Genomic DNA, 56567 nt, shown 5'->3' on the forward strand with positions numbered 1-56567 from the left:
GAGCGGTAGTTCAGTTGGTTAGAATACCGGCCTGTCACGCCGGGGGTCGCGGGTTCGAGTCCCGTCCGCTCCGCCAAGAACAAGATACCCCGCAGCTATTATTAGCTGCGGGGTTTTTCTTTTTCCGGTCCGTATTAATTCAATTCCCTTCCTTTGAATATCCGCCTCCCTGTAATCAATATCCGCTTTAGAAACAAATATTTACCAGTGGTATCGTGCGCGAGTGCCTAGCTCATCAATAGTATGCTGCATCCTTGTAGTACTGAAACTATATTGATTTTGTTATTTGATGGACAATTTACCAAGGGGATACACTATGGCTTTTAAGAAATTGGTTATTGCCGCAGCATTGCTGTGCGCATCGGCGGCCCAGGCGGCGCCGGTTTTTGCCGATAATTTCAACACCGATACACTGGCGCTGAACGCCACCGTCTTCAATGGCGGCTGGGCTGTCGCCGGCGGCACCGTGGACGTCATCGGCGCGCCAGGCTTCTTCGATCTGGTGCCAGGCAACGGCCGTTATGTCGATCTGGACGGCTCGACCGGCCGCGCCGGCCTGCTGTTCAACTCGGTCGCACTGACGGCCGGCGTTACCTACAAGCTGTCGTTCGACCTGGCGGGTAACAACCGCGGCGCCGGCAACGACACCGTTGAAGTTGGCTTCGGTAGCGGCAGCCAGGTCTTCACCCGTTCGGCCGCCGACGGTTTCCAGACCTTCAGCCTGACCTACACCGCCAGCAGCAACGGCCTGGTGGGCTTCAGCTTCTCCGACCAGGGTCGCGACAACCAGGGCGCCTTGCTGGACAACGTGTCGATCACCGCCGTGCCTGAACCAGAAACCTACGGCATGCTGCTGGGTGGCCTGGCCCTGATGGGCGTGGTTGCGCGCCGTCGCCGCCAGGGCTGATTGCCGGCCTTGTAACACCAAGCCCGCCTCGGCGGGCTTTTTGTTGTCCGGTGTGGCGGCGTGACTGTTTTGCCAATGATTTACTCTTGCTATAGAGGGGGGCGCGCTGTAAAATCCGCCAACCGGAATTGGCGAACGCGAGTTCGCCTTTTTTGTATGTGCAAGTTCCACTCAATCCGAATTGGCAGACCATGTTTGAATTTATTCGTACCCATCAACGTTTGATGCAGATACTCCTGGCGATTATCATCGTCCCGTCGTTTGCATTCGTCGGCATCGGCAGTTACAAGAGCTTTGGCGACGACGTCAATACGATCGCCAAAATCGACGGCAAACCCCTGAGCCAGCAAGAGTTCGACAATGCCGTGCGCACCCAGCTGGACAGCTACCGCCAGCGTCTGGGCGCGCAGTTCGACCAGAAGATGTTCGACACCCCGGAATTCAAGCAAAACATCCTCGACCAGCTGATCGCCGAGCGCGCCGTGGCTGCCGAAGTGGTGCGTTCGCACCTGAGCGTCAGCGACGCCCAGCTGCAAAAAGTCATCAAGGAACAGTTCGGTGGCGAGGGCGCGTTCGACATGGAGCGCTACAAAACCATCCTGGCCGCGCAAGGCATGACGCCTACCATGTATGACCAGCGCATCCGTCACGACATGACCCTGCAACAACTGGGCAACGCCATCCAGGCCACCGGCTTCGCGCCGCGCGCCGTGGCCAAGACCTTGTCCGACATCGGCGCGCAGGAACGCGAAGTGCAGGAACTGCTGCTGCCGGTGGCCGACTTCGTGCCGCAAGTGAAGATCACCGACGACATGGTCAAGGCTTTCTACGACAAGAACGCCAAGTTCTTCGAAGTGCCCGAGCAGGCCAAGATCGAATACGTGGTCTTCAACAGCAGCGCCGTCATGAGCCAGATCGCCGTGACCGACGCCGAAGTGGCCGCGTATTACGCCGCCAACCAGGCCGGCTTCACGACCGCCGAAAGCCGCCGCGCCGCGCACATCCTGATCGCGCTGAAGAAGGGCGCCAACGCCGCTGAAACCGCCGCCGCCAAGGCCAAGGCCGACGCCATCGTGGCCGAGCTGCGCAAGACCCCGGGCGACTTCGCCAAGGTCGCCAAGGCCAAGTCGGAAGATCCGGCATCGGGCGAGCTGGGCGGCGATCTGGACATCGTCACCAAGGGTTCGCTGCCGGCGCCGGTCGAAGCCGCCGTGCTCAAGCTGAAGCAGGGCGAGATCAGCGATCCGGTGCAGTCGGAATTCGGTTTCCACGTGCTGACCGTGACCGCGCTGAAGCCAGCCGTGGTCAAGCCGCTGGACGAAGTGAAGAACGATGTCGCCGAAGCGCTGAAAAAGCAGAAGGCCTCGAAGAAGTATTCGGAAATGGCGGAAGCCTTCACCAATACCGTCTACGAGCAATCGGACAGCCTGAAGCCGGTCGCCGACAAGCTGGGCCTGAAGATCGAAACGGCTGTCAACGTCTCGCGTACGCCGTCGCCGATGGCCGGTACTGCGCCGTACAACAACGCCAAGTTCCTGGCCGCGCTGTTCTCCAACGAATCGATCAGCAGCAAGCGCAACACCGAAGCCGTCGAGACCGCGCCTAGCACCCTGGTGGCCGGCCGTATCGTCGAATTCAAGCCTGCCAGCAAGCGTCCGTTGGCCGAAGTCGACGCCGCCATCCGTCAGCGCGTGTCGATGGAAGAAGCCGCCAAGCTGGCCGCCAAGACCGGCGCCGAGAAACTGGCCGCCTTCAAGAAATCCGGCGACGCCACCGGCTTCGGTGCAGCCAAGCTGGTGTCCCGTTCCAAGCCGGAAGGCGTGAACGGCCTGGCGGTGCAGGAAGTGATGAAGGCCGATACCGCCAAGCTGCCAGCCTACGTCGGCGTGGATGTGCCTGGCATGGGCTACGGCATCTACCGCATCGGCAAGGTGCAGCAGCCTGCGGTGCAGGACGAAGAGCGTCGCAAGTCGGAAGCCGAGCAGATCAGCAACATCGTTGCCCAGCAAGAGATGCATGACTACATCGAACTGCTGAAGCAAAAGGCCAAGGTCAAGATCCTGAAGCCGATCGAAAAAACCACAGTAGCAGAAGTGAAGTAATGTAGTTCTCCGGGAAGCGCCATGCGCTTCCCGGCTCGGTAAAATCCTCTCCTCCATGGTGCGCCCGCACCGCAGCTGCCATTCTCCCCGCCGTCATTGAAAACTTGTCTTTTGCTAGTTAGTTGTTCTTTTTGAATAATTAATTGACATCTAAATTTGGCAGGTGTAACTTTGATCTGCACACCGAGCTCATCAGGTGTGCATGCGGTTTCCACTTTCTTTACCGGGGAAAAAATGAAACTAACATCACTCTTAGTCGGGGCTGCGCTGGCGGCCACCTCGATCACAAGCTATGCCGCCGGCGATAGTCAGGCCATCAATGTCCCGCTGAGCGGCAATCCAACGATAGGCTATAGCACCAACTTCGGCGCGACGCACTTGGTGGCGGGGACCTTTACCGATGTCTTTACGTTTAGCCCGTCGGTCGGCGCAAGCTTGGTCGATGTCTATATCCAGACCATGAATCTGTTCGGCACGCACGATATCGACTTCATCTCTGCCGACTTGAACGGTAATGTCTTGTCCTTCTCGCCTGTCGGCGCGAGCGAAAATGGCTGGCTCAACCCTTCCTTGGTCAGCGGGCCGCTGGTGCTGACGGTCTCCGGCATTTCGAAAAGCATCACCGCCAGCTACTCCGGAACGCTGAACGCCAACCCTGTGCCTGAACCGGAAACCTACATCATGATGTTGGGTGGCCTGGGCATCCTGTCTTACCTGGGACGCCGCCGTAGGAAAAGCTGAGGTAGTTTTACCGCGCGCTCAAAACGCGGTCTGAACGGAGCCCCGAATCGCATGGCGATCATCGGGGCTTTGTTGTTTCAGGAGCGTGCCGTGGCGATCAGGTCCAGCGCGGCCTTACGGAAGGCGGCGGCGTCGATATCTTCCAGTTCCAGCGGCAGCGCCTGAGCGAACTTGACGAAGTTGCGGTCGATCGAACGCAGGTAGGCCGGATCGTAGTGGTCGGCCAGCAGCTCTTCCACCAGCGCCGGCATGGCGCCGGCGACCGCCATGGCTTGCCAGCGCTTGATCGTCTCGCGGCCGTGCAGCGTCACCAGGTGTTCCAGCTGTTCGTTGAGCGAGGCCGGGCTGTCGGTGAAGTGCGCGTAGTCCTCCATCAGCAGGCGCACGCGATGCTCGCGCGACAACGTCAGCGCGATGCAATCCGAGGCGCGCATGGTGTCCATCAGCGCGGCCGGCACGCGCAGGTTGCCGACCTTCTTGCTTTCCGATTCGACGAACACCGGCAGCGCCGGATCGAAGCCGCGCAGCGCGTTCCAGATGGCGGTCTCGAAAGCCTTCTGGCTGGGTTGCGGCTGGCTGGGCAGGTTGCCCAGCACCGAGCCGCGATGCACGGCCAGCTGCTCCAGGTCCAGCACCTGTGCGCCGTTCGCATGCAGCACTTCCAGCAGGCGGCTCTTGCCGCTGCCGGTGGTGCCGCAGATGACCTTGAAATTCAACGCCGGCGCCTGTTCCAGCGCGGCGTTGACGTGGGCGCGGAAGGCCTTGTAGCCGCCGTCCAGCTGCGCCACCGGCCAGCCGATCTTGGCCAGGATGTGCGCCATCGAGCCGCTGCGGTTGCCGCCGCGCCAGCAGTAGATCAGCGGCCGCCATTCGCGCGGTTGGTCCAGCCACAGCGCCTCGATGTGGGCGGCGATATTCTTGGCCACCAGCGCGGCGCCGACCTTCTTGGCTTCAAACGAATTGACCTGCTTGTACATGGTGCCGACGCGGATGCGCTGCTCGTCGTCCAGCACCGGCGCGTTGATGGCGCCGGGCAGGTGGTCGAGCGCGAACTCGCCTGGGCTGCGGACGTCGATGATGGCGTCGAATTGGTCCAGTTGCTGGAGCGCTTCGTCGAAGCCGATAATTTCTGGATACTTCATTTGGCCTTGATGCTTTTCTGTAGGACCGGCCAGATATTGGCCAGGATGGTGGGGTGGGCCGTGGCCAATGGATGCAGGCGGTCCGGCTGGAACAGTTGCGGCTTGTCGGCGACCCCGTCCAGCATGAACGGCACCAACGGCGCCTTGATCTCCTTGCTCAGGGTGCCGTACATGGCGTAGAACTTGTCGGCGTAGTCGCGTCCATAATTGGGCGGCATGCGCATGCCGATCAACATGACCTTGGCGTCGGCCTTGGCGGCGGCATTGGCCATCACGCGCAGATTGGCTTCGGCGGCGGCCACCGGCAGGCCGCGCAAGCCGTCGTTGGCGCCCAGCTCGATCACCACCAGCGCCGGCTTGTACTTTTGCAGCAGCGCCGGCAGGCGCGAGCGGCCGCCGCTGGTGGTCTCGCCGCTGACGCTGGCATTGACCACGGTGGCCTGGATGTTCTGGTCCTTCAGTTTCTGTTCCGCCAGCGCGACCCAGCCGGCGCCGCGCGCCAGGCCGTATTCGGCCGATAAACTGTCGCCGAGCACCAGCACGGTTTTTGGTGCAGAATAGGCGCTCGCCGCCGCCGATGCCAGCAGCACGGCGGCTAAACCATTTTTTAAACCATTTAACACATTCAGCATGCCTGATTTCCCTAAAGCGTCTTCCAATTTCATGCCGGATGGACCGGGCTTGGCGGCCAGCGTCGCGGCCGCACCGGCGTCCGGCGCCGGGCCCGCCATCGCCGTCAGCGGCCTGGCCAAGCGAGTGGCCGACGCCAGCGGCGAACTGACGATCTTGCACGAGGTGGATTTTACCGTGCAAAAAGCCGAGACGCTCGCCATTGTAGGCGCTTCCGGCTCAGGCAAGTCGACTTTGCTCGGCCTGCTGGCTGGGTTGGACACGCCCAGCGCCGGCAAGGTGATGCTCGACGGCGTCGATATCTACGCGCTGGACGAGGATGGCCGCGCCGCGCTGCGCAAGGAAAAGCTGGGTTTCGTGTTCCAGTCCTTCCAGCTGCTGCCGCACCTGACGGCGCTGGAAAACGTCATGCTGCCGCTGGAACTGCGCGGCGCCAACCATGCGCGCGAGAGCGCGGAAATGATGCTGGAGCGGGTAGGGCTGTCCAGCCGCCTGAAGCACTATCCCAAGTATCTGTCCGGTGGCGAGCAGCAGCGGGTGGCATTGGCGCGCGCATTCGTGACCGAGCCGCCGCTGCTGTTCGCCGACGAGCCGACCGGCAGCCTGGATGCCGCCACCGGCGAAGCCGTCATCAAGCTGATGTTCGAATTGAATCGCCAGCACGGTTCGACGCTGGTGCTGGTCACGCACGACCAGGCGATGGCGGCGCGCTGCAGCCGCACCATCACCATCGCGGCGGGCCGCCTGGTCTGAACCGCTAGCCGATATGCCGCCAAGGCGTGTCGCGCTCAGCGGCCGTGGTGCTGGACCATGCGGTTCAGCGCCACGCGGATCGCCGGCACCAGTTCGCTGGCGGTCAGGCCGATCGGGCCGGCGCCTTCGGTGACCAGCACATCGGCCGCCATGCCGTGCAGCCAGACCCCGGCCAGCGCGGCTTCCCACAAAGGCCAGCCTTGCGCCAGCAGGCTGCCGCACAGGCCGGACAGCACGTCGCCGGTGCCGGCGCTGGCCAAGGCCGGATTGCCGGTGGTGTTGATGACGGCGTCGCCGTTCGGCGCCGCGATCACCGTGCCGGAACCCTTCAGCACCACATTGGCGTTCAGCTTGGCCGCGAGCTTGCGGGCCGCGCCCACGCGGTCGGCCTGCACCTCGGCGATGGTGGTGCCCAGCAGGCGCGCCGCCTCCAGCGGATGCGGGGTCAGCACGCAGCCGCCGGGCCGTTGCGCCAGCGCCGCTTGCAGCGCGGGTTCGGCGGCCAGCAGGTTGAGGGCGTCGGCATCGGCCAGCAGCGCGCTGTCGCTGGCGATGGCGCGCGCCAGCAGGGCGGAGGCCAGGCGCGAGGCGCCCAGTCCGGGGCCGATCACCAGCGTCGATGAGCGCATGTCGAAATCGTCGGCGAGCCGGCACATCAGTTCCGGCTGGCCGCTGTCGCAGGGTAGCGGATCTTCCACGAACAGCGCGTAGACGCGGCCGGTGCCGCTGTTCAACGCAGTGCGCGCCGCCAGCAGCGGGGCGCCGCTCATGCCGCGCGCGCCGCCGATCACCGCCACGCTGCCGTAGCTGCCCTTGTGCGAGTTGTGGACCCGCGTGCGCAAATGGCGCGAGAAGAATTTGACGTCGTTCAGGTGCAGCCGCGCCGGTGCGAAGTGGCCGATGTCGATGTCCAGCCGCGACACATCCACCAGGCCCGAGTAGTCGCGGCCGTCGCAGGTGTGCAGGCCCGGCTTGTTGCCGATGAAGGAGATGGTGTGGGTGGCGTGGATGGCCACGCCGTCCGGGCCGACGATGGCGCCGGTGTCGGCATTGAGGCCGCTGGGCAGGTCCAGCGCCAGCACCGAGCATTTGAGGCCGTTGACCGCTTCCGCCAGCTCGCGCAGTGCGCCGGCCAGCGGCCGCTGCAGGCCGAGGCCGAACAAGCCATCGACCACCAGTGTCCAGTCGGTGCCGGCCACCGCCGCCAGGTCAAGCTCGGCAAAGCGAGCGTCGCTGGTCTGGGCGCGCTGCAGTGCCACCGCGCGTTCGGTCGATGATCCCGATTGCGGCGGGAAGTGCAGGATGGTCACCTGCGCGCCGGCGTAGGCCAGGTGGGCCGCCGTCTCCAGCCCGTCGCCGCCGTTGTTGCCGGGGCCGGCCAGCACCAGCACCCTGGCCTTGGCGGTGGAGAACGGCAGCAGGTCCAGCGCGGCGTTGGCGCCGGCCTGGCCGGCCCGCTGCATCAGCACACCTTCCGGCAGGGCAGCGGCGGCTGCTTCTTCGATGGCGCGTATCTCCGCGCAGGAGTAGAGTGGGTTCATGGTGCAATTTTAGCATCTAATTTATGTTGTAAGGCCGCTGTCCCGCGCGCGGCCGAGCCACTACAATATACGCTTCAGTCATCGTAACGAGGCATGCATGGATTGGCAATTCTGGATAGACCGGGGTGGTACGTTTACCGACATCGTGGCGCGTCCGCCCGATGGCCGCTTACGTACGCTCAAGCTGCTGTCCGAGAATCCCGAGCAGTACCCCGATGCGGCCATCGCCGGCATCCGTCAACTGATGGGCGTGGCCAAGGGCAAGCCGATTCCGGTGGCGCAGATCGGCGCCGTCAAGATGGGCACCACGGTCGCCACCAACGCGCTGCTGGAACGCAAAGGCGAGCCGACCGCGCTGGCGATCACGCGCGGCTTCCGCGACGCGCTGCGCATCGCCTACCAGAACCGTCCGCGCCTGTTCGACCGCCACATCCTGCTGCCCGAACTGCTGTACAGCCATGTCATCGAAATCGATGAGCGCATGGGCGCGCATGGCGACAGCATTGTCGACCTCGACATGGAAACCGCGCGCGCCGGCCTGGCCTCCGCCTATGACATGGGCCTGCGCTCGCTGGCCATCGTCTTCATGCACGGCTACCGCTATCACGCGCACGAGGTCAAGGTGGCCGAGATGGCGCGCATGATGGGTTACACGCAGGTGTCGGTGTCGCACGAAGTCAGTCCGATGATGAAGCTGGTGGCGCGCGGCGACACCACCGTGGTCGATGCCTATCTGTCGCCCATCCTGCGCCGCTATGTCGACCAGGTGGCGAAAGAAATGCCGGGTGTGAACCTGCAGTTCATGCAGTCCAGCGGCGGCCTGACCGACGCGCGCGCCTTCCATGGCAAGGACAGCATCCTGAGCGGCCCGGCCGGCGGCATCGTCGGCATGGTCCGCGCCAGCAAACTGGCCGGCTTCGACAAGGTGATCGGCTTCGACATGGGCGGCACCTCGACCGACGTGTCGCATTTCTCCGGCGAGTTCGAACGCGTGTTCGAAACCCAGGTGGCTGGTGTGCGCATGCGCGCGCCGATGATGAGCATACACACGGTGGCGGCGGGCGGGGGCTCCATCCTGCACTTCGACGGCAGCCGCTATCGCGTCGGCCCGGACAGCGCCGGCGCCAATCCGGGACCGGCCAGCTACCGGCGCGGCGGCCCGTTGGCGGTCACCGACTGCAACGTCATGCTGGGCAAGATCCAGCCCAATCACTTCCCGCAGCTGTTCGGCGCGGAAGGCCGGCAGGCGCTCGACGCCCAGGCCGTGCGCGCGAAATTCACCGAACTGGCGACGCAGATCAAGGCCGCCACCGGCAAGGAGACCTCGCCCGAGCAAGTGGCCGAGGGTTACATCGAAATCGCCGTCGGCAATATGGCCAACGCGATCAAGCAGATCTCGGTGCAGCGCGGGCACGACGTCACCGAATACACGCTGACCAGCTTTGGCGGCGCCGGCGGGCAGCATGCCTGCCTGGTGGCCGATGCGCTGGGCATGACGACGGTGTTCGTGCATTCGCTGGCCGGCGTGATGTCGGCCTACGGCATGGGGCTGGCCGACCAGACCGCGATGCGCGAGGCCGCGGTGGAGAAGCGCCTGAACGTGGAGGGGCTGGAAGAACTCGAGGCGCGCCTGCACGCGCTGGGCCGCCAGGCGCGCGCCGACCTGCAGCACCAGGGCGTGGAGGATGAGCGCATCGTGCTGATACGCCGTGTGCACCTGCGCTACGAAGGCACAGATTCGGCGCTGATCGTGCTGTTCGATACCGCCGACAGCATGAAGGAGCAGTTCGAAGCGGCCTACCGCAAGCGCTATTCCTTCCTGATGCCGTCCAAGGCCCTGATCGTGGAGGCGGTGTCGGTGGAGGCGATCGGCAAGTCCGACGCGCCGTCCGAATCGGTGGAGCCGGCGCCGCGCCGTGTGTCCGGCCTGATGCCGCATGCTGTGGTGCCGATGTACGCCGCCGGCAAATGGCGCCAGACCAGCCTGTATCAGCGCGGCGCCACGCGTATCGGCGATATCGTCAAAGGTCCGGCCATCATCGCCGAGGCGAATGCCACCACCATCGTCGAACCGGGCTGGCAGGCGGAGGTGACGCTGCACGACCACCTGGTGCTCAGGCGCGTGGTGGCGCTGCCCGAGCGCCGCGCCATCGGCACCAACGCCGATCCGGTTATGCTGGAGATCTTCAACAACCTGTTCATGTCGATCGCCGAGCAAATGGGGCTGCGCCTGCAAAACACCGCCTACTCGGTCAACATCAAGGAACGGCTGGACTTCAGCTGCGCCATCTTTGACGCCGACGGCAACCTGATCGCCAACGCGCCGCACATGCCGGTCCACCTGGGCTCGATGGGCGAGAGCATCAAGACCGTGATGCGCGAGAACGCGGGCCAGATGCGCGCCGGCGACGTCTTCATGCTCAACGATCCGTATAACGGCGGCACCCATCTGCCGGATGTGACGGTGATCTCGCCGGTGTTCGACGAGGCGGGCGCGGACATCCTGTTCTACGTCGGCTCGCGCGGCCACCATGCGGACATCGGCGGCACCACGCCGGGCTCGATGCCGCCGGATTCGCGCGTGATCGAGGAAGAGGGCGTGTTGATCAATAACTTCAAGCTGGTCGATGGCGCCGCGACCGGCGCCGCCGGCGGCCAGCTGCGCGAGGCCGAGACGCGGGCCATGCTGGCCGGCGCGCGCTACCCGGCGCGCAATCCGGACCAGAACATGGCGGACCTGCGGGCGCAGGTGGCGGCCAACCAGAAGGGCGTGGACGAGCTGCGCAAGATGGTGGCGCACTTCGGCCTGGAGGTGGTGCAGGCCTACATGGGCCACGTGCAGGACAACGCCGAGGAAGCGGTGCGGCGCGTGATCAGCGCGCTGAAGGACGGCAGCTACACGCTGCAACTGGATAACGGCGCGCAGATACAGGTGGCGGTGCGGGTCGACCAGGCCGGCCGCAGCGCGGAGATCGACTTCACCGGCACCTCGCCGCAGCTGGAGAACAATTTCAATGCGCCGTCGGCGGTGTGCATGGCGGCGGTGCTGTATGTGTTCCGCACGCTGGTGGACGACGAGATTCCTCTGAACGCCGGCTGTCTGAAACCGCTGAAGGTGCTGATACCGCCTGGCTCCATGCTCAATCCGCACTATCCGGCATCGGTGGTGTCGGGCAACGTGGAGACCTCGACCTGCATCACCAACGCGCTGTACGGCGCGCTGGGCGTGATGGCGGCGGCGCAGGGCACGATGAACAACTTCACGTTCGGTAATGCGCAGTACCAGTACTACGAAACCATCAGCGGCGGCTCCGGCGCGGGGCCCGGCTTCGACGGCACCAGCGTCGTGCAGACCAATATGACCAACTCGCGCCTGACCGATCCGGAGATACTGGAGTTCCGCTTCCCGGTACGGCTGGAAAGCTACGCGATCCGCGAAGACAGCGGCGGGGCGGGGCAGTGGCATGGCGGGAACGGCGGCACGCGCAAGGTGCGCTTCCTCGAAGCGATGACGGCGGCCATCCTGTCCAACAACCGCATCCACGCGCCGTTCGGCATGGCCGGCGGCGCGCCGGGTGCACTTGGCCGCAATACCGTGGTGCGGGCGGACGGCAGCATTGAGGAGCTGCCGCACATCGGCAAGACCGACATGCAGCCTGGCGACCTGTTCGTCATCGAGACGCCGGGCGGCGGCGGCTATGGTCCGGTTGGCGGCGAGGGCGGCCGATGACGCCGCTGCCGGCTGGTAGCTTCCTGCTGCGCCCCTTCATCGCCGCCGACGCGCCGGGCTTCGCTGCGGGCGTGCGCGAGTCGATGGATAGCGTCGGCATGTGGATGTCCTGGGCGCACGCCGAGTACTCCGAGGAGCAAGCCTTGTCCTGGTTCGATTGGTGCGACGCCAGCCGCGCCGACGGCAGCGCGCACGAATTCGGCATCTTCCTGGCTGACGGCGTCACGCTGGTCGGCGGCGGCGGCCTGAACCAGCTGAACGCGGTGAACGGCTTCTGCAACCTGGGCTACTGGGTGCGCGCCTCGGCGCAAAGGCAGGGCGCGGCGGCGGCCGCGGTGGCGGCATTGTCGCGCTACGCCTTCGAGCAGCTGAATCAATCTCGGGTGGAAATCGTCATCGCGGCGGGCAATGAGCCCAGCGCCGCAGTGGCCCGCAAGGCCGGCGCCACGCACGAATGCCTGGCGCGCAACCGGCTCAAGCTGCGCGGCCTGTCCGTGGACGCCCACGTCTTTTCCATGATCCCAGCTTAGATCTGTCAATTTAAGTTGACAACCTCAAATGCGTCAATTAAAGTTGACGCATGACCGATCTCCATCACCTCAAGATACCCACCGAACCCGGCGACGCACTGGCGGCCGTGCTGGCGCTGCGCGAGCTGGCCGACAGGGTTGAGCAAAAAGCGGTGCGCAAGGCGCTGGAGGACGGCTGGACCTGGGCCCAGATCGCGGAGGCGCTGGGCGTCTCCAAACAAGCCGCCCACAAAAAGCACGCGGCGAATCTGGCGCGCGGCTGAAGACCCCGAGGAGGAAAGACGATGTTCACAAAGCTGAAACAGCGCTGGCAAGACATGCGCACCATAGCCGATCTGTCGAAGGACGCCGAGCGCCGCGCGTTGCAGGCGGGCCAGCAGCACCCAGGTGCTGAGCATTACGCACTGGCCGCGCTGGACCTGGTGGAAGGCTCCGCGCGGCGCGTGTTCCAGCGCGTCGGCGCCGATCCGGAGGCCTACCGCGCCGCGCTGGCGAACCGCCATGCCGAAGCGCTGTCGGCGCTGGGACTGCAGGCCGATGCAGGCTTGCCCGCGCCCGAAACCGTGGCTGCGGGGCGGCTGTTCGACGCCCAGCCTTCCGGCCAGTCATTGATGCAAACCCTGCCCGAGGTCCGGCGCCGGTTGCCGGCGCCACTGTGCGGCGCCCACATCCTGCTGGTGGTGGCTGGTATGCGCCACAGCGCCGCCGGGCGTGCGTTCGGCGCCATCAACGTCGAAGCGCAGGCGCTGAGCCGCGCCGCCGAGGATGAGCTGCGCGCGATGATGGCCTGACGACGCGGCAGCCGATACCGTCGGCATCGGCAAACGGTACCACCAATTCCCGGCTTGTCCGGCACAGGGAGGCGGCGTACAGTTTTGGTTCGATGAACAGATGGATGGGAGGACTCGGTGCGTATGCTACTCAAGCTCCTGCGCGGACGCAGCTCGGCGAACCGCGCGATCTGGTCGGCCTTCCTGCTGTGCGCCATGTATTTCGTGACGTGGTACCTGATCTCGCACCTGTCCAACTTCCCCGGCTCGCTGATTTTCTAGTTACGCCACCGTCGCGATACCGTACTTGCGCTGGGTGTGCGAATACTGCGCCTGCAGCGCCTCCAGCGAAGGATGGGCCGGATCGATCTTGCGCATGCGCTCCAGCAGGAAGGAGCATTGTTCGGCCAGCGGCACTTCCCACCCCAGATCGTCCAGTTGCTTGAGTATCGCCGACGTCGCCGCCGGCAGCAGCGACATATTGGCCGGCGCCTTGCGCAAGGCCGCGTTGAGCGTATCGACCGCCGCCCGCAGGTCGCCCTGGCTGCGCTGTTCGGACGCGTGGGCGATCAACTCCTCCACGTGATGCTTGATCTGCTCGCCCATGCCTTCGGCCAGGTCGTGGCGGCCGGCTTTTTCAAACACCTGCACCGCATCGTCCATCGAGACGCCGCTTTCGGTGTCGTTCATCAGGTTCAGCATCAGCTCGGACGCCTGCTGGTCCAGCTTGACGTTCAGGCAGCTGTGCACCAGGCCGATTTTCAGGCCGGTCGACAGGCCGCGGCTGGCGCCGATGGCGGTAACGGCATTGGTCAACTCGGTCGCCGCGCCGGTGATATTACCCGCCATTTCCTGCAACAGGCCGGCGGCGATCGCGCGGCAGGCGTCGACGTTGGCGCTGCTGCGCAATGAGCGCTCCATGTCGCGTATCACGCCGCTGGCCTGGTTGGCGTCGCCTTTCTTGACCAGGGTCTTGACCAGTTTGACGTGGTCTTCCGGGTCGCGGAATTCGGAGTACTTGGCCTTGGCCACCACTTGCTTGAACGCCTTCTCGGCGGCGCCGACGTCGCCCGTCTCGAAGGCCACTTCGCCCAGGTGCCGCAAGCGGTGCACCATGTTGGGCGAGATCGCCACCGCGTCCTCCAGTATCTTCTTGGCCGACTCCTGCTGGCCCATCGCCTCGTGCGTGCGCGCCAGCAGATCGTAGGCCGCCATGAACTTGGGATTCTGGACCAGCAGCTCCTGCAAGGTCTCCTGCGCCTCGATGTACTTCTGCTGCCCGAACTGGCAGCGCGCCATGCCCAGGTGCGCCCAGGCGACAGGGCGGTTCATCAGGATGACCTGGTATACCACCTCGGCGTCGGCCAGTTCGTCCAGCGATACCAGCAGCTCGGCGCGCAGCCGCGCGAAGTCGATCGCGTAGCGGGGATTCTTCTCTTCCGCGATGCCGCACTCGCCGATGGCCTTGCGGATGCTGCCCACTTCAACCAGCTGGTGGACCGGCAGGAACACGTCGCGCCGTTCGACCGCCTTGCGCATGCGTTGCAGCAGCGCGTCCACGGTGAAGGGCTTGAGCACGTAGTCGGTCGGCGTCAGCTCGGCCGCGCCGATCACTTTGCTGTAGACGCCCTCGGACGTGAGCATGATGAAGATCGTCGATGCCGAGATCAGCTTGTGGAGGCGCAGGTCTTCCAGCAACTGCTGGCCGTCCTGGCCATTGTTTTCGCCGCTGCCGTTGCCGAGGTCGTACTCGCACAGGATGATGTCGAACGGTTTCTTGCCCAACTGGCGGATGGCCGTGCCGGAACTGACCGCGTAATCGATCTTGGTGATGCCGGACTGGTTAAGCATGTTGTGCAGGCTGCCGCGCATCCCCGGATTGGGGTCGACGATCAGCACCGACAATTCACTATATTCCGCCATGTTACGCATCCTAGCTAAAGTTAAATCTAGCATACTCCATGGCAAGTCAAAATGTTATGAAAACCGGGCCGCTGACCCCGGCAAGAGGCATATTCACCCCCGAAATGCCCAAAAATGTTGCTTCAGTGGCACTTTTTGGCCTGAATTGGCGCTGTATAGACAGCGTGGTAAGAGGTATAATGCGCGCAAAGGAAATTCTGCATTACAAGTATCTCGTGCTCCATCTACCTTTAATCCGCAGCCACGCTGCATCAACCATCCTCCAACCATGTTGATTCTGCCGGGCTCCAACGCCCTGTCCGCATTCCGTAGCCAACGCCTGTTAACTCAACTGCAAGCCGCGCTGCCTGCCGTCGCCGCCGTCCAGGCGCGCTATGTCCACTTCATCGATGCCGCCGAACCGCTGTCGGCCGACGACACCAGCCGCCTCGGCGCGCTGCTGACCTACGGTGAGCCGGCCCATGCCGACAACACCGATGGCGCCGTCGAAGAGTTCTTCGTCATTCCGCGCTTCGGCACGATCTCGCCGTGGGCCTCCAAGGCCACCGACATCGTCCACAACTGCGGCATGGCGCACATCAAGCGCGTCGAGCGCGGCATCGCCTTCCGCATCAATCTGAAGACCGGCATCCTGGGCAGCAGCATCGGCGCCGCCAAGAAGCTGTCGGACGAAGAAGTGCAGGCCGTGGCAGCATTGCTGCACGACCGCATGACGGAATCGGTGCTGCGCCATCCGGACGAAGCGGCCGGTTTGTTCCGCACGCTGGAAGCGAAGCCGCTGGAATCGGTGGACGTGATCGGCATGGGCAAGGCGGCGCTGGAAAAGGCCAACACGGACCTGGGCCTGGCGATGTCGGACGACGAGATCGAATACCTGGACGCCGCCTTCACCAAGGCCGGCCGCAATCCGACCGACGTCGAGCTGATGATGTTCGCGCAGGCGAACTCGGAGCACTGCCGCCACAAGATCTTCAACGCCGACTGGACCATCGACGGCGAAGCGCAGACCAAGTCGCTGTTCGGCATGATCAAGAACACGCACCAGCTGCAGCCTAAGGGCACCATCGTCGCCTACAGCGACAACTCGTCGATCATGGAAGGCGCGGAAGTGATGCGCTTCTTCCCGCAGGGCGACGCCCACCAGTACGCGCCGATGACCGAGTTGACGCACACGCTGATGAAAGTGGAAACCCACAATCACCCGACCGCGATCTCCCCATTCCCAGGCGCCTCCACCGGCGCCGGCGGCGAGATCCGCGATGAAGGCGCGACTGGCCGTGGCGCCAAGCCGAAGGCTGGCCTGACCGGCTTCACCGTGTCGAACCTGATGCTGCCAGGCGCTGTACAAGCCTGGGAAAACGACGCCGACGTCACCGCGCCTGCGGCAGACTACCGCAACACCGGTAAAGCCTACGGCAAGCCAGACCGCATCGCTTCGGCCTTGCAGATCATGATCGAAGGCCCGCTGGGCGGCGCCGCGTTCAGCAATGAATTCGGCCGTCCGGTACTGGGTGGTTACTTCCGTACCTACGAACAGAATATCGGCAAGCAGTTCGCCGGCGCGCACGACACCGTGTTCGGCTACCACAAGCCGATCATGATCGCCGGCGGCATCGGTAACATCTCCGGCCAGCACACGCACAAGAACGACATCCCGGTCGGCAGCCTGCTGGTGCAGCTGGGTGGTCCCGGCATGCGCATCGGCATGGGCGGCTCGGCCGCTTCGTCGATGGCCACCGGCACCAACACCGCGGACCTGGACTTCGACTCGGTCCAGCGCGGCAATCCAGAGATGGAACGCCGTGCGCAGGAAGTGATCAACGGCTGCTGGCAGCTGGGCGCCAACAATCCGATCATCTCGATCCACGACGTCGGCGCCGGCGGTCTGTCGAACGCCTTCCCGGAGATCACCAACGACGCCAAGCGCGGCGCGATCTTCGACCTGCGCAAGATCCCGCTGGAAGAAAGCGGCATGGCGCCGAAAGAAATCTGGTCCAATGAATCGCAAGAACGCTATGTGCTGGCGATCGCGCCGGACAGCCTGCCGATGTTCAAGGCGCTGTGCGAGCGTGAGCGCTGCCTGTTCGCCGTAGTCGGCACCGCGACCGAAGAACGTCAACTGAAGCTGATCGATCCAGAGCTGGGCAACGAGCCGGTCGACATGCCGATGGATGTCCTGCTGGGCAAACCGCCGAAGATGCAGCGCGACGTGCATCACGTGCAGAACGAATTCCCGGCCATCGACCTGACCGGCATCGACCTGGAAGAAGCCGCCAAGCGCGTGCTGCTGCTGCCTACCGTGGGCGACAAGTCCTTCCTGATCACCATCGGCGACCGTAGCGTGGGCGGTATGTCCGTGCGCGACCAGATGGTCGGTCCTTGGCAGGTGCCGGTGGCCGATTGCGCCGTCACCGCGATGAGCTTCGAAGGCTACCTGGGCGAAGCGATGGCGATGGGCGAGCGTACGCCGCTGGCCGTCATCAACGCCGCGGCATCGGGCCGCATGGCGGTTGCCGAGGCGATCACCAACATCGCCGCAGCGCCGATCAAGGATATCTCCGACATCAAACTGTCCGCCAACTGGATGGCCGCCTGCGGCCAGCCTGGCCAGGACGCAGCGCTGTTCGACACCGTCAAGGCAGTCGGCATGGAACTGTGCCCGGCGCTGGGTATCAGCATCCCGGTCGGCAAGGATTCGCTGTCGATGCGCACCACGTGGAAAGACGAGGGCGACGCCAAGGCTGTCACCTCGCCAGTGTCGCTGATCGTCTCGGCCTTCGCGCCGGTGCACGACGTGCGCAAATCGCTGACGCCACAGATCAAGACCGATGCCGGCGACACCGCCATCATCCTGATCGATCTGGGTCGCGGCAAGAACCGCATGGGCGCGTCGGCGCTGTCGCTGGTCATGGGCCAGCTGGGCAACGAGACGCCGGACGTGGATAGCGCGGAAGACCTGAAGGGCTTCTTCACCGCGATCCAGCAACTGAACAACGACGGCAAGCTGCTGGCTTACCACGACCGTTCCGACGGCGGCCTGTATGGCACGCTGACCGAGATGGCCTTCGCCGGCCGTGCGGGCCTGTCGATCAACCTCGACATCCTGACGCTGGAACAAGGCCATGGCGCCGACCAGGGCGATGCCAAGAACTGGGCCGGCCAGATCGCCGAACGCCGCAACGAGCAAACCCTGCGCGCGCTGTTCTCCGAAGAGCTGGGCGCTGTGATCCAGGTTCGCGCCGAAGAGAAGTCGCTGGTGATGGACGTGCTGCGCACCTTCAACCTGGGCGCGTGCAGCCATATCATCGGCAAGCCGAACGACCGTGGCGTGATCGAGTTCACCCGCGACGCCAAGATCATCTACAACAAGCAGCGCTCGGAACTGCACCGCCTGTGGAGCGAGACCAGCTGGCGCATCGCCCGCCTGCGCGACAATCCTGCCTGCGCCGATGCCGAATACGACCGCATCCTGGACGAAACCGATCCTGGCATTACGCCGAAGATCAGCTTCGACCTGACCGAGAATGTGGCTGCGCCGTTCCTGGCGACCGGCGTGCGTCCGCGCGTTGCGATCCTGCGCGAACAGGGCGTCAACTCGCACATCGAGACCGCGTACGTGATGCACCAGGCAGGCTTCAACGCCGTCGACGTGCACATGAGCGACCTGATTGCCGGCCGCGTCAAGCTGGATGACTTCCAGGGCATCATCGCCGTCGGCGGCTTCTCGTACGGCGACGTGCTGGGCGCCGGCGAAGGCTGGGCCAAGACCATCCTGTTCAACGCCGCGCTGGCCGAGCAGTTCGCCCGCTTCTTCGCGCGCACCGACAGCTTCGGCCTCGGCGTGTGCAACGGTTGCCAGATGATGAGCAACCTGAAGTCCATTATCCCGGGCGCGCATGCTTGGCCTAAGTTCACCACCAATAAATCGGAGAAATTCGAAGCGCGCTTCGCGATGGTGGAAGTGCTGGACTCGCCGTCGATCTTCTTCAACGGCATGGCCGGCACGCAGACCGCCATCGCCATCGCCCACGGCGAAGGCTATGCGGACTTCACGCAGACCGGCAACATCAACGAAGCCGTGGCAGCGATGCGCTTCGTCGACAACCGCGGCGCGGCCACCGAAGCCTATCCGTACAACCCGAACGGCTCGCCGCAGGGCCTGACCTCGGTGACCACGGCCGACGGCCGCTTCACCGTGATGATGCCGCACGCCGAACGAGTGTTCCGCTCGGTACAGCAGTCGTGGCATCCTGAATCGTGGGGCGAGGATTCGCCTTGGATGCGGATGTTCCGCAACGCGCGCAAGTTCGTTGGTTAAGTAAGCAGAAAGGCCGGAGCGATCCGGCCTTTTTTCATATCCAGCCCAACAGTCCGCCGAAAGCGGCCAACGCCACCGTCACGCCGCCAGCCAGCGTCGCCACCACGCCGGCCTGGCGTTTCAGCGACGTCATGTCGTGGATCCAGTAGGCGACGACGAAGAACGGCAGGTAGCCGATCAGCCAGATCAGCCACGGCGCACCCAGGTTCCATGCCGGCCATTCCCACACCAGCGCGCCGACGTGATTCAGCCAGACCTCCCCGCACACGCACAGCACTGAATTGACGACCGCCAACAGCCAGCGGTTGTTGACGCCCATGATCTTCAGCTTGCGGTCGGCGGGCAGCGTACGCACCGCGTACAGGCCCATGATGGCGAACATGAAGCTGATTTCGATGTTCAGGCCGATCAGCAGCACATAGGCCGAGCCGTTCGGCGTGCTCCAGGCCGGTGCGAAGCCGGAGAAGTGGAATAGCAGGCCGTTCCAGATCTCGTTGACCCAATCCATCAGCCAGAACGCCAGGCCCGCCAGCACCGCGTTCCAGCGCCTGGCGGCCGCTTGTTCGCCGTAGGCGTGGATCACCAGCAAAAGCAGGGGAATGACGTACCACTGAAAATGCGACGAGTTGCGTACCAGTTCCTGCGCCTGGGCGGCGGATGCTGCGATCATGAGTTCCTCCCGTGGTTGAAATGGAACGATAGTAGGCGCGGCGGGCATTGCAGGCTTGACAATGCAGGTCATAATTTTTGACAATTCAGGCCATGAGCAAAACACCCCGCGCCATTCCAGGCACTTACGTTCGCATGCTGTTCGACTACCTCGAAGGGCAAAGCCAGGCCGCTGAGGCGGTCTTGGCGGAGCCAGCGCCGGTGGCGGATGGTGGCGAGCCGTCCTATTCCGTGCAGCACTGGCGGATGCTGCTGGAGTGCGCCGCGCGGCAACTGGATGAGCCGGCGATCGGCCTGCGGGTCGGCGCAACCATCACTCCCGCTCATCTGGGGCCATTAGGCTACGTTCTGCTGGCATCCAGCGGCGTTCCGGCGGCATTGGAGCGTTACGTGCGCTATCAACGGCTGGTGCACGACGTCAGCCCGGTCAGTTGGCGGCTAGATGGCGATTTGCTGGTGCTGGAGTGGAGCGCGGAGTCGCGCAACGTGGGGCTGCTGGTCAATCAGTGCGGCATGGCGGCGCTGGTGCAGTTTGCCCGCGACATCACCGGTACCGGCGTGTCGCCGTTGGCGGTTCACTTCGTTGAGCCTCAGCCGGCCGACGTTGCGCCGTACTCCGCGCTGTTCCGCTGCCCGCTGGTATTTGGCGCCGAGACCACCAGAATCGACTATGCGGCCGGTTTGCTGGCACTACCGCTGCGGCAGCCTGATCAGGGTTTGGTGGCGATGCTGGAGCGGCAGGTTCAAATCCGTCTTGCTGAATTGCCGCAAAGAGATGACCTTGCCCACCAGGTCCGCAGCTGTATCGCCGCCTGGCTGATTAAGGGCGAACCGTTGCTGGACAATATCGCCGCTGAAATGCATATGTCAGGCCGCACGCTGCGCCGGAAGCTGGAGCAGGGCGGGCGGACATTCAGGGCTTTATTGGACGATACCCGCCTTCAAATGGCGCAGGAATACTTGCGGGATAAACGCCTGGCATTGCCCGAAGTCGCATTGTTATTAGGCTATTCCGAGCAGAGCGCCTTTAATCGCGCCTTTATGCGCTGGGCCGGCGATACGCCACGCCTATTCCGCCAGAAGATGCTTATTGGCCTCGCGATAACTCAACGCTGAAAGCTGCTGTTTTTCTTTTAGCGTGAATGCCCGAATTGCTTCAGGATCGTGCCGTGCATAATCCCGCAAAGCCCAGCCTATCGCTTTTTGTATGAAGAATTCTTTTTCATGGGCAAGGGCGAGGGCATAATTGAAAAGCCGATCTGTATCAACTTTGCCGCGCCACCCCAGCTGGTGCAATAAGGCGATTCGGCGCACCCACATATTCTCGTGTTTTACGGCCCGGTCCATGCCATCGTGGCGGAAGCGCAAAACATCGCCTATGACCGAAGCCAACGCGTCAACCGTATCCCACCATGATTTATGCTGCACCAATTCGAGCAGTTTGGGAATATGTACGAGTTCCAATTCCTTGCTGTGCATGTCCAGCAAGTCGATTGCCACGTACTGATATTCCCTTTGCGGTAACGCCCATAATTCAAAGGCGTAATGGAGGAGATTATCCGCTCCATTGCCTTTTAATTGCTTCAATAAAGGCTTTGCGGCCAGACGGCGCTGCGGCGTCCCGACTCCAAGGAAATCAAACTGGTCACGCATGTAGGCGCGCATGGCAGGGGCGCGACCGGGCGTGGTGGCAGAAGCGAGGGCGGTGTCGAGGGCAGTGCGGAATTCGGAATTCATACGGCAAGTATAGATGAAGCCCCGGAATCAAGCCAGAACTTGGCGCGTTTCAGCCAGAATCTGGCTTTAAACCCTTGTGCGGCCCCAATAAAAAAAGCGCCTCAATGAGGCGCTTTTTGAACAACCGAAAAACCAGATTACTGGATCTTGGCTTTCTTGGTCAGCTCGTCGCGGAAGGCGGCGATTTTACGCTGCTGCAGGGCTTCTGCTACCTGGCCTTTAACTTCTTCCAGCGAAGGCAGTTTGGTGGCGCGGGATTCTTCCAGTTTGATGACGTGGAAACCATATTCGGTTTTAACCGGGGTCTGGGTAATCTCGCCGTTTTTCAGGGCAATCATCGCATCGGCGAAAGGCTTGACCAGTTTGCCTGGAGTCATCCAGCCCAGATCGCCGCCGTTATTGGCGGAACCGTCTTTCGATACCTTAGCCAATTCTTCGAATTTACCGCCGGCTTTCAGCTTGGTGATAATGTCCTTGGCTTCCTGTTCGGTCGCTACCAGGATATGACGCGAGTGATATTCTTTCTCGCCCATGGCAGATTTATACTTGTCGTATTCGGCTTTGATTTCGGTGTCTTTAACCGGATTCTTTTTAACGTAGTCAGCCAGCATCGCATTGATGATGATGCTTTGACGAGCGTTCTCAATTGCAGCCTTGACTTCAGCCTTGGTGCCGAAACCTTGTTTATCCGCTTCCTGGATCATTACTTCACGGCCGATCAATTCTTTCTTGACCATTTCGCGCAGCTGCGGGCTATCAGGCTGTTGGCCTTGCGAGACCACTTGCTTGACCATTTGATCTACTTTGGCGGCTGGAATAGCCTTGCCATTCACGGTCGCGACGTTTTGCGCGTATGCCGGCGCTGCAACGGCAGCGATCAGTGCTAACAACAGGTGGGCTGGCTTCAACATCATTATTAAATCCTATAAAGAAACAAGAAATCGCACTCGGCGGTGCATTGTACCAACGCAGAATTAAAAACGGCGCCCCGCAGGGCGCCGCCTTCATCTATAACATTACTGCACTTTTGCTTTCTTGACCAGTTCTTCCTGGTAGGCTTGCAATTTCTTCTGGGCCAGTGCTTCCGCAACTTGCGGTTTCACTTCTTCCAGGGTAGGCAGCTTGGCTGCGCGGATGTCGTCCACTTTGATCACGTGGAAGCCGTTCGGGGTTTGAACCGGCTTCTCGGTAACCTGGCCTTTTTGCAGGCCAACGAAAGCAGCCGAGAACGCTGGTGGGAAGGACGATGGAACTGCCCAATCCAGATCGCCGCCGTTCGCTGCGGAACCAGTGTCTTTCGATGCTTTTGCCAGTTCTTCGAATTTGGCGCCGCCTTTGATCTTGGCGATCACGTCGTTCGCTTCAGCTTCGGTAGCCATCATGATGTGGCGTACGTGGTATTCCTTGTCGCCGTTCTGGGCCACGAAGCGGTCGTATTCAGCCTTGATGTCGGCATCCGAAACCGGGTTCTTCTTCATGTAGTCGCCGACCAGCGCGTTGACGATGATGGCCTGGCGAGCGTTTTCGATTTGCGTCTTGACCGCTGCATCTTTACCGAAACCTTGTTTTTCCGCTTCCTGCATCATCACTTCGCGGCCGATCAGGTCTTTCTTGATCAGATCGCGCAGTTGTGGCGAATCAGGCTGCTGGCCTTGGGCGACAACTTGCTTGACCACAGCGTCCACGCGCGAGGTTGGGATGGCTTTGCCATTAACTACGGCAACGTTTTGTGCGAAAGCAGGTACGGCGGCAACGGCGAGAAGTGCAATCAGCAAACTGGCTGGCTTGAAAGTCATTATTAATTCCTGTAAGGGGAAAGTTTTAGCGAAATTGCCTGGGCAGGAGTTGGATCAGCTATCAGTCTTTGTGTTCAATTATTTTGAAACCGATAGCGACCGTTCCCAAACCAAGCGCTACATCATACTTCGGACGGAGCCAATGCGGTAATGGCCAATGCATGAATTTCTTTATGCATCATATCGTGCACGGAATCATACACGAGTCGATGTCTTGTGACGAGTTTGAGCCCCTCGAATTGTAACGAAACAATTCTAACGTTGTAATGACCCCCACCCGAGGCGGCCCCGGCATGGCCGGCGTGCAGCGCCGAGTCGTCTTCCAGCGTCAGTTCCAGCGGCGCCAGGGCGGCCTGGAAGCGGCCGCGCATGCGCTCCATACGCGTATCAGTCATGCTTCATCCTTCATGTGGCGCGACAGGTAGATTGTTTGACCGACGATAAACACAAACATGATCGCGGTCGAACCAAATGCTTTAAAACTGACCCATGAACTGGTGTCGCCTTTAAACAAGACGAAGGCGACATACCAGTTCAGGAAGCCCATTGCGATAAAGAAACTGATCCAGGCCAGGTTCAGGCGGCTCCAGATCAAGTCCGGCAATTGGACGATTTCTTCCATCGACTTGCGCATCAGGTTCTTTTTAAAGACGAACTCGCTAATCAGCAGGCCGGATGCAAAGAACCAATAGACGATGCTCAATTTCCATTTGATGAAATCTTCATCGTGCAGGTAAATGGTCAGGCCGCCGAAGAAAACAAACATGGCCAGCGAGAACCACAGCACGAAATCGACCTTGCGCCCGCGCAGCTTGATGTAGCCGATCTGCGCCATCGTCGCCAGGATGCCGACCAGCGTGGCGATCACGATCGGCGCCTGGTCCGGCGTCACCGTGCCGCCGGAGACGATGCTGCTCAGGTAGGTGTTGATGAAATGCTGGGCCGCGTCGGCGTTCCAGCCCGACAGCTTGTAGGCAACGAAGAACAGCAGCAGCGGGATCAGGTCGAACAGAAATTTCATGTTGTCTCAAACGTTATTGTGGGTCGAAGCGCAGCGAGGCCGAATTGATGCAATAGCGCAATCCGGTTGGAGGAGGACCGTCCGGGAACACATGGCCCAGATGGGCGTCGCACACCGCGCAGATGATTTCGGTGCGCAGCATACCATGGGTGCGGTCGGTTTTTTCAATGACATTGGCGGGATCGAGCGCTTCAAAGTAGCTCGGCCAGCCGCAGCCGGAATCGAATTTGGCGTCGGAACGGAACAGCGGCGTATCGCAGCATACGCAGGTGTAGATGCCGTGCTCGTGGTGATCCCAGAACTTGCCGGTAAAAGCGCGCTCGGTGGCGGCATGCCGGGTGACTTGATATTCCATAGGGTCCAGCATGGCGCGCCATTCGGCGTCGGATTTGGTGACTTTATTGCTCATGGCTTAGTACTCGCTTAAGAAGAACAGCTTACTTCGAGGTGGCTGGCCCAGTCTGGGGGCAAGGCGGCGTATTGATCGTGCTCAGGCTGTTCGTCGTATGGGCGCTGCAAAACTGACAGCAAACGCTCCACTTCAGTAAAGTCCTTGTTTTGTGCTTTTTCAATGGCAACTTGAGCCAGGTAATTACGCAGCACATATTTGGGGTTGACTTTGTCCATCGCAAGCTTGCGCGCAGCGTCGTCGCTGGCCTCGGCTTGCAGGCGGGCGCGGTACTGCGTGGCCCAGGCATCGAAGGCCGGACGGTCGATAAACAGGTCGCGCAGCGGCTCGTCGCCGCTGGCGTCGGCCGACTTCAAGCCGCTCAGGCGCCGGAAGAAGAGCGTGAAATCGACGCTGTTCGCTTGCATCAGCGCGAACATGGCGTCAAATAGCGTGCGATCGGCATCAACGTGCCTGGCCAGCAAGGTCAAGCCCAGCTTGGCGTGCAGCAGCTCGTCCATCTTGGCGGCGAATTCAGGCTGGTAGACATCGAGCGCGGCTTGGGTTTCGTCCACTTCGCCGATCAGCGGCAGCAGCGCCTGGCCCAGCGCGTAGCAATTCCAATGGCCTACCTGCGGCTGGTTGGCGTAGGAATAGCGCCCCTGCTGGTCGGTGTGGTTGCAGATGTGGTCGGAGTCGAAGGCTTCCATGAAGCCGAACGGGCCGTAATCCAGCGTCAGGCCGAGGATGGACATATTATCGGTGTTCATCACGCCGTGCATGAAGCCCACCGCCTGCCAGTGGGCGATCATATGTGCGGTGCGACGCGTGACTTCGGCCAGGAATGCCTTGTAAGGATTCGCTTCCGCGCGCAACTCCGGATAAAAACGGTCGATGACATAGTCGGCCAGCTGTTTCAGCTCGTCGTTTTTGTTGCGGTAGAACCAGTGCTCGAACGAGCCGAAGCGCACGAAGCTGGGCGCCATGCGCACCACCACGGCCGAGGTTTCCACGGTCTCGCGCATCACGCCCTGGTCCGAACCGGCCACCGACAGCGCGCGCGAGGTCGGGATGCCCAGGCCGTGCATCGCTTCCGAGCACAGGAACTCGCGGATCGACGAGCGCAGCACGGCGCGGCCGTCGCCCATGCGCGAGTAGGGCGTCAGGCCGGCGCCTTTCCATTGCAGTTCCATCGGCCCTTCGGCGGTGGCGACGTCGCCGAACAACATGGCGCGGCCGTCGCCCAGCTGGCCGGCCCAGACGCCGAACTGGTGGCCGGAATACACGGCGGCCAGCGGCAGCGCGCGCTCCGGCGCGGCATTCCCGACCAGGACGTCGAGGCTGTCGGCGACTTGCTCGGGCGTCAGCCCGACCAGTGCTGCGGCCGGCGCGCTGACGGCGACCAGATAAGGCGCCGGCAGCGGGGTAGGCATCAGGCGGGTGTAAAAAGCGGGCGGCAGGGACGCGAAGGAATTGTCCAGCGGCAGTTTAGAGGCAGTAATGGCAGTTTCCGTTTCGCAGTAAGGCCCCGCAGGGCGTGAACTTGCGATTTTACCGCAGCGGGCGGCTGCTGCGGTGCAGCATCGAAATGCATTGACGGTCGGCGCACGGGCATTCCAAACTCATTCCTATTAAATTAACATTTCCAGGAGCCCGCATACATGTATCCACAGAGTCCGCTGATGGGCCAGATGATGAATCAGCCGCTGCTCGTGTCCAGCATCCTGGACTTCGCCGCGCGGCATTATGGCAACAGCGAGATCGTTTCGCAGCGGGTTGAAGGCGACCTGCACCGCTACACCTTCCGCGACTGCCAGCAGCGCGCCAAACGCCTGGCCAACGCCTTGAACGGGCTGGGCGTGCGCATGGGCGACCGCGTCGCCACGCTGGCCTGGAACGGCTACCGCCATCTGGAAGCCTATTACGGCGTGTCCGGCTCGGGCGCAGTGCTGCACACCTTGAACCCGCGCCTGCATCCCGACCAGCTGGCCTACATCTGCAACCATGCCGAAGACCAGTACCTGATGTTCGATTTCTGCTTCCTGCCGCTGGTGGAAGCGTTCGCGCCGCTGTGCAAGGGCGTCAAGGGCTTTATCCTGTTCGGCGCCGCCGACCGCATGCCGGCCGAGACGAAAATCCCCAACCTGCTGTGCTACGAAGACTTGATCAACTCCCATTCGCCCGAGTACGAATGGCCGCTGTTCGACGAGAATTCCGCCTGCACGCTGTGCTACACCTCGGGCACCACCGGCAATCCCAAGGGCGCGCTGTACTCGCACCGCTCGACCGTGCTGCACGCCTACGGCTCCGCCATGCCGAATGCGCTCAACGTTTCCTCGCGCGACACGGTGATGCCGGTGGTGCCGATGTTCCATGTGAATGCCTGGGGTTTGCCGTACTCGGTGCCGCTGTCGGGTGCCAAGATGGTGTTTCCGGGGCCGGCGCTGGACGGCAAGTCGGTCTACGAATTGATGGAAAAAGAACAGGTCACTTTCTCGGCCGGCGTGCCGACCGTGTGGCTGGGCCTGATCAACTACGCGATGCAGAACAAGCTGAAGTTCTCGACCTTCCGCCGCACCGTGATCGGCGGCTCGGCCTGCCCGCCAGCGATGATGAGCACGCTGATCGACGAGTTCGACGTCGAGGTGATCCATGCCTGGGGCATGACGGAAATGTCGCCGCTGGGCACCGCCGGCGGCCTGCTGACCAAGCACCTGGACCTGAGCAAGGAAGAACAGCGCAAGATCCTGCAGAAGCAGGGCCATGCGATCTACGGCGTCGACATGAAGATCGCCGACGACGACGGCAAGGAATTGCCGTGGGACGGCGTCAGCTACGGACACCTGATGGTCAAGGGGCCGTGGATCATCTCGCGCTACTTCAAGGACGAAGGCGGCGACGTGCTGGAGGACGGCTGGTTCCCGACCGGCGACGTGGCCACCATCGACCCCGACGGCTTCATGCAGATCACCGACCGCAGCAAGGACGTGATCAAGTCCGGCGGCGAATGGATAGGCACCATCGACCTGGAGAACGTCGCCATGTCGCACCCGGCGGTGATGCAGGCGGCCTGCATCGGCGTCGCCCATCCGAAGTGGGACGAGCGGCCCTTGCTGGTGGTGGTGCTGCGGCCGGGGCAGGAACTCGGCCGCGAGGACCTGCTGGCCCACTTCCAGGGCAAGGTCGCCAAGTGGTGGCTGCCCGACGACGTGGTGTTTGCCGAGGCGCTGCCGGTCGGCGGCACCGGCAAGATCCAGAAAAACAAGCTGCGCGAGCAGTACCGCGACTATCGCTTGCCGACTGCCTGAGGCGGCAGTTCGGGCAGGAACGTCAGCATCAGCAAGCCCAGGCCGACCAGCACCGTGCCGGTGGTGAAGATGCTGGCGATGGCGTGGCGATAGATGTCGGCCGTGGCGGCTTGGCCGTGCAGGCGCTGCGCCAGGATCGCGCCGGATCCGGTCACGCCGACCAGCCCGCCGAGTGAGCGGAAGAAGGCCAGCATCGCCGTGCCGACGCCGCGCCGCGTGGCGGGCAGGGCGTTTTGCACCGCCATCGTCATATTGGGCATCACCAGGCCGAGGCCGGCGCCCAGCACGAAGATGGCCGGTTCCAGCACCAGGTAGCCCGCCGAGTGCGCGATGCCCCAGGCCAGCACGGCGAACGACAAGGTCGCCAGGCCCAGGCCCACGGTCTGCGCCGGCTTGTAGCGGCCGCCGGACCTGGCCAGCACGCGGCCATTGAGCGACGATGCGATCACCAGGCCGACCATCATCGGCATCGTCAGCAGGCCGGAATTGGCCGGGCTGGCGCCCATCACCATCTGGAACAGCAGCGGGAAGAACACGCTCGAACCCATCATGCCGACAAAGGTCAGCGCCAGCACCACGCTGGCGACGTTGAACACGCGGTTGTGGAACAAGTCCGGCGGCAGCACCGGCTCCGGCACGCGCCGCACGTGCCACAGCAGGCCCGCGATCAGCGCCACCGCCAGCACGCTCAGGTATTTCACTTCGCCGGAATTCCATGGCCATTGCGTGCCGCCCAAGGCCAGCACCAGCAGCGCCGCCGTGACGCCGCCGGTCAGCAGCACCGAGCCCAGGTAGTCGATCTTGTGCTCGCGGTGCGGGCTGGTGTGGTGCATGGATTTGGAGATCACATACAGCGCCAGCGCGCCCATCGGCAGGTTGACGTAGAAGATCCAATGCCACGACAGCCAGCTCGTCAGCAAGCCGCCCAGCACCGGACCCAGCACGCTGGCCACCGCATACACGGCGGCGATGCTGCCCTGGCGCTTGCCGCGCTCGGCCGGCGGTATCAGGTCGCCGATGACGATCTGCGCCAGCGGCAGGAAGCCGCCCGCGCCCATGCCCTGGATCGCGCGGAAGACGATCAGCTCGGTCATATTCTGCGCCAGCCCGCACAGGGCCGAGCCGATCAGGAAGGTGATGATCGCGGTGTACAGCAAGGGTTTGCGGCCGTACTGGTCGCTGAGCTTGCCGTACAGCGGCATGGTGGCGGTGGACGCCAGCATGTAGGCCGTCACCACCCACGACAGGTGGGCCATGCCGCCGAGGTCGGAGACGATGCGCGGCAGCGCGGTCGCTACGATGCTCTGGTCCAGCGCGGACAAGCCGATCATGATGACCAGGCCCAGGTAGATGGCGCGGATTTCCCTGGCCGTGACCGGCGCGGTATCTGTATGCATCGTCATTCGCCGATCTCGTTGAGGTATTGGATGGCGTCGCGCAGCGCCTGCGCGCCTTCCGGTTGCAGCTGCGCCAGCCGGCGGGCCAGCCAGTCGAGGCGGCGGCTGCGTATGTCTTCAATCACCGCCGCGCCTTGCGGCGTGAGCAGCAGGCCGACCCTGCGGCGGTCCTCGGGATTGGGCGCGTCGCGCCGCACCAGGCCGGCGTTTTCCAGCGCCTTGATGTGGCCGCTCATGGTCGGGCCGCGCAGCTTTTCCAGGCGCGCCAGCTCGGCCACGCCGATGCCGGGCGTCCGGCTGATGGTCGACAGCAGCAATTTGTGCTGCAGGGACAGGCCGTGCGGATCGCTGTCGCCCTCCTGGCGGATGCGGCGGAACACATGGTGCAGGGCGGTCCTCAGCTCGTCGGCCAGCGCAATGGCTTCCTTGGGGATGGCGGGTTCTTTGGTCATGGCATTCAATATAGGTAGGCTACCTATCTATATTAAGCGATGCCGGGCCGGGCATCAAGACAAAAAAAAGCCCGGCGAACCGGGCTGAGGGGGAGGAGACTTGCTGTTACTTGAGGGCGCCGAACACCTTGCCGATCAGCTTGCTACCGGCGCCGAGCGGATCGGCGCGGATGGCTTTTTCTTCTTCGCCTATCATCGTGTACAGGCCGTCCAGCGCGCGCTGGGTCACGTAGCCTTCGACCGTGGTCTGTTCCTTGGCCAGCACGCCCAGCTTGGGCGCCATCGCCATCGCGGTGTTGTACTTGTTGGCCAGGTCGGAGCGGTCGGTGACCTTTTTCACGATCGGCAGGAACTGCACCGCCAGCTTCGGCGAGGTTTTCTCGCGGAAGAAATCGGTCACCGAGGTGTCGCCGCCGGTCAGGATGTTCTTGGCGTCGGTGACGCTCATGGACTTGACGGCGTCCACCAGCAGCGGCTTGGCCATCGGCACCGCCGCTTCGGCCGCGTGGTTCATCTGCACCACCAGGTCGTCGAGTTGCTGGCCCTTGCCGGTCATCTTCAGCAGCGGCCGCGCCTGTTCCAGGATTTTCGGCAGCGGGATGCGCACTTTCTCATTGTTGAGGAAGCCGTTCTCGGCGCCCAGCTTGGCAACCGCCAGCGACGAGCCTTTATCCAGCGCCGCCTTGAGGCCGCCGGTGGCGTCCTGGTTGCTCAGGTCGGCCAGCGAGAGCGCATAGGCGCTGGCCGCCGCCAGGGTCAGGGGAAGCAGCAGGGCGACGGCGCGTCGAGAAATGAACATGGTAAAACCTCAAAAGTTGGCCAGGCCGGCGGCTGCCGGCATGCCGCTACTTTACCGCAGCGCCGCCTATGCCGCCAGCTCCGCCAGCGCCGGCATCTCGCGCGCCAGCCTTTGCAGCAGGCGGTCGCATTCGAACACGCTGAGCGTCTTGTGGCTGTCGCCTTCGCCCTCGATGTCGATCACCTCGTCCATCTCGCCGCGCGGGTCGCCTTGCACGCCGGGATTGCGCAGCATTTTTGGCGCAGCGAAACGGCGGCTGTCGCTGATGGTCATGATGTTCTCGACCGCGTCCACCATCAGGCCATACAGGTCTTCGCCGCGCTCGATGATCAGGATCTTGGCCTGGTCGGCGTTATCGAGTGGGGGCATGTGATACAGGCTGCGCAGGTCGATCACGCTGATCATCTGCTGGCGCAGGTTCAGCATGCCGCGCATGAAGGCCGGCATGCCGGGCGGACGGGTGATGTCGCCGGAGAAGTCGATGATCTCGCGCACCTGCTTGATCTCCACCGCGTAGGTGTTCTCCAGCGCGAAGGTGATGTAGACCTGGCGCTGGCTGCGGCGCGGATCGCGCTCGGTCTTGGCGGCCTCGTCCTTCGGATACAGGCTGGCGTGGCCGGCGCGCATCTCCTTGATCTCGTTGTTGCTGAAGATCTCGCGGTGGTTGAGGAAGATGATGTCGCCCAGCTCGGGCTTGGAGATGCAGCCGCCGAACATGCCGGCGCGGGCCTTGCTCAGCAGCGGGATCGCCATCACTTCCTCGCTGTAGAAGTTGACGATGTTGTCGACCGAATCGACCAGGAAGCCGATGGTGGCGTCGTCGATGCGGGCGATGACGATGCGCTGGTCGGGCAGGAACTCGCGCTGCGCCGAGGCCGGCGCCGCGTTCGAGTTCAGCAGCGTGCTGAAGTCGACCACGGCCACCTGGCTGCCGCGAAAATTGATGCGCCCCAGGCACAGCGCGCTGTTCAGCACCGAGGCCTGCAATTCCGGCACGCGGATGATCTCCTGGATCGCGCTCATCTCGAAGGCGAACGACGATATGCCGACGCGGAAGCTGACGCACTGGCGCCGCTCGCCCTGGTTGCGGCGCGCGGTCTGGCGCTGCGCGCCTTGCAGCGCCAGCACCTGCGGCACGTTTTCGATGCGCACCAGCGCGGCCGGGTCGAGCACCTGCACCAGGCGCGCGCCGTCGTCGAGCAGGATGGTGCCGGCCACCACGCCGTGCACGTCGCCGTTGGCGTAGCTCAGGGTGCTGCGCTGCTCGGGCCGCACGCGCAGGATCTCGCCGGTTTCATGGAACAGTATGCCCACCAGCACGCCCTGGAAATCGAGGATGGCGATCTTGTCGCTGGCCTCGGCGGCGCGCGCCTCCGGCCGGAACACGCGGCCCAGGTTGACCACCGGGATCACCACGCCGCGCAAGGTGAACACGCCTTCGAGGAAGGCCGGCGACAGCGGCAGCACGCTGATCTTGGCGGGATAATTGACCACTTCGCGGATGCAGATCGCCGGCAGGGCGAACTCGTCGCCGCCCAGCACGAAGGAGCCGAACAGTTCGGTGGCGGGGGCGGCGGCGCTGTTAGTGGCGTGCATGGAGGCTGTCCTGTGGCGTGGCGACGATGTCGGTGACGGCGTAACTCTGGGTGGCGCAGTCGATGGTCAGGGTGCGGCCGCATTTGCCGCCCAGCCGGCAATAGCTGACGTTGAGCCCGCATTCGCGCAGGTATTTGTGGGCGGCGGCGGCATTCTGCTGGCCGACCTGCAGCCTCGGCGCCTGGCGCTGGAACATATGGGCGCCGCCGGCCACCACCACTTCGATGTCGGGATAATCGGCCTCGGTAGCGCCCATCAGGCGCAGCAGCGAGGGCACGGCCTGGCTGACATAACGCGCCCCGGTTTCGCACTGGCGGTCCGGCGCTTCCGGCAGCAGGCAGTGGGCCAGGCCGCAGCAGCCGCGCTTTTTCCACAGGAAGGCGATGCCGACGCACGATCCCAGCAGCGCCTGCAGCTGGCCGCTGTGGGCGCCGATCTCCAGCTTGCCCATGGGCACGCGCAGGCAGCCGGGCAGGGCGGGCGCGCTGAACATGCTGATGTTGTCGAGAGTTTCCATGTCACACCGTATAAATCATCGGCCGCTCGTAGCGGTAGGCCGTGTCGAGCCCGACTATCGATTCGGATTCACCCAGAATCAGCCGGGAGTGGGCCGCCATGCTGTGGCGGGCTTGCTTCAGGACGGTCTGCTGGTGTTCCTGGTCGAAGTAGATCAGCACGTTACGCAGGAACACCAGGTCGAACTGTTTGTGCGGCTTGAGCGGCACCAGCAGGTTGTGCTGCGCCAGGTCCACATGCTGTTTCAGCGCGTCGACCACGCGCAGGCCCTTGCCGCCGGGCTTGAAGTATTTTTTGACCCATTCCGGATGCGACAGCAGGATGCGCTCCACCGAACGGCCGCTGTACTCGCCGGTCCGGGCCTGCTCCAGGATCTGTTGCGAGATATCGGTGGCGTGGATGCGGTAGCTGAAGCCGGGATGCGCGGCCTGGAATTCCTCGCACAATATCGCCATCGAATACAGCTCTTCGCCGCTGGATGCGGCGGCGGACCAGACCTGCAGCCGCCGTCCCTGGTGCGCCGCCCACCACGCGGGCAGGAATTCCTGCTCGACGTAATCCCACACCTGCGGCGTGCGGAAGAACAGGGTGTCGTTGGTGGTGACCAGGTCGATAAAGTGCGGAATCTCGCCCCGGTCCTGCTCCACCTTGTCCAGGTAAGCCTGGTAGCTGACTATCTCCAGCGCCTGCATGCGCGGGCGCAGGCGCCGCTCCAGCAAGATGCTTTTGCGCTCGGTCATCGCGATGCCGGTGTGCTTGCGCACCAGCGCGATGAGCGCGGTCAGCGTCGCCGGGGGAAGTCCCGCGCCGATGCTCACGCCTACACCACGAAGCCGGCCACGGTCTTGTTCAAATCGCCGGCGCGCTGGTTCAAGCCCTCCGTCGAGCGCGCGATGCTGTCGCAGGCGGCGGCCGATTTCTCGGACTCCTCGGCGATGTATTGCACGGCGGTGCTGACTTCGCGCGCCGTCAGCAGCTGCTCGTTGGTGGCGCTGGAGATATCGGAGATCGCCAGCGTGGTCTTGGCGACGCCGGCGACGATCTTGTCGAAGGCATCGCTGGCCTGGCGCGAAATCTCGCTGCCGGCCGAGACCCGCTTGACCGACTCGTTGATCAGCTTGGAAATTTCCTTGGTGGCCTGCGAGGAGCGCTCGGCCAGCTTGCGCACCTCGTCGGCGACCACCGAGAAGCCCAGGCCGTGCTCGCCGGCGCGGGCCGCCTCGATGGCGGCGTTGAAGGCCAGCATATTGGTCTGGTTGGCGATCTCGCTGATCACCTTGACGATCTCGCCGATGTCTTCCGACGAGCGGTTGATCAGGTCCATCGCCTCGATCGACTTGGCCACGGCCTTGGCGCCGGCCTCGGCTTCGTGCTGGGTGGCCTTGGCCAGGGTGTCGGCGTCGTTGGTGTTCTGGGCGATGGTGTTGATGGAATTGGTCAGACCGTCGATCGAGGCGTTCATTTCCTCCACGGTGGCGCCCAGCGCCTGGGTGCCCACGGCCACGCCGTTGGAGCGTTCGGCGATGGTGGTCGAGGCGTCCGCCAGGCCGTTGGCCGAGGCCACCACGTCGCTGATGACCTTGCGCAGGTCGGTGATCATCTTGCTGATGCCTTCGGCCAGGTGGTCCAGCGGTTCGTCGCCGTCGATGATGATCTTGCTGGTCAGGTCGCCGGAGGCGGCGCGGCCCACCGAGTCCAGCAGGCGCTTGATCTTGATGCCGTCCGATTCGGCCTTGGCCGCCACCGAGTTCTCCAGGTTGACCTGGTCGGTAATGTCGCTGGCAAACTTCACGATTTTATATGGCTTGCCGTTGAGATCGAGCACTGGATTATAAGTCGCCTGTATCCATATGGTTTTGCCATTGTTGCCAACTCGTTTATAGCGACCGCCATCGAACTCGCCGCGATTCAATTTTTGCCAGAACCGTTTATATTCCGAGCTATTCGCATATTCCGGTTCGCAGAACATGCGGTGGTGTTCGCCCTTGATATCCTCCAGGGTATAACCCATGGCGTTAAGGAAATTCTCGTTAGCATTCAATACATGGCCGCCCATGTCGAATTCAATCACCGCCTGGGCCTTGGATATGGCGGCGACCTTGCTTTCGTACTCGGCGTTCTTTATCTTGCTGTCGGTGATGACGGTGGCGAACTTGATGACCTTGTAGGCCTTGCCCTCGGCGTCGATGATCGGGTTGTAGGAGGCGTTGATCCACACCTCGCGGCCGCCCTTGGCCAGGCGCTTGTAGTCGCCGCGGTCGAACTCGCCGCGCCCCAGGCGCGCCCACAAGTCCTTGTATTCCGGCGTCTTGGCGTACTCGGGATCGCAGAAGATCGAGTGGTGCTTGCCCCGGACTTCCTCCAGCGTGTAGTCGACGGTTTTCAGGAAGTTGTCGTTGGCGTGCAGGATGGTGCCGTCGAGATCGAACTCGATCAGCGCCTGCACTCGGTTCAACGCCGTATTAATAGCTTGAATATCAAGATCCTGTGATTTGATTACCTGGCTATGCGCGTCCATGTCGAGTCCTGTGATATTTGGAGAGAATTAATAGGCGGGAAATATTTACGGGGCACTGTTGTATTCGGCTGAACTTATTATTCATCTGAATTTGAGCCAAAACAAGAATCTATTTTAAATTTCTGATGCGCGTGTATTGAATTTTCCACGAGGAATTAATATCGCGATATATTTCAGTGAGAATTTCTCCTATTTAAAAAGCATTTTCTCGGCATTCAAAAGCACTGGCCGAAACGGCAAGTTTGCATGGCTGGCCACCGGGCCATCCTGTACCATGCTGTAAGGTCAACAAAAAAAATAATACGACCGTTCTTTTATGCGGTATAGTGAGTGGGCTGACGATCTTATTAAAGCTCCACTAAAACATAAGGAAGAGACATGACTGCTGAATATCAAGTCCGCGGCACGGTTGCCGTCATCACGCTGAACAATCCGCCGGTCAACGGCCTGGGCCTGGCCACCCGCACGGCGGCGGTCAAGGGCATCCAGCAGGCGCTGGCGGACGACACCGTCAAAGCCATCGTCATCACCGGCGCCGGCAAGGCCTTCTCGGGCGGCGCCGACATCAAGGAATTCAATTCGCCGAAAGCGCTGGCCGAGCCCAGCCTGCACACGCTGATCGCCACCGCCGAAAGCTCGACCAAGCCGGTGGTCGCCGCCATCCACACTGTCTGCATGGGCGGCGGGTTGGAGCTGTCGCTGGGCTGCCACTACCGCGTGGCGATGCCGGGCGCGCAGATCGCGCTGCCGGAAGTCAAGCTGGGCCTGTTGCCGGGCGCCGGCGGCACGCAGCGCCTGCCGCGCGTGCTGGGCCTGGAAATGGCGTTGAACATGATCGTCTCCGGCACCCCGGTGCTGTCCGACAAGCTGGCCAACACCGCGCTGTTCGACGCCGTGTTCGCCGCCGACGCCGACCTGGTCAGCTCGGCCGTGGCGTTTGCCGAAACCATCGCCGACGCGCGTCCGCTGCCGAAAGTGCGCGACCGCAAAGTCGACTACCCGAACCACGAAGCCTTCCTGCAATTCTCGCGCAACACGGTCAAGGCCATGTCCGGCCCGTTCCCGGCGCCGCTGGAATGCGTGGAAACCGTGGCCGCATCGGTCACGATGAAGTTCGAGGACGGCATGAAGTTCGAGCGTGAACGCTTCCTGCACCTGATCCAGACCACCGAATCGAAAGCGCTGCGCCACGCCTTCTTCGCCGAACGCGTCGCCAGCAAGGTGCCGGACGTGCCGGCCGATACGCCGGTGCGCGCCATCAAGCAGGCCGCCGTGATCGGCGCCGGCACCATGGGCGGCGGCATCGCCATGAACTTCCTGAACGCCGGCATCCCGGTCATCATGCTGGAAACCAGACAGGAAGCGCTGGACAAGGGCCTGGCCACGATCCGCAAGAATTACGAAAACACCATGAAGAAGGGCAAGCTGACGCAGGAGAAGTTCGACCAGCGCATGGCCCTGGTCAGCGGCACGCTGGCGTATGAAGACATCGGCCAGGCCGACATCGTGGTCGAAGCCGTGTTCGAGGAGATGGGCGTCAAGGAAGCCGTGTTCCGCAAGCTGGACGAAGTGATGAAGCCGGGCGCCATCCTGGCCTCCAACACCTCGACCCTGGACCTGAACCAGATCGCCAGCTTCACCAAGCGTCCGCAGGACGTCATCGGCACCCACTTCTTCAGCCCCGCCAACGTGATGAAGCTGCTGGAAATCGTGCGCGGCGCGCAGACCGGCAAGGACGTGCTGGCCACCGCGCTGGCGCTGTCGAAAAAACTCAAGAAGACCGGCGTGGTGTCGGGCGTGTGCGACGGCTTCATCGGCAACCGCATGATCGAGCAGTACAGCCGCCAGGCCGGCTTCCTGCTGGAAGAGGGCGCCTTGCCGGAGCAGGTCGACAAGGCGGTCGAGAAGTTCGGCTTCGCCATGGGACCGTTCCGCATGGGCGACCTGGCCGGCAACGACATCGGCTGGGCCATCCGCAAGCGCCGCTACGTGGAGAAGCCGGAAATCAGCTACTCCAAGACCGCCGACCTGCTGTGCGAGATGGGCCGCTACGGCCAGAAAACCGGCGCCGGCTGGTACGACTACAAGGCGGGCGACCGCAAGGCCTACCCGAACGAGCAGGTCAACGCCATGATCGTGCAGCACTCGGCCGATATCGGCGTGGCGCGCCGCAAGATCAGCGACCAGGAGATCGTCGAACGCCTGGTGTATTCGATGGTCAACGAAGCGGCCCACATCCTGGAAGAGGGCATCGCCCTGCGCGCCTCGGACATCGACATGGTCTACCTGACCGGCTACGGCTTCCCGCTGTTCCGCGGCGGCCCGATGTTCTACGCCGACACGGTGGGCTTGCCTAACGTGCTGGCCGCGATCAACAAGTACGCCCAGGGCCACCAGGGCAGCGCCTGGAAGCCGGCGCCGTTGCTGGTCAAGCTGGCCGAAGAGGGCAAGGGCTTCAATAGCTGACCATAGCTGGTCCCTTGCTGCTGTCTGAAAAAGCTCACATGCACAAAAAATTTCCGTTGCATGTGAGCATTTCTATCCAATTGTTGCTATACTTCCTTCAAACCAGCAGCACCATCTTCGAAGCCCTAAAAAACGGTTCGAGTCGCAGCGTGAAGTACACGTTACCACCCAAACTTAATTTTTAGAGGCCTTCATGAAACGCACCATCATTGCCGCAGCGGTGGCATTCGCAGCAATCTCCTCCGCACACGCAGCCAGCATCAATGGCCTGTTCAACACCGGCACCGGCGCGAACGGCAGCGGCGACACCCATTACACCTTGAACGCAGCCAGCAGCGATACCGTCATTGGCAACACCGTGCCTGTGATCACGCTCGACAACGTCTGGCCGATCAGCCCGTGGCTGGCCAACGACGGCGTATCGAAATGGATCACGCCGACCGCTTCGCAAGGCCAGAGCTTTGACGCCTACAGCGCCGGCACTTACACCTACACGCTGTCGTTCGACCTGACCGGCTACAACGCCGGCACCGCAGGCTTCACCGGCCGCTTCGCCGCCGACAACGACGCCGTGGTCAAGCTGAACAACCAGGTCATCGCCAGCGGCAGCGGCTTCACCGACTGGACCGCCTTTGCCGCCGGCAGCGGTTTCCAGTCCGGCGTCAACACCATGCAATTCGTCGTTGGCAACTGGGCGCAAAACGGCGGCAATCCGACCGGCCTGCGCGTCGAGTTTTTGTCTTCCAACGTCGCCGCCGTCCCTGAACCATCGAGCTACGCCATGCTGTTGACAGGAGTTCTCCTGTTGGGCGTGGTCGCTCGCCGCCGCATACAAGTTCGATAAAATTGCCGCTTTCCCGTTTAAGCGCTTCGGCCGCCTCTCCTGGCGGCCTTTTTTTTATTGACGCTGGGTGACGGTGAGGACGGGCGCGTCGGGCGTGGCGACGTTGAGGGCAAAGGTGTGGGTGCCGGCTTGCGGCGTATCGAACCATATGTCGCGGCCGGACCAGGCCAGCGGCTGCGCCTTGTCGGCCAGCAGCTTGCCCTGCTAACGCAAAAGACAAAAAAAATAGCCGCCATCGCTGGCGGCTATTTCATGTTTCAGGCTAAGCCAGACGGCTTAGTCGTTGGCGTAGATGTTGTTGTCCTTGGTTTCACCGACGAACAGCGCGCCGATCACAGCCGTGATCAGGGCGATGATGATCGGGTACCACAGGCCGTAGTAGATGTCGCCCTTGAACGCCACCAGCGCGAACGAGATGGTTGGCAGCAGGCCGCCGAACCAGCCGTTACCGATGTGGTAAGGCAGGGACATCGAGGTGTAGCGGATGCGGGTAGGGAACATCTCCACCAGCATGGCGGCAATCGGGCCGTACACCATGGTCACATACAGCACCAGGATGAACAGCACCGCCACCACCATCGGCTTGTTGATCTGCGTCTCGTCAGCCTTGGCTGGATAGCCTGCGGCCTTGATGGCGCCGCCGACTTCCTTCTTCAGCGCGGCTTCGGCGTCCTTGCTGGTCTTGTCGAAGTTCAGGCCGTCGGCCGTCATGGTGGCGTTGAAGGCGGTGATTTCCTTGTCGCCGATCTTGATCTTGGCGACGCTGCCAGCCGGCGCGTCTTGCGTCGTATAGTTCACCGAAGCGTTCGACAGCATGCCGGTGGCGATGTCGCACGACGAAGGGAATTTCTTGGTCGCGGTCGGGTTGAACAGGAAGTGGCACGATGCCGGATCGGCGACCACCACCACTGGCGAGTTCTTCAGTGCCGTTTCCAGCGCCGGATTGCCGTAGTGGGTCAATGCGCCGAACAGCGGGAAGTAGGTCGCCGCGGCCAGCACGCAGCCGCCCAGGATGATCCACTTGCGGCCGATCTTGTCCGACAGGATGCCGAAGAAGATGAAGAACGGCGTCGCCAGAGCCAGCGACAGGGCGGTCATGATGTTGGCGCTGGCGCCGTCGATCTTCAGCACCTGGGTCATGAAGAACAGCGCGTAGAACTGGCCGGTGTACCACACCACCGCCTGGCCCATGGTCAGGCCCAGCAGCGCCAGGATCACGACTTTCAGGTTGCGCCACTGGCCGAAGGCTTCGCTCAGCGGTGCTTTCGAGGTCTTGCCTTCGGCTTTCATCTTGGCGAAGGCCGGCGACTCATTCATCGACAGGCGGATCCACACCGAAACGCCGAGCAGCAGCACCGATACCAGGAACGGCACGCGCCAGCCCCAAGCAGCGAACTCTTCTTCGCCAACGGCGGTACGGGTGCCCAGGATCACCAGCAGCGACAGGAACAGTCCCAGCGTCGCGGTGGTCTGGATCCACGAGGTGAACGAGCCGCGCTTGCCGTGTGGCGCATGCTCGGCCACGTAGGTAGCCGCGCCGCCGTACTCGCCGCCCAGCGCCAGGCCTTGCAGGATGCGTAGCGAGACCAGGATGATAGGCGCCGCGATGCCTATCGCCGCATATCCGGGCAAGAGGCCGACAATGAAGGTGGAAGCGCCCATGATCAGGATGGTGATCAGGAAGGTGTATTTACGGCCGATCATGTCGCCGAGGCGGCCGAACACCAGCGCGCCGAACGGGCGCACAATGAAACCGGCGGCAAACGCCAGCAGTGCGAAAATGAAGGTGGTGGTCGGTTCGCCGATGAAGAACTGCTTGGCGATGATAGGCGCGAGCGAACCGTACAGATAGAAATCGTACCATTCGAAAACCGTGCCCAGCGAGGAAGCAAAGATCACCTTGCGTTCTTCCGGCGTGATGGCCGTGGACTTGGGCAGGTTGCGCGGATCGGCAGTGCCTGATGATGTCGTCATTTTTGTCTCCTGTAATTTTTGGATGTCCCCAGCCGAGATAGTTACATTTTCGTCAGCTTGAGCGCAGTGTGTACCGTGAACCTTACGCAAAGCTTGCTCCAAACTTACGCGAAACTTACATAAAAAATTTGCGAACGACCGTACTAAAATATGCTATTCTGATTTCACTAAAAAACACCCACTCATAGGAGACTTTCATGATCGACGCCGTCATTGTTTCAACCGCCCGTACTGGTTTGGCCAAGTCGTGGAAAGGCGCGTTCAACATGACGCATGGCGCCACCCTGGGCGGCCATGCACTGCAGGCGGCGATCAGCCGCGCTGGCATCGAAGCGGGCGAAGTGGAAGACGTGCTGATCGGCTGCGCCAACCCCGAGGGCGCCACCGGCGGCAATATCGCGCGCCAGATCGCCATCCGCGGCGGCTGCCCGGTGACCACCGCCGGCATGACCATCAACCGTTTCTGCTCGTCCGGCCTGCAGACCATCGCCACCGCCGCCCAGCGCATCATCGCCGGCGAAGGCGACATCTACGCCGCCGGCGGCGTGGAATCGATCTCCTGCGTGCAGCAGGAAATGAATATGCACATGTACAAGGAAGTCTGGCTGTCGCAGCACAAGCCGGAAATCTACTGGCCGATGCTGCAGACGGCGGAAACCGTTGCCAAGCGCTACAACATCAGCCGCGAGCGCCAGGATGAATATGGCGTGCAGAGCCAGCAGCGCGCCGCCGCAGCCCAGGCCGCCGGCCTGTTCGACGCTGAAATCGCGCCGATGACCACCACCATGGGCGTGGCCGACAAGGCCAGCGGCATGCTGCTGACCAAAGAAGTGACGATCTCGGCCGACGAAGGCATCCGCGCCGACACGACTTACGAAGCGGTATCGAAAATCCGCAGCGCGGTGCCGGGCGGCGTCATCAGCGCCGGCAATGCCAGCCAGTTCTCGGACGGCGCCTCGATGTCCATCGTGATGAGCGCGCAGACCGCGGCCGCCAAGGGCTTGACGCCGCTGGGCATCTTCCGTGGCTTCGCCATCGCCGGTTGCGAGCCGGACGAAATGGGCATCGGCCCGGTGTTCGCGATTCCCAAGTTGCTGAAAAAAGCCGGCCTGAAGGTCGAGGACATCGGCCTGTGGGAATTGAACGAAGCCTTTGCCGTGCAGGTGCTGTACTGCGCCGACACGCTGGGCATCCCGATGGATCGCCTCAACGTGAACGGCGGCGCGATCGCCGTCGGCCACCCGTACGGCGTGTCGGGCGCGCGCCTGACCGGCCATGCGCTGCTGGAAGGCAAGCGCCGTGGCGTTAAATATGTGGTCGTCACCATGTGCATCGGTGGCGGCCAGGGAGCGGCGGGCCTGTTCGAAGTGGTGTAAGCCATGCCGTCCCTCCAGCTGTCGCGCCGCGACATCGCCTTCATGCTGTACGAATGGCTGGATGCGGAGGCGCTGACCCGGCGCGCCCGCTTCCAGGACCACAACCGCGAAACCTTCGATGCCGCCATCGATACGGCCGAGCAGCTCGCCACCGAGCTGTTCGCGCCGCACAACAAGAAGAGCGATAGCGAGGAGCCGCACGCGGTTCCTGGCGAGCGCTGCCTCAACGTCAAGATCATCCCGGAGGTGAAGACGGCGCTCGACGCCTTCTCCGCCGCCGGCCTGATGGCGGCCGGGCAGGACTTCGAGCGCGGCGGCATGCAGCTGCCGGTGGTGGTGGAAAAGGTGCTGGCCGCGTACTTCACGGCGGCCAATGTGGCCACCAGCGCCTACACCTTCCTGACCATGAGCGCCGCCAACACGCTGCTCAAGTGCGGCACGCCGGAACAGGTGCGGCGCTATGTCGATCCGATGTTCGCCGGCCGCTACTTCGGCACCATGTGTCTGTCCGAGCCGCAGGCCGGTTCCAGCTTGTCCGACATCACCAGCCGCGCCGTGCCCGATCCGCAAGCCGGCGTCGACGGCGAGCGCCAGTTCCGCCTGACCGGCAACAAGATGTGGATCTCGGCCGGCGAGCACGAGCTGTCGGACAACATCGTGCACCTGGTGCTGGCCAAGATCCCCGGTCCGGACGGCAAGCTGATCCCCGGCGTCAAAGGCATCTCGCTGTTCATCGTGCCCAAGTTCCTGGTCCACGAAGACGGTAGCCTTGGCGAGCGCAACGACGTCGTGCTGGCCGGCCTGAACCACAAGATGGGCAACCGCGGCACCAGCAACTGCCTGCTCAACTTCGGCGAAGGCAAGTTCCAGCCGCAAGGCGAGGGCGGCGCCGTCGGCTACCTGGTCGGCAAGCCGCACCAGGGCCTGGCCAATATGTTCCACATGATGAACGAGGCGCGCATCGGCGTCGGCCTGGGCGCGGCGGTGCTGGGCTACACCGGCTACCTGCACGCGCTGGACTACGCCCGCAATCGTCCGCAAGGCCGCCATCCGGCGCAAAAAGATCCGGCCCAGCCGCAACTGCCCATCATCGAACACACCGATGTGCGGCGCATGCTGCTGGCCCAGAAGGCCTATGTTGAAGGCGGACTCGGCTTGGTGCTGTACAGCGCCCGCCTGGTCGATGAGCAGCACAGCGCCGAAACGCCGGAAGCGCGCGAGCATGCGGCGCGGCTGCTGGATTTCCTGACGCCGATCACCAAATCCTGGCCGTCGCAATGGTGCGTGGAGGCCAACAGCCTGGCGATCCAGGTGCACGGCGGCTACGGCTACACGCGGGAATACAACGTCGAACAGTTCTACCGCGACAACCGCCTGAACGCCATCCACGAAGGCACGCACGGCATCCACGGTCTCGACCTGCTGGGCCGCAAGGCGACCATGCAGGACGGCGCGCTGTTCAAGGCCTTCGGCGTCGAGCTGCGCAAGACGGTACGCAAGGTGCGCGGCAGCGTAGGCGCGCCGGATGCGCTGCCGTCCGACCTGGCCGAGCTGGCCGGCATCGGCAAGGAACTGCTGGCGCACGCCGATGCATTGGATGCCGCTTGGCAGGCAGTGGAACTCGTCACGCAAAAGCTGTATGCTGCCGGCGACCTGAACAAAACCCTGGCCAACGCCAGCCTGTACCTGGAAGCGGTCGGCCACGTGGTGGTCGCCTGGATCTGGTTACAGCAGGCCTTGCTGGCCGCTGCTGGACTGAAAACCTGCGACGCCGATTTCTATCGCGGCAAGCTGCAAGCCTGCCGCTACTTCTTCCATTGGGAACTGCCGAAAGTCGAACAGCAGCTGGAACTGCTGGCCAGCATAGACACCACCACGCTCGACATGCGCGACGCGTGGTTCTAAACAAGCGATAACTAAAGCGAGACCAGATGATCAAGCACATCGTAATGTGGAAACTGAAGGACCATGCCGAAGGCGCCGACCGCGCCACCAACGCGGCCAAGATGAAAGCGCTGCTGGACGGTTGTATCGGCCTGGTGCCCGGCCTGCTGAAGCTGGAGGCCGTCGTGGCTCAGCCCGGCCTGGAAGCGACCTATGACGTCATGCTGTACTCCGAATTCACCGACAAGGCCGCGCTGGACGAATACCAGAACCATCCCGACCACGTCGCCATGAAGCCATTCTTCGGCGCGGTGCGCGATGCGCGCCAGTGCATGGACTACGAAATTTAACCCCGTCATTCCCGCGCACGCGGGAATCCATGCCGAGCCTCCGGGCCGGCGAAGTATGGGCTCCCGCCTGCGCGGGAGCGACGCTTTACAGGAATCTATATGCGTACAACTCAAGAATTGTTTTCCCTGGCCGGCAAGACCGCGCTGATCACCGGCGGTTCGCGCGGACTGGGCCTGCAAATGGCGCTGGCGCTGGGCGAGCAGGGCGCCAAGGTCGTCATCTCCTCGCGCAAGCAGGCCGACCTGGATGAAGCGGTAGCCTTCCTGACCGGCCACGGCGTCAGCGCCCACGCCATCGCCGCCGACCTGTCGCAGGACGCCCACGCCGACGCGCTGGTGACGGCCGCGCTGGCCCACCTCGGCCATATCGACATCCTGATCAACAACGCCGGCGCCAGCTGGGGCGCGCCGGCCGAAGACCATCCGCTCGAAGCCTGGGACAAGGTGATGAACCTGAACATCCGCAGCATCTTCGTGGTGTCGCAGCTGGTCGGCAAGCGCTCGATGATCCCGCGCGGCTACGGCCGCATCATCAACATCGCCTCGATCGCCGGCCTGGCCGGCAATCCGCCGGGCACCATGCAGACCATCGCCTACAACACCTCGAAAGGCGCGCTGGTCAACTTCACCCGCACGCTGGCGGGCGAGTGGGGCCGTCACGGCATCACCGTCAACGCGCTGGCGCCGGGCTTCTTCCCGTCGAAGATGACCAAGGGCTTGCTGGAGAAGCTGGGGCCGGACGAGATCTCCAAGGATGCGCCGCTGGGCCGCCTGGGCGACGACGAAGACTTGAAAGGCGCGGCGGTACTGTTCGCCTCCGACGCCGGTAAGCACATCACCGGCCAGATCCTGGCGGTGGACGGCGGCGTATCGGCGGTCTGACAATGACCGCGCTACCCAAGACTTACCAGCGCATCGTGCTGGCGGCGCGTCCGCGCGGCCCGGTGGCGGCGGAGAACTTCCGGCTGGAGACGGTGGACGTGCCCGAGCTGGCCGACGGCGAGGTGCTGATCCGCAATCACTACCTGTCGCTGGACCCGTACATGCGCGGCCGCATGAGCGCGGCCAAGAGCTACGCCACCTCGCAAGCGCTGGACGAGACCATGATAGGCGGCACCGTGGGCCAGGTGCTGGCGTCGCGCAACGATTATTTCAAGGCCGGCGACTGCGTCGGCGGCATGCTGGGCTGGGCCGAGATGGGCGTGTCCGACGGCGTGCTGCTGCGCAAGCTCGACACCACGCGCATTCCGTTGTCGGCCTACCTTGGCGTGGTCGGCATGCCGGGCATGGCGGCGTGGTACGGTTTCAATCAGATTCTGGAAGCGGGCGCCGGCGACACGGTGGTGGTGTCGGCGGCCAGCGGCGCGGTCGGCAGCGTGGTCGGGCAACTGGCCCGGCTGCGTGGATGCCACGTGGTCGGCATCGCCGGCGGGCCGGAGAAGTGCGAGTACGTCGTCAAGCAGCTGGGCTTCGACGCCTGTGTCGACTACAAGGCCGGCAACCTGGAGGCCGACCTGGCCGCCGCCACGCCGGACGGCGTCGACGCGATCTTCGAAAACGTCGGCGGCGCCTGCCTCGACGCGGCGCTGGCGCGTACCAATCCCTTCGCCCGCGTGGCGTTGTGCGGACTGATCGCCGGCTTCAACGGCCAGGAAATGCCGATCAAGAATTCGCGCCTGCTGCTGATCAACCGCCTGATGGTACGCGGCTTCATCGTCACCGAGCATATGGAATTTTGGCAGCAGGGCTTGCAGGAGCTGGCCGTGCTGGTCGCCAATCACCAGATCAAATACCGCGAATCGGTAGCGGAAGGCCTCGCGGCCGCACCGCAAGCATTCATGGGCCTGCTGCAAGGGCATAATTTCGGCAAACAACTAGTGAAGCTCATCTAATGAAAACATTCAGAGACAAGGTCGTCGTCATCACCGGCGGCGCAAGTGGTTTAGGTCGTGAATTCGCCAACGTGGCGGCGCGCGAGGGCATGAAGCTGGTGCTGGCCGACGTGCAGGCCGACGCGCTGCAACGCGCGGTCGATGAGCTGAAGGAGCAGGGCGCCAGCGTGATCTCGCGCCTGTGCGACGTGCGCAAGGGCGAGCAGGTGCAGGCGCTGGCCGACGCGGCCGTGGCCGAATTCGGCGCCGTGCATCTGCTGTTCAATAATGCCGGCGTTGGTTCCGGCGGCCTGATCTGGGAAAACACCGAGGCCGATTGGGAATGGGTGATGGGCGTGAACGTGTGGGGCGTGATCCACGGCGTGCGCATCTTCACCAAGCTGATGCTGGAAGCGGCCAAGCGCGATCCGTCGTTCGAAGGCCACATCGTCAACACGGCTTCGATGGCGGGCTTGCTGAATGCGCCGGCGATGGGCGTGTACAACGTCTCCAAGCATGCGGTGGTGTCGCTGTCGGAGACCTTGTACCAGGATCTGCAACTGGTCGGCGCGCCGATCGGGGCATCGGTGCTGTGTCCGTATTTCGTGCCGACCGGGATCAGCCAGTCGCACCGCAACCGTCCCGAGGACGTGCGCATGACGCAAGGCCCGACCGCCAGCCAACTGGCCTCGCAAGCCATGACGGACAAGGCGGTATCGTCCGGTAAAGTGTCGGCGCAGGACGTGGCGGAGATCACCTTCAAGGCCATCGCCAACGGCGACTTCTACATCTACTCGCATCCGGGCGCGCTGGCCGGGGTGCAGGAACGCATGGAACACATCGTGGCCGGCAGCAATCCCGGCGATCCGTATGCCGCCACGCCGCATGTGCGCGAGGCGTTGCGGGCCAAGATGAAATTGGGCTGATTTTCCGGAAGGCCTGTCAGCCGCCTATCGCGTGAAAATGATAATGGCCTGGGCATCATTCGATGCCGCATCGTCCGCATCGTGCGCCGGCGGGTTGCGGCGTTCGCCCGGTCCGGTGCGCCGGCTGACCGCTTCGCTGCGTGGCAGCCATACGCGCAGCGGGATCGCCGGCGCGCTCTGCGGCGCCATCAGCCGCGCCGACTCCTTGCGCATCACTTCATAACATTCGCATACTTGTTGCTCAAGGCCGACCCGCGTCAGCACGCGGATACGGCCGCGCCGGCAACTGATGAGTCCCAGCGCCTGCAGGCGCCGGGCCGCTTCGGTGATGCCTTCGCGCCGCACCCCCAGTATCGTCCCCAGCGCCTCCTGCGTCACCACCAGCTCGCTGGTATTTGAATGATCCAGCGTTTGCAGCAGCCAGCGGCACAGGCGCTGCGTCGTCGAGTGATGGCTGTTGCAGACGGCGGTTTGCGACATCTGCGTCATCAACCCCTGCGTGTAGCGCAACAATCGATCGAATAGCGGTCCCTTGCGATGGAATTCCTCCAGCAAGTGGCTCGCCCACAGGCGGTAGCCGTAACCGGCGCTGTGCACGACCGCCCGGTTGGGCGTGGTGGCGCCGCCCATGAACAAGGACACGCCAAGCAAGCCTTCGTTGCCGACGCTGGCAATTTCCGAGGCGCCGCCATCTTCCAGCTCATATTGAATGGAGACGATGGACGTGGTGGGGAAATAGATATGCGTCAGTTGTCCCCCGCACTGGTACAGGACGTCGCCGTGGGCAAGACATACGAGTTCCAGATGGGGCGACAACCGCTCGAATTCTGCTTCGCTCAGCGTTGCCAGCAACCGGTTTTGACTAAACGCTGCGTTATTCATGGATTCCTCATATTTCATATTACTACAGAAATGCTCATAACCAAGGCTGGCAGCGTCCACGCCGCTCGTCTGTGGCTTGGCATACATTCATTGTGGAAATAGTGCAAAAAAGCCACGTATCGGAGTTTTGTGTGGAAACCCACAGAGCCACATCGGCGCCGCCGTCACGATGGGTTCATTGAACAGGCTTGGCGATGGGGCAGTGTTATGAATACCGATCAGCAATTGCAACAGGATGTCACGGCGCAGCTCGACTGGAATCCGGCGATCAATGCCGCCCAGGTCGGCGTTGACGTCCATCAAGGCATCGTCACCCTGGCCGGGCATGTCGGCACACTGGCTGAAAAATGGGCGGCCGAGCAACTGGTGTTGCGACTGACGGGTACGCCGGCCAGGAGCGAGGCGCTGGATGTTCAGCTTCCGGGCAGCGGGCAGCGCAGCGACGGCGCGTTGGTGCGGGCGGTCGAGTATGCGCTGGCCTGGCAGACCGTGGTGCCGGCCGGCCGGCTCGCGGTGACGGTCGACGGTGGGTTCGTGCAGCTGACGGGCGACGTCGATTGGCAATACCAGCGCCTGGCCGCCGAGCAGATCGTGCGCAACCTCACCGGCGTGCGCGGCGTCGACAACGCCATTGCGATCAAGCCCGCCGTTGCGCTGAGCGCCGTGAAGCACGACATCGAAGGCGCGCTGTTGCGCTGCGCCCGGCGCGACAGCGCCCATCGGGTCGACATACGGTTACAGAATGACGAGGTGACGCTGTCCGGTTTCGTTTCCACCTGGGATGAGCGGGTCAGCGCCATCGATGCCGCGTGGAGCGCACCGGGCGTACGCAATGTTGTCGACGAAATGCAGATGCGGTTGTAGGCGCACTGCGGTATTGCCGCCAGGTTGCACGGCGGTGTGGGACTCTTCCCGGTATCCGGGCCATGCAGTGCTTTTCCAGGGATGTAAAAAAATGAAAACAAAGTTCGTATTGGCCAGCTTGGCCTTGCTCGCCGCCAGCAGCCTGGCGTCGGCAAACAATATCAGCATCGACGCCGGTGTCTTGCCGTTGAGTCCGGCAAGCCCTTATGCCCACCTGTTCGTCCATGACGCCTCAGCCTTCACGGATACCATCGACTTCATCGTTAGTAGCGGCAGCCTGGGCGCTTCAGCCAACTCGCTCAATGTCGAGTTCAGGGGGCTGCCGGTGTTTGATATCCAGGGACTCAGCTATTCGGTCTGGGGTGGCACGTCGGCTGCGAGCACGGTCTGGTACGGCACTTTTCCAGGCAATAACATCAGCTATGACATCGGCTTGAACCTGGCTGGCGCCTATCATCTGGTGGTGACCGGGGTGGCGGACGGCTTGAACGGCGGCGCCTATGGCGTGGCGCTGGTCTCTGCCGTGCCGGAGCCGGAGATGCTGTTGATGCTGCTGGCCGGACTGGGTATCGTGGGCGTGGTATCGCGGCACAAAAAACCCGCGGAAAAAGCGGCTTAAGGCAGACAAAAACCGCTCTTCCGAGCGGTTTTTGTCGTATGGCTCATCAGCGTCCGGGCCGCTGTTTTTGATGGAAATATCATGACCGCTGAAAAGTATTATCCGCAAGCCGTCCTGATGTGGCTGGAGACGAATCAACCGGTGCTGGTGTCCCGGCGCTCGATGCAGCTGTGGCGCTCCGTCCACCAGCAGTTGGCGCCTCTCGTGGGCGACAACGGCTTCCTGGCCTTGTTCTGCCGCTGTGTCGATCTGTGCGGCGTCCGTTTTACCTGGCTGCGCAACACGACCGCGAACAGTTCAGCGGCACATTCTTTCGATCTGCTGGGAGCCCAGTTGGCGGGACGCAGCGTGGCCGAAGGGCTGGCTGCCAGCCGTAGCCTGTTCAGCATGTTCTATGAATTGCTGCTGTTGCTGGTGGGCGAGTCGCTGGCGGCCGGCGTGATAGACGCCGCCTGGCGCGACCGACTCCAGCATCAACGGATTTACAGTGCGTTGGCGCCACCGCCCATCAAACCCGCATGAGAGGCTCACTATGAGTAGCACTGTCGCCGATCCATCCCATCCGGAACGCCGCTGCGGACCGCAGGAGGGGGCGCACGACCGGCGTAGCGCCGGCCGGCTGCAGGCGACGGTGCTGGCCGGCGGCGAACATCTGCTGGCGGCGCGCGAGGCGCAGCTGGTGGCACGCGAACTGGCCGCCGAGCGGCGCGACGTCGTGCTCGAACAGCAAAACCAGCAGCTGGCGTTGCGGCAGGCGCAGATCGCCGAGCGCGAGCGCCATGCGCAACGCCGCCTGCGCGCGCGCGAGCGCGAACTCAGCAGGCTGCGCGGCGCCAATGCACAGCTGGTCATGGCCACGCTGGGCGCCCAGGAGCTGACCGAGGAAGTGCGGCGCGCCAAGGACCGCATGGGCTACCTGGCGCATCACGATTTCCTGACCAACCTGCCCAACCGCGTGCTGCTGATGGAACGGCTGGCGCAGGCGATCGCCATGGCGGCGCGCCAGGGCAGCCGGATGGCGGTGCTGTTCGTCGACCTCGACCGCTTCAAGGTGATCAACGATTCGCTGGGCCACGCGATCGGCGATCTGCTGTTGCAGGCGGTGGGCCAGCGCTTGCTGTCGGTGCTGCGCACCACCGACACCGCATGCCGCCAGGGCGGCGACGAGTTTGTCGTGCTGCTGGCCGAGGTGGCCAACGAGCGCGCGGTGGCCGAGCTGGCCGATACGCTGTGCCGCGCCATCGCCGAGCCCTACCAGCTCGACGGCGAAACGATCCACATCGGCGGCACGATAGGCATCAGCATGTACCCGGAAGACGGCAAAGACGCCGAAACGCTGATACGCAACGCCGACATGGCCATGTACCACGGCAAGCACAGCGGCCGCAACCGCAGCTACTTCTATCGCCCGGAGATGAATCTGCGGGTGGTCGAACGCCAGCGCATCGAGGCCGACCTGCACCGCGCGCTCGGGCTGGGGGAGTTCGCGCTGCACTATCAGCCGCGCGTCAACCTGGCCAGCGGCGCCATCACCGGCGCCGAGGCCTTGCTGCGCTGGACCCATCCCGAACACGGCGCGGTGGCGCCGTCGCGCTTCATTCCGGTGGCCGAGGACTGCGGCCTGATCGTGCCGCTCGGCGAATGGGTGTTGCGCGAAGCGTGCATGCAAGTCGCGCGCTGGAAGAGCGAGGGCCTGGATCCCGGCGTGATCGCGGTGAATATCTCGGCGCTGGAATTTCGCGATGACGGCTTTGTCGGCCGCCTGCGCGCCGTGCTGGCCGACAGCGGCCTGACGCCGGCCTGCCTGGAACTGGAGATCACAGAAGGGGTGCTGATGCACGACGCCGGCGCCAGCGCGGCCATCCTGCACGAACTCAAGGAGATCGGCGTGCTGCTGGCGATCGACGACTTCGGCACCGGCTACTCCAGTCTCAGCTACCTGAACCGCTTTCCCATCGACGTGCTGAAGATCGACCAATCCTTCGTGCGCGACATCCGCGCCGCGCCGGGCGACGGCGTCATCGTTGGCGCGGTGATCGCCATGGGCCGCAGCCTGGGCCAGCGGGTGGTGGCCGAAGGCGTCGAGGAGGTCGAGCAGTTGAACTTTTTGCGGGCCCGACACTGCGATGAGGGCCAGGGCTATTTGCTCGGCAGGCCCATGCCTGCCGGCAGTTTCGGCGCGCTGCTGGTCGCCGGCGGCGAGATTCCACCATAGTATTCCCCTGCTGGAAGCCAAAACCGGTTAAGGTGTGGGACACCGCCGTCAAAAGCTGAAACGCAGCGTTGTTTCGATCAAATTTACCAGGCGGTCTCCTCATCATGAACGACAACGCAGTACCCGATCCGTCCACCATGTCAGCAACGATGGCGCTGCAAGCCTCGCACGACAAGGAAGTGAACGACTTGCGTGCGCTGGTCAACCAGTTGCTGATCCAGCTGGAGTTCTTGCGTCAGCAACATGACAGTGCGCAAACGCTGGAGAGCCATGTGGTGCAGCTGCGCGAGGCCAACGAGCATCTGGTGCTGGCCACCTTCAGCGCGCAGGACAAGCAGGCTACCGCCGAGGATGCCACGCAGCGCCAGACCAGCTTCCTGTCGATGCTGGCGCATGAGTTGCGCAATCCGCTGCAGCCCATCGCCCACGCCAACGCCTTGCTGGGCAAGCTGGCCGACAGCAATCCCGAACTGATACGCCTGCATGCGATCATCGAGCGCCAGATCGGCCACATGTCGCGCCTGATCGAGGACTTGCTCGATGCCTCGCGCATCAGCAGCGGCAAGATCGGCCTGGACAAGGCGCCGCTGCTGCTGGCCGATATCCTGGCCGCGGCGGTGGAAGCCAGCCAGCCGCAGATCGAGACGCGCCAGCAGCAATTGAAAATGGTGCTGCCGCCGGGGACCACGCATGTGTATGGCGACCAGATGCGCCTGGCGCAGGTGTTTTCCAACTTGCTCAACAACGCGTCCAAGTTTTCGCCGGAGCACGAGGTCATCGTGGTCACGGCAAAGGTGGTCGGCCGCATGGTGCAGGTGTCCGTGCGCGACCATGGCATGGGCATACCGTCGGAATTGCAGCCGTTTATCTTCGACCTGTTCACGCAAGGCCTGCAATCGCTGGACCGCGCCCAGGGCGGGTTGGGGATAGGCCTGACGCTGGTGCGCTCGCTGGTTGAAATGCACGGCGGGACGGTGCAGGCGCACAGCGACGGACTTGGACTGGGCAGCACATTCAGCGTGCTGCTGCCGATGAGTGTGGTGGCCGCCATCACGCCCGCGCTGCCGTTGCCGGCCTTGCCTAGTCCGCATTGCAGGCGTATCCTGCTGGTCGAGGACAATCACGACGCCAACGAAACGCTCAGCCTGTTGCTGGAATTGGGCGGGCACTCGGTGGTTCAATGTTACGATGGCGCCCTGGCGGTCGAGCAGGCGCTGGCGCAGCAGTTCGACGTGGTGATTTGCGACATCGGATTGCCAGGCCTCGATGGGTTCGCAGTGGTGGAAGCCATCCGCGCCGGCCCGGCGCCGCGCGCGCCGTATTTCATCGCCACCTCAGGCTACAATCAGCCGCAGGACCGCGCGCGCGCGGTGCAGAGCGGCTTCGACCACTACCTGGTCAAGCCGGTGGCGATCGCGATGCTGCTGGCTTTGATCGACTTGCACGTACATTGACGCCGTTGCCGCTTTGCCGGTACAAACGATTCTTTTCGCTTTACTGAATGAATATCCTCACCTATGGCGACTAACGACGAACTGCACCAGATAATAGCGCGCAATGTGGCGCGCCGTGCCGACGCCGGCGCGGCGGACAGCGTCGTGCTGTGGGAACGGCTTTCTATTGAATTGATCGCCATCATCGGACGCAATGGCTTCCATACGCTGTACGCGCGCAGCATCCACATGGTGCGTATTCGCCATCCGTGGTTGGCGGAGGACGCCGACCCACGTTTCGAGAAGCTGAGGACCAGCCTGGAACACCAGGCGCCGGCGTTAGCCGCCGAGGCAAGCATCGCCTTGCTCAATACTTTCATCGACACGCTGATCCAATTGATCGGCGAGCCCTTGACCACTGCAATCATGCGATCGGCCTGGGACCACGATACCGTGAACACCGTCGCTAAGGGAATTCAACAATGATCGATAAAGTCAAAATCCAGCGTCTGCCGACTGGCGTGCCGGGCCTGGATGAACTGCTGGGAGGAGGGATCCCGGAATATTCCTTCAATCTTCTGGCAGGCACGCCGGGCAGCGGCAAGACCACGATGGCGCACCAGATGATGTTTTCGCTGGCGGGACCGGACCGGCGCGCGCTGTTCTTCACCGTGCTGGGCGAGCCGCCGCTGAAGATGCTGCGCTACCAGCAGCAGTTCCCGTTCTTCGATATCAGCAAGGTCAACCAGTCGATCAAGTTCGTCAACCTGGCGGCCGATCTGCTGGACGGCGACTTCGACCGGGTGCTGGCGCGCATCGCCGACGAGGTGCGCGATTTTTCGCCCAGCCTGGTGTTTGTCGATTCCTTCCGCTCGGTGGTGCAGTCGGCCCAGGGCATGGATCGCGGCGCCGCCGGCCTGCAGCACTTCGTGCAGCAACTGGGCATGCAGATGACCAGCTGGCTGGCGACCACTTTCCTGATCGGCGAATACCTGGCGCCGGAGGCCGAGTCGAGCCCGGTGTTCACGGTGGCCGACGGCATCATCTGGATGTCGCAGCTGGTGCACCGCGACGCGCTGGTGCGCAAGATCCAGGTGGTCAAGATGCGCGGCCAGGCGCAGAGCCTGGGTGTTCACACTTTCCGCATCAGCGACAGCGGCGTGGAAATCTTCCCGCGCGCGGTGTTGCGGGCCGCCGTCACCGAGGTCTCGATCGCCGGTCATCAGCGCTTGTCGATGGGCGTGCCGGAGCTGGACCGGATGATGGGCGGCGGGGTGCCGGCCGGATATTCGCTGCTGCTGGTTGGGCCGTCCGGTTCGGGCAAGTCGGTGCTGGCCACGCAATTCCTGGCCGAGGGCGTGAGCAAGGGCGAGGCCGGCGTGATCGCCGCGTTTGAGAAAAGCCCGAACCAGCTGCTCAGCCATCATTTGAACGAGCTGATCGAGAATGGTCACGTGGGCGTCATCAACACCCGCACGCTGGACCTGTCGATTGACGAGATCCTGCACGACCTGGTCGCGATGATCGAACGCATGCAGGCCAAGCGGGTGGTGATTGATTCGCTGTCCGGCTTCGAGCTGGCGCTGGCGCCGTCGTTCCGCGACGATTTCCGCGAGTCGCTGTACCGCATGGTGGCGGTGCTGACGGCGATGGGCGTGACGGTGCTGATGACGGCGGAACTGGAAGACCGCTACGAGATGCTGCGCTTTAGTTCCTACGGCAATGCCTTCCTGGCGGACGCCATCATCATGCAGCGCTACGTCGAGCTGGAGGGGCAGCTGAAGCGGGTGATCTCGGTGATCAAGGTGCGTGCCAGCGATCACAGCAAGGAAATCCGCTTCTTCGACATCACCGCCGCCGGCCTGGTCGTGGGCGAGCCGGCCACACAATACGCCGGCATGCTGACCGGGCGTCCGGTAGCGGCCGCAGCGCCGGCGAGCGCCCCCGACTAAGTCGCGGCCGGCCCCAGTTGCGCGGCGATGGCCTGACCAGCCTCGCTGGTGCTGGCGGTGCCGCCCATGTCCGGCGTGCGCTGGCCGTCCACTAGCCACGCTTCGATCGCGCCGACGATGGCGTCGTGCGCCGCGCGGTAGTTGGCGTCGCCGTTGCCGAGGAAGTCCAGCATCATCGCACCGGACCAGATCATGGCGACCGGATTGGCGATGTTCTTGCCGTAGATATCCGGCGCCGAGCCGTGCACCGGCTCGAACAGCGACGGCCACTGCCGGCTTGGATTCAGGTTGGCCGACGGCGCGATGCCGATGGTGCCGGTGCAGGCCGGGCCGAGGTCGGACAGGATGTCGCCGAACAGATTGGACGCCACCACCACATCAAACCGCTCCGGCGACAGCACGAAACGCGCGGCCAGGATGTCGATGTGGTACTGGTCCCAGCGCACGTCAGGGTAGTCCTTTGCCATCGCGGCCACGCGCTCGTCCCAGTACGGCATGCTGATCGAGATACCGTTCGACTTGGTGGCCGAGGTCAGGTGCTTGCGCGGCCGGCTCTGCGCCAGGTCGAAGGCGTATTGCAGCACGCGGTCCACGCCGGTGCGCGTGAAGATCGCTTCCTGCAGCACGAACTCGCGCTCAGTCCCTTCAAACATGCGGCCGCCGACGGACGAATATTCGCCCTCGGTGTTTTCGCGCACGATGTAGAAGTCGATATCGCCCGGCTGCTTGTTGGCCAGCGGGCAGGGCACGCCGGGCATCAGGCGCACCGGCCGCAGGTTGACATACTGGTCGAACTGACGGCGGAACTTCAGCAACGAACCCCACAGCGAAATATGGTCTGGCACCAGCGCCGGCCAGCCGACCGCGCCGAAGAAGATGGCTTCGTAGCCTTGCAGCTGCTCGAACCAGTCGTCCGGCATCATCTTGCCGTGGGCGGCGTAGTAGTCGCAGCTGGCCCACTCGAAGGTGGTCCATTCGATGTTGATGTTGAAGCGGCGCGCCGCGGCTTCCACTACCCGTATGCCCTCGGGCATGACTTCTTTGCCGATGCCGTCGCCGGCGATGACTGCGATTTTGTGTGTTTTCATGAGCGTTCTCCTTGAAGGGAAGGATAGCGCGATCTGCTTCGTTTAAAATGTGTTGAAATGTGACTTCGTAGAACACGTATCGTGAATAATAAGATAGAAAACGACGACCTGCGCGTGCTGGTGGCGGTGGCGCGCAAATCCAGCTTTGTCGGCGCTGCGGAGGCGTTGGGCATGTCGCCGGCCTATGTCAGCAAGCGTATCGGGGTGCTGGAGGAGATGCTGGACGTGCGGCTGTTTCACCGGACCACGCGCCGCGTCGTGCTCAGTGAGGATGGCGAGCAGGTCTACGCCCGCGCGCTGACGATACTGGAAAGCCTCGACAGCCTGTTCGACGATGTCGCCGAGCGCAAGGGCGTGCCGCGCGGACTGCTGCGGGTCAGCAGCAGTTTCGGCTTCGGCCGCAACGTGGTCGCGCCGGCGATTGCCGGGTTGCTCAAGGCCCATCCAGCGCTGGAGGTCAGGCTGGAAGTGTTTGACCGCCTGGTCGATATCGTCAGCGAAGGCTTCGACCTGGACATCCGCGTCGGCGACGACATCGC

Annotated in this window: 51 protein-coding genes (1 of these 51 running past the window's edge); 29 read left to right on the plus strand and 22 right to left on the minus strand. The window is 63.2% G+C overall.

The annotated features are described in order from the left end of the window. The first annotated feature begins 316 nt into the window (after window positions 1–316). The 3 genes from V6M89_RS05175 (at window position 317) to V6M89_RS05185 (ending at window position 3750) form a co-directional block, all read left to right on the plus strand. Window positions 317–907 carry a PEP-CTERM sorting domain-containing protein gene (locus V6M89_RS05175; RefSeq protein WP_332852191.1) on the plus strand — a complete coding sequence of 197 codons (591 nt, stop codon included), beginning with the start codon at window positions 317–319 and terminating at the stop codon, window positions 905–907. Between the two features lie 191 nt (window positions 908–1098). Further along, window positions 1099–3009 carry a SurA N-terminal domain-containing protein gene (locus tag V6M89_RS05180; protein ID WP_332852192.1) on the plus strand — a complete coding sequence of 637 codons (1911 nt, stop codon included), beginning with the start codon at window positions 1099–1101 and terminating at the stop codon, window positions 3007–3009. Between the two features lie 234 nt (window positions 3010–3243). After that, the gene (locus V6M89_RS05185; RefSeq protein WP_332852193.1) at window positions 3244–3750 is read left to right on the plus strand and encodes an FxDxF family PEP-CTERM protein; all 507 of its coding nucleotides are present in this window, start codon (window positions 3244–3246) and stop codon (window positions 3748–3750) included. Window positions 3751–3827: 77 nt separating this feature from the next. Here V6M89_RS05185 and mnmH read toward each other — a convergent pair whose 3' ends face one another. Then, window positions 3828–4892 (minus strand): tRNA 2-selenouridine(34) synthase MnmH, encoded by a 1065-nt coding sequence (mnmH, locus tag V6M89_RS05190; protein WP_332852194.1) that lies wholly within the window; start codon window positions 4890–4892, stop codon window positions 3828–3830. Further along, on the minus strand, window positions 4889–5524 hold the full coding sequence (locus tag V6M89_RS05195) for an arylesterase (RefSeq protein WP_332852195.1): 636 nt from the start codon (window positions 5522–5524) through the stop codon (window positions 4889–4891). The genes mnmH and V6M89_RS05195 overlap by 4 nt, the downstream gene beginning before the upstream one ends. Window positions 5525–5555: 31 nt before the next feature. Here V6M89_RS05195 and V6M89_RS05200 point away from each other — a divergent pair, with 31 nt between their 5' ends. After that, entirely contained in the window at window positions 5556–6275 is a 720-nt protein-coding gene (locus V6M89_RS05200; protein WP_332852402.1) for an ABC transporter ATP-binding protein, read from the plus strand. Window positions 6276–6310: 35 nt separating this feature from the next. Here the strand turns inward: V6M89_RS05200 and V6M89_RS05205 are convergent, their stop codons facing one another. Beyond that, the gene (locus V6M89_RS05205) at window positions 6311–7816 is read right to left on the minus strand and encodes an NAD(P)H-hydrate dehydratase (RefSeq protein WP_332852196.1); all 1506 of its coding nucleotides are present in this window, start codon (window positions 7814–7816) and stop codon (window positions 6311–6313) included. Window positions 7817–7913: 97 nt separating this feature from the next. Between V6M89_RS05205 and V6M89_RS05210 the strand changes: the two genes are divergently transcribed. From V6M89_RS05210 to V6M89_RS05230, 5 genes are all read left to right on the plus strand, one after another. Next, on the plus strand, window positions 7914–11546 hold the full coding sequence (locus tag V6M89_RS05210; protein ID WP_332852197.1) for a hydantoinase B/oxoprolinase family protein: 3633 nt from the start codon (window positions 7914–7916) through the stop codon (window positions 11544–11546). After that, a complete protein-coding gene (locus V6M89_RS05215) occupies window positions 11543–12076 on the plus strand; it encodes a GNAT family N-acetyltransferase (protein ID WP_332852198.1) in 534 nt (177 codons plus the stop codon). The genes V6M89_RS05210 and V6M89_RS05215 overlap by 4 nt, the downstream gene beginning before the upstream one ends. Window positions 12077–12126: 50 nt before the next feature. Beyond that, window positions 12127–12339 carry a helix-turn-helix domain-containing protein gene (locus V6M89_RS05220; protein WP_332852199.1) on the plus strand — a complete coding sequence of 71 codons (213 nt, stop codon included), beginning with the start codon at window positions 12127–12129 and terminating at the stop codon, window positions 12337–12339. 21 nt (window positions 12340–12360) lie between these two features. Next, window positions 12361–12867 carry a Clp protease N-terminal domain-containing protein gene (locus V6M89_RS05225; RefSeq protein ID WP_332852200.1) on the plus strand — a complete coding sequence of 169 codons (507 nt, stop codon included), beginning with the start codon at window positions 12361–12363 and terminating at the stop codon, window positions 12865–12867. Window positions 12868–12990: 123 nt separating this feature from the next. Beyond that, window positions 12991–13128, plus strand: coding sequence for a hypothetical protein (locus V6M89_RS05230; protein WP_332852201.1), 138 nt, complete (start codon window positions 12991–12993; stop codon window positions 13126–13128). Here V6M89_RS05230 and V6M89_RS05235 read toward each other — a convergent pair whose 3' ends face one another. After that, on the minus strand, window positions 13129–14769 hold the full coding sequence (locus tag V6M89_RS05235; RefSeq protein WP_332852202.1) for a response regulator: 1641 nt from the start codon (window positions 14767–14769) through the stop codon (window positions 13129–13131). It lies immediately after the preceding gene. Between the two features lie 268 nt (window positions 14770–15037). Between V6M89_RS05235 and purL the strand changes: the two genes are divergently transcribed. After that, window positions 15038–19087: a phosphoribosylformylglycinamidine synthase gene (gene purL / locus V6M89_RS05240; RefSeq protein ID WP_332852203.1), complete on the plus strand. Its 4050-nt coding sequence runs from the start codon at window positions 15038–15040 to the stop codon at window positions 19085–19087. Between the two features lie 34 nt (window positions 19088–19121). On the opposite strand, the gene V6M89_RS05245 is transcribed toward purL, so the two are convergent. Continuing rightward, window positions 19122–19757, minus strand: coding sequence for a hypothetical protein (locus V6M89_RS05245; RefSeq protein ID WP_332852204.1), 636 nt, complete (start codon window positions 19755–19757; stop codon window positions 19122–19124). Window positions 19758–19849: 92 nt separating this feature from the next. Here V6M89_RS05245 and V6M89_RS05250 point away from each other — a divergent pair, with 92 nt between their 5' ends. Next, the gene (locus tag V6M89_RS05250; protein WP_332852205.1) at window positions 19850–20872 is read left to right on the plus strand and encodes an AraC family transcriptional regulator; all 1023 of its coding nucleotides are present in this window, start codon (window positions 19850–19852) and stop codon (window positions 20870–20872) included. Here V6M89_RS05250 and V6M89_RS05255 read toward each other — a convergent pair. From V6M89_RS05255 to V6M89_RS05285, 7 genes are all read right to left on the minus strand, one after another. Continuing rightward, on the minus strand, window positions 20825–21493 hold the full coding sequence (locus V6M89_RS05255; RefSeq protein ID WP_332852206.1) for a DNA alkylation repair protein: 669 nt from the start codon (window positions 21491–21493) through the stop codon (window positions 20825–20827). The genes V6M89_RS05250 and V6M89_RS05255 overlap by 48 nt on opposite strands. Window positions 21494–21630: 137 nt before the next feature. Next, window positions 21631–22407 carry a peptidylprolyl isomerase gene (locus V6M89_RS05260; protein WP_332852207.1) on the minus strand — a complete coding sequence of 259 codons (777 nt, stop codon included), beginning with the start codon at window positions 22405–22407 and terminating at the stop codon, window positions 21631–21633. 102 nt (window positions 22408–22509) lie between these two features. After that, window positions 22510–23289, minus strand: a complete 780-nt coding sequence (locus V6M89_RS05265) for a peptidylprolyl isomerase (RefSeq protein WP_217945215.1) — start codon at window positions 23287–23289, stop codon at window positions 22510–22512. 122 nt (window positions 23290–23411) lie between these two features. After that, window positions 23412–23684, minus strand: coding sequence for a BolA family protein (locus V6M89_RS05270; RefSeq protein WP_332852208.1), 273 nt, complete (start codon window positions 23682–23684; stop codon window positions 23412–23414). Next, window positions 23681–24310 (minus strand): septation protein A, encoded by a 630-nt coding sequence (locus tag V6M89_RS05275; RefSeq protein WP_332852209.1) that lies wholly within the window; start codon window positions 24308–24310, stop codon window positions 23681–23683. Before V6M89_RS05275 ends, V6M89_RS05270 begins: the two co-directional genes overlap by 4 nt. 13 nt (window positions 24311–24323) lie before the next feature. Next, a complete protein-coding gene (gene msrB, locus V6M89_RS05280; RefSeq protein WP_020703277.1) occupies window positions 24324–24719 on the minus strand; it encodes a peptide-methionine (R)-S-oxide reductase MsrB in 396 nt (131 codons plus the stop codon). Window positions 24720–24733: 14 nt separating this feature from the next. Further along, window positions 24734–26200 carry a protein adenylyltransferase SelO gene (locus V6M89_RS05285; protein ID WP_332852403.1) on the minus strand — a complete coding sequence of 489 codons (1467 nt, stop codon included), beginning with the start codon at window positions 26198–26200 and terminating at the stop codon, window positions 24734–24736. 159 nt (window positions 26201–26359) lie between these two features. On the opposite strand from V6M89_RS05285, the gene V6M89_RS05290 reads away from it, so the two are divergent. Continuing rightward, on the plus strand, window positions 26360–28006 hold the full coding sequence (locus V6M89_RS05290; RefSeq protein ID WP_332852210.1) for a 3-(methylthio)propionyl-CoA ligase: 1647 nt from the start codon (window positions 26360–26362) through the stop codon (window positions 28004–28006). Here V6M89_RS05290 and V6M89_RS05295 read toward each other — a convergent pair. The 7 genes from V6M89_RS05295 to V6M89_RS05325 all read right to left on the minus strand — a co-directional run bounded on the left by V6M89_RS05295 (window position 27985) and on the right by V6M89_RS05325 (window position 35212). Then, window positions 27985–29409 (minus strand): MDR family MFS transporter, encoded by a 1425-nt coding sequence (locus V6M89_RS05295; RefSeq protein WP_332852211.1) that lies wholly within the window; start codon window positions 29407–29409, stop codon window positions 27985–27987. The genes V6M89_RS05290 and V6M89_RS05295 overlap by 22 nt on opposite strands. Then, on the minus strand, window positions 29406–29855 hold the full coding sequence (locus V6M89_RS05300; RefSeq protein WP_332852212.1) for a MarR family winged helix-turn-helix transcriptional regulator: 450 nt from the start codon (window positions 29853–29855) through the stop codon (window positions 29406–29408). Before V6M89_RS05300 ends, V6M89_RS05295 begins: the two co-directional genes overlap by 4 nt. A gap of 106 nt (window positions 29856–29961) precedes the next feature. Continuing rightward, window positions 29962–30654, minus strand: a complete 693-nt coding sequence (locus V6M89_RS05305) for a DUF4197 domain-containing protein (RefSeq protein WP_332852213.1) — start codon at window positions 30652–30654, stop codon at window positions 29962–29964. A gap of 66 nt (window positions 30655–30720) precedes the next feature. Next, a complete protein-coding gene (locus tag V6M89_RS05310; protein ID WP_332852214.1) occupies window positions 30721–32250 on the minus strand; it encodes a chemotaxis protein CheW in 1530 nt (509 codons plus the stop codon). After that, window positions 32237–32767: a chemotaxis protein CheD gene (locus V6M89_RS05315; protein ID WP_332852215.1), complete on the minus strand. Its 531-nt coding sequence runs from the start codon at window positions 32765–32767 to the stop codon at window positions 32237–32239. The genes V6M89_RS05310 and V6M89_RS05315 overlap by 14 nt, the downstream gene beginning before the upstream one ends. Window position 32768: 1 nt before the next feature. After that, window positions 32769–33584 (minus strand): CheR family methyltransferase, encoded by an 816-nt coding sequence (locus V6M89_RS05320; RefSeq protein ID WP_332852216.1) that lies wholly within the window; start codon window positions 33582–33584, stop codon window positions 32769–32771. A gap of 2 nt (window positions 33585–33586) precedes the next feature. Then, a complete protein-coding gene (locus V6M89_RS05325) occupies window positions 33587–35212 on the minus strand; it encodes a methyl-accepting chemotaxis protein (protein ID WP_332852404.1) in 1626 nt (541 codons plus the stop codon). 450 nt (window positions 35213–35662) lie between these two features. Here V6M89_RS05325 and V6M89_RS05330 point away from each other — a divergent pair, with 450 nt between their 5' ends. The 3 genes from V6M89_RS05330 to V6M89_RS05340 all read left to right on the plus strand — a co-directional run bounded on the left by V6M89_RS05330 (window position 35663) and on the right by V6M89_RS05340 (window position 38802). Beyond that, window positions 35663–37750, plus strand: a complete 2088-nt coding sequence (locus V6M89_RS05330) for a 3-hydroxyacyl-CoA dehydrogenase NAD-binding domain-containing protein (RefSeq protein WP_332852217.1) — start codon at window positions 35663–35665, stop codon at window positions 37748–37750. A 193-nt stretch (window positions 37751–37943) separates the two neighbouring features. Beyond that, entirely contained in the window at window positions 37944–38594 is a 651-nt protein-coding gene (locus V6M89_RS05335) for a PEP-CTERM sorting domain-containing protein (RefSeq protein ID WP_332852218.1), read from the plus strand. 67 nt (window positions 38595–38661) lie between these two features. Continuing rightward, a complete protein-coding gene (locus V6M89_RS05340) occupies window positions 38662–38802 on the plus strand; it encodes a hypothetical protein (RefSeq protein WP_332852219.1) in 141 nt (46 codons plus the stop codon). A 68-nt stretch (window positions 38803–38870) separates the two neighbouring features. Here the strand turns inward: V6M89_RS05340 and V6M89_RS05345 are convergent, their stop codons facing one another. Next, window positions 38871–40568, minus strand: coding sequence for an MFS transporter (locus V6M89_RS05345; protein WP_332852220.1), 1698 nt, complete (start codon window positions 40566–40568; stop codon window positions 38871–38873). Window positions 40569–40765: 197 nt separating this feature from the next. On the opposite strand from V6M89_RS05345, the gene V6M89_RS05350 reads away from it, so the two are divergent. The 6 genes from V6M89_RS05350 (at window position 40766) to V6M89_RS05375 (ending at window position 46975) form a co-directional block, all read left to right on the plus strand. Then, window positions 40766–41944, plus strand: a complete 1179-nt coding sequence (locus V6M89_RS05350; protein ID WP_332852221.1) for an acetyl-CoA C-acyltransferase — start codon at window positions 40766–40768, stop codon at window positions 41942–41944. A gap of 3 nt (window positions 41945–41947) precedes the next feature. Next, window positions 41948–43849: an acyl-CoA dehydrogenase gene (locus V6M89_RS05355; RefSeq protein ID WP_332852222.1), complete on the plus strand. Its 1902-nt coding sequence runs from the start codon at window positions 41948–41950 to the stop codon at window positions 43847–43849. A 26-nt stretch (window positions 43850–43875) separates the two neighbouring features. Beyond that, complete coding sequence (locus V6M89_RS05360) at window positions 43876–44178, plus strand: Dabb family protein (RefSeq protein ID WP_116990695.1); 303 nt, start codon at window positions 43876–43878, stop codon at window positions 44176–44178. A gap of 99 nt (window positions 44179–44277) precedes the next feature. Next, a complete protein-coding gene (locus V6M89_RS05365) occupies window positions 44278–45060 on the plus strand; it encodes an SDR family oxidoreductase (RefSeq protein ID WP_332852223.1) in 783 nt (260 codons plus the stop codon). A gap of 2 nt (window positions 45061–45062) precedes the next feature. Further along, window positions 45063–46070 (plus strand): NADP-dependent oxidoreductase, encoded by a 1008-nt coding sequence (locus V6M89_RS05370; RefSeq protein ID WP_332852224.1) that lies wholly within the window; start codon window positions 45063–45065, stop codon window positions 46068–46070. Beyond that, window positions 46070–46975: an SDR family oxidoreductase gene (locus tag V6M89_RS05375; RefSeq protein WP_332852225.1), complete on the plus strand. Its 906-nt coding sequence runs from the start codon at window positions 46070–46072 to the stop codon at window positions 46973–46975. Before V6M89_RS05370 ends, V6M89_RS05375 begins: the two co-directional genes overlap by 1 nt. A gap of 24 nt (window positions 46976–46999) precedes the next feature. Here V6M89_RS05375 and V6M89_RS05380 read toward each other — a convergent pair whose 3' ends face one another. Then, on the minus strand, window positions 47000–47857 hold the full coding sequence (locus V6M89_RS05380) for a Crp/Fnr family transcriptional regulator (protein WP_332852226.1): 858 nt from the start codon (window positions 47855–47857) through the stop codon (window positions 47000–47002). Between the two features lie 207 nt (window positions 47858–48064). Between V6M89_RS05380 and V6M89_RS05385 the strand changes: the two genes are divergently transcribed. The 7 genes from V6M89_RS05385 to V6M89_RS05415 all read left to right on the plus strand — a co-directional run bounded on the left by V6M89_RS05385 (window position 48065) and on the right by V6M89_RS05415 (window position 54940). Further along, entirely contained in the window at window positions 48065–48721 is a 657-nt protein-coding gene (locus V6M89_RS05385; RefSeq protein ID WP_332852227.1) for a BON domain-containing protein, read from the plus strand. A gap of 91 nt (window positions 48722–48812) precedes the next feature. After that, the gene (locus tag V6M89_RS05390; protein ID WP_332852228.1) at window positions 48813–49340 is read left to right on the plus strand and encodes an FxDxF family PEP-CTERM protein; all 528 of its coding nucleotides are present in this window, start codon (window positions 48813–48815) and stop codon (window positions 49338–49340) included. 81 nt (window positions 49341–49421) lie between these two features. Beyond that, window positions 49422–49862, plus strand: coding sequence for a hypothetical protein (locus V6M89_RS05395; RefSeq protein ID WP_332852229.1), 441 nt, complete (start codon window positions 49422–49424; stop codon window positions 49860–49862). Between the two features lie 10 nt (window positions 49863–49872). Beyond that, a complete protein-coding gene (locus tag V6M89_RS05400) occupies window positions 49873–51555 on the plus strand; it encodes a putative bifunctional diguanylate cyclase/phosphodiesterase (protein ID WP_332852230.1) in 1683 nt (560 codons plus the stop codon). A gap of 104 nt (window positions 51556–51659) precedes the next feature. Further along, window positions 51660–53009: a hybrid sensor histidine kinase/response regulator gene (locus tag V6M89_RS05405; RefSeq protein ID WP_332852231.1), complete on the plus strand. Its 1350-nt coding sequence runs from the start codon at window positions 51660–51662 to the stop codon at window positions 53007–53009. A 63-nt stretch (window positions 53010–53072) separates the two neighbouring features. Continuing rightward, on the plus strand, window positions 53073–53474 hold the full coding sequence (locus V6M89_RS05410; protein ID WP_332852232.1) for a hypothetical protein: 402 nt from the start codon (window positions 53073–53075) through the stop codon (window positions 53472–53474). Then, window positions 53471–54940, plus strand: a complete 1470-nt coding sequence (locus V6M89_RS05415; protein WP_332852233.1) for an ATPase domain-containing protein — start codon at window positions 53471–53473, stop codon at window positions 54938–54940. The genes V6M89_RS05410 and V6M89_RS05415 overlap by 4 nt, the downstream gene beginning before the upstream one ends. On the opposite strand, the gene V6M89_RS05420 is transcribed toward V6M89_RS05415, so the two are convergent. Beyond that, the gene (locus V6M89_RS05420) at window positions 54937–56028 is read right to left on the minus strand and encodes a tartrate dehydrogenase (protein ID WP_332852234.1); all 1092 of its coding nucleotides are present in this window, start codon (window positions 56026–56028) and stop codon (window positions 54937–54939) included. The genes V6M89_RS05415 and V6M89_RS05420 overlap by 4 nt on opposite strands. 81 nt (window positions 56029–56109) lie before the next feature. Between V6M89_RS05420 and V6M89_RS05425 the strand changes: the two genes are divergently transcribed. Next, window positions 56110–56567, plus strand: the 5' portion of a protein-coding gene (locus V6M89_RS05425; RefSeq protein ID WP_332852235.1) for a LysR substrate-binding domain-containing protein. Its footprint extends 460 nt past the window's final position; the window shows 458 of its 918 coding nt (coding positions 1–458); its start codon is at window positions 56110–56112; its stop codon lies off the right edge, out of view.

This window comes from Duganella sp. S19_KUP01_CR8 (assembly GCF_036688705.1).
In the GTDB taxonomy this organism is placed as follows: domain Bacteria; phylum Pseudomonadota; class Gammaproteobacteria; order Burkholderiales; family Burkholderiaceae_D; genus Rugamonas.

What these genes read in the sequence shown, in the direction of transcription:
- V6M89_RS05175 (WP_332852191.1), top strand. Translation starts at nt 317, where the DNA reads ATGGCTTTTAAGAAATTGGTTATTGCCGCAGCATTGCTGTGCGCATCG.
- V6M89_RS05180 (WP_332852192.1), top strand. Translation starts at nt 1,099, where the DNA reads ATGTTTGAATTTATTCGTACCCATCAACGTTTGATGCAGATACTCCTG.
- V6M89_RS05185 (WP_332852193.1), top strand. Translation starts at nt 3,244, where the DNA reads ATGAAACTAACATCACTCTTAGTCGGGGCTGCGCTGGCGGCCACCTCG.
- mnmH (WP_332852194.1), bottom strand. Translation starts at nt 4,892, where the DNA reads ATGAAGTATCCAGAAATTATCGGCTTCGACGAAGCGCTCCAGCAACTG.
- V6M89_RS05195 (WP_332852195.1), bottom strand. Translation starts at nt 5,524, where the DNA reads ATGCTGAATGTGTTAAATGGTTTAAAAAATGGTTTAGCCGCCGTGCTG.
- V6M89_RS05200 (WP_332852402.1), top strand. Translation starts at nt 5,556, where the DNA reads ATGCCGGATGGACCGGGCTTGGCGGCCAGCGTCGCGGCCGCACCGGCG.
- V6M89_RS05205 (WP_332852196.1), bottom strand. Translation starts at nt 7,816, where the DNA reads ATGAACCCACTCTACTCCTGCGCGGAGATACGCGCCATCGAAGAAGCA.
- V6M89_RS05210 (WP_332852197.1), top strand. Translation starts at nt 7,914, where the DNA reads ATGGATTGGCAATTCTGGATAGACCGGGGTGGTACGTTTACCGACATC.
- V6M89_RS05215 (WP_332852198.1), top strand. Translation starts at nt 11,543, where the DNA reads ATGACGCCGCTGCCGGCTGGTAGCTTCCTGCTGCGCCCCTTCATCGCC.
- V6M89_RS05220 (WP_332852199.1), top strand. Translation starts at nt 12,127, where the DNA reads ATGACCGATCTCCATCACCTCAAGATACCCACCGAACCCGGCGACGCA.
- V6M89_RS05225 (WP_332852200.1), top strand. Translation starts at nt 12,361, where the DNA reads ATGTTCACAAAGCTGAAACAGCGCTGGCAAGACATGCGCACCATAGCC.
- V6M89_RS05230 (WP_332852201.1), top strand. Translation starts at nt 12,991, where the DNA reads ATGCTACTCAAGCTCCTGCGCGGACGCAGCTCGGCGAACCGCGCGATC.
- V6M89_RS05235 (WP_332852202.1), bottom strand. Translation starts at nt 14,769, where the DNA reads ATGGCGGAATATAGTGAATTGTCGGTGCTGATCGTCGACCCCAATCCG.
- purL (WP_332852203.1), top strand. Translation starts at nt 15,038, where the DNA reads ATGTTGATTCTGCCGGGCTCCAACGCCCTGTCCGCATTCCGTAGCCAA.
- V6M89_RS05245 (WP_332852204.1), bottom strand. Translation starts at nt 19,757, where the DNA reads ATGATCGCAGCATCCGCCGCCCAGGCGCAGGAACTGGTACGCAACTCG.
- V6M89_RS05250 (WP_332852205.1), top strand. Translation starts at nt 19,850, where the DNA reads ATGAGCAAAACACCCCGCGCCATTCCAGGCACTTACGTTCGCATGCTG.
- V6M89_RS05255 (WP_332852206.1), bottom strand. Translation starts at nt 21,493, where the DNA reads ATGAATTCCGAATTCCGCACTGCCCTCGACACCGCCCTCGCTTCTGCC.
- V6M89_RS05260 (WP_332852207.1), bottom strand. Translation starts at nt 22,407, where the DNA reads ATGATGTTGAAGCCAGCCCACCTGTTGTTAGCACTGATCGCTGCCGTT.
- V6M89_RS05265 (WP_217945215.1), bottom strand. Translation starts at nt 23,289, where the DNA reads ATGACTTTCAAGCCAGCCAGTTTGCTGATTGCACTTCTCGCCGTTGCC.
- V6M89_RS05270 (WP_332852208.1), bottom strand. Translation starts at nt 23,684, where the DNA reads ATGACTGATACGCGTATGGAGCGCATGCGCGGCCGCTTCCAGGCCGCC.
- V6M89_RS05275 (WP_332852209.1), bottom strand. Translation starts at nt 24,310, where the DNA reads ATGAAATTTCTGTTCGACCTGATCCCGCTGCTGCTGTTCTTCGTTGCC.
- msrB (WP_020703277.1), bottom strand. Translation starts at nt 24,719, where the DNA reads ATGAGCAATAAAGTCACCAAATCCGACGCCGAATGGCGCGCCATGCTG.
- V6M89_RS05290 (WP_332852210.1), top strand. Translation starts at nt 26,360, where the DNA reads ATGTATCCACAGAGTCCGCTGATGGGCCAGATGATGAATCAGCCGCTG.
- V6M89_RS05295 (WP_332852211.1), bottom strand. Translation starts at nt 29,409, where the DNA reads ATGACGATGCATACAGATACCGCGCCGGTCACGGCCAGGGAAATCCGC.
- V6M89_RS05300 (WP_332852212.1), bottom strand. Translation starts at nt 29,855, where the DNA reads ATGACCAAAGAACCCGCCATCCCCAAGGAAGCCATTGCGCTGGCCGAC.
- V6M89_RS05305 (WP_332852213.1), bottom strand. Translation starts at nt 30,654, where the DNA reads ATGTTCATTTCTCGACGCGCCGTCGCCCTGCTGCTTCCCCTGACCCTG.
- V6M89_RS05310 (WP_332852214.1), bottom strand. Translation starts at nt 32,250, where the DNA reads ATGCACGCCACTAACAGCGCCGCCGCCCCCGCCACCGAACTGTTCGGC.
- V6M89_RS05315 (WP_332852215.1), bottom strand. Translation starts at nt 32,767, where the DNA reads ATGGAAACTCTCGACAACATCAGCATGTTCAGCGCGCCCGCCCTGCCC.
- V6M89_RS05330 (WP_332852217.1), top strand. Translation starts at nt 35,663, where the DNA reads ATGACTGCTGAATATCAAGTCCGCGGCACGGTTGCCGTCATCACGCTG.
- V6M89_RS05335 (WP_332852218.1), top strand. Translation starts at nt 37,944, where the DNA reads ATGAAACGCACCATCATTGCCGCAGCGGTGGCATTCGCAGCAATCTCC.
- V6M89_RS05345 (WP_332852220.1), bottom strand. Translation starts at nt 40,568, where the DNA reads ATGACGACATCATCAGGCACTGCCGATCCGCGCAACCTGCCCAAGTCC.
- V6M89_RS05350 (WP_332852221.1), top strand. Translation starts at nt 40,766, where the DNA reads ATGATCGACGCCGTCATTGTTTCAACCGCCCGTACTGGTTTGGCCAAG.
- V6M89_RS05355 (WP_332852222.1), top strand. Translation starts at nt 41,948, where the DNA reads ATGCCGTCCCTCCAGCTGTCGCGCCGCGACATCGCCTTCATGCTGTAC.
- V6M89_RS05360 (WP_116990695.1), top strand. Translation starts at nt 43,876, where the DNA reads ATGATCAAGCACATCGTAATGTGGAAACTGAAGGACCATGCCGAAGGC.
- V6M89_RS05365 (WP_332852223.1), top strand. Translation starts at nt 44,278, where the DNA reads ATGCGTACAACTCAAGAATTGTTTTCCCTGGCCGGCAAGACCGCGCTG.
- V6M89_RS05370 (WP_332852224.1), top strand. Translation starts at nt 45,063, where the DNA reads ATGACCGCGCTACCCAAGACTTACCAGCGCATCGTGCTGGCGGCGCGT.
- V6M89_RS05375 (WP_332852225.1), top strand. Translation starts at nt 46,070, where the DNA reads ATGAAAACATTCAGAGACAAGGTCGTCGTCATCACCGGCGGCGCAAGT.
- V6M89_RS05380 (WP_332852226.1), bottom strand. Translation starts at nt 47,857, where the DNA reads ATGAATAACGCAGCGTTTAGTCAAAACCGGTTGCTGGCAACGCTGAGC.
- V6M89_RS05385 (WP_332852227.1), top strand. Translation starts at nt 48,065, where the DNA reads ATGAATACCGATCAGCAATTGCAACAGGATGTCACGGCGCAGCTCGAC.
- V6M89_RS05390 (WP_332852228.1), top strand. Translation starts at nt 48,813, where the DNA reads ATGAAAACAAAGTTCGTATTGGCCAGCTTGGCCTTGCTCGCCGCCAGC.
- V6M89_RS05395 (WP_332852229.1), top strand. Translation starts at nt 49,422, where the DNA reads ATGACCGCTGAAAAGTATTATCCGCAAGCCGTCCTGATGTGGCTGGAG.
- V6M89_RS05400 (WP_332852230.1), top strand. Translation starts at nt 49,873, where the DNA reads ATGAGTAGCACTGTCGCCGATCCATCCCATCCGGAACGCCGCTGCGGA.
- V6M89_RS05405 (WP_332852231.1), top strand. Translation starts at nt 51,660, where the DNA reads ATGAACGACAACGCAGTACCCGATCCGTCCACCATGTCAGCAACGATG.
- V6M89_RS05410 (WP_332852232.1), top strand. Translation starts at nt 53,073, where the DNA reads ATGGCGACTAACGACGAACTGCACCAGATAATAGCGCGCAATGTGGCG.
- V6M89_RS05415 (WP_332852233.1), top strand. Translation starts at nt 53,471, where the DNA reads ATGATCGATAAAGTCAAAATCCAGCGTCTGCCGACTGGCGTGCCGGGC.
- V6M89_RS05420 (WP_332852234.1), bottom strand. Translation starts at nt 56,028, where the DNA reads ATGAAAACACACAAAATCGCAGTCATCGCCGGCGACGGCATCGGCAAA.